Raw genomic sequence first — 57671 nt, forward strand, 5'->3', positions numbered from 1 at the left:
GTACTGACTCGCTGCTCAACACTGTCCTCAGTTGAACTTTGTGCACTTACAGGTGCAGTTTCAGTCATGCCATAACAGATGGTTATTTCAGACATATGCATGCGTTCAATCACACGCTGCATAATCTCCTGTGGACATGGACTGCCTGCCATAATGCCGGTACGCAAGCTGGACAGGTCAAACTCATCAAAACGTTCATGTTCCAATATGGCAATAAACATGGTCGGGACGCCATAAGCTGCCGTACATTTTTCTTGCTGGATGGCTTTTAAGGTTTCCAGCGGATTAAAGACTGCAGACGGATAAATCATGGCTGAACCGTGAGTAATACAAGCCAGATTCCCCATCACCATACCAAAGCAGTGGAATAGCGGCACTGAAATACAGACCCGGTCTTCCGGTGCAAGGTGAATTGCCTCACCCACAAAATAGCCATTATTCAGGATATTGTTATGGGTCAGCATGGTGCCTTTCGGATTACCAGTCGTGCCCGAGGTAAACTGGATATTAATGGTTTCATCGAACTGCAATTCACTGGAGATCTGTTGCAGTTGTTCCAGTTCTTGGGCACTCGGGGGAGGCAGTAAATCCTGAAAACGGTGAATCCCTGTATGCTGCTGGTCATCAATTTTGATTACATGCTTTAAATGCGGCAGGCGCTCTGCATTAAGCAACTTGTCTTCGGTCTCTTTTAACTCTGGTGCAATTTTGGTCAGAATTTCCTGGTAGTCCGTAGTTTTAAACTGTGAAGCAATGACCAAGCCCTTACAGGACACCTTATTCAGCACATATTCCAGTTCATTGCTTTTATAGGCCGGATTCAGGTTGACCAGAATAATGCCAGCCTTGAAAGCAGCAAACTGGGTAATGGTCCATTCCACACAGTTCGGCGACCAGATCGCCAGACGGTCACCTTTTTGCAGGCCCAGTTTCAGCAACTGACAGGCAAAAGCATTGACCTGTTCCTGTAGCTGCCGATAACTCAGGCGTACATTCTGGTGCAGACTTACCACTGCATCCCGATCCGCATACTGCTCGCAAGCCTGGTCAAATTTTTCACCAATTGTCATCCCCAATAAGGGCTGGCTGCTGGTTCCATAGGCATAGCTTAACCGTACTTGTGTCATTGAATCGATCTCCTTGATTCTTTGTAATTCTGATTTCAACTTTACTAATTGTTTTATGACCACGACGACCTTGTCTGTGTGCCTGTTTTTTTGTGTATTTATGCTACTGAACTTCCCTCCTGTCGACGTACTGCGTTTACACAAAAATCGGCAATCTGTTTGACAAAGTGATCCTTATACTTCTGATCAAACATCATATTGCGAGATGGATTTAAAGGCTCGATTACGACAAAGGTCATGGCACCTACCACGCCTAGCGCCGCCGTGTTCAAGTCTTCAAACTCAAATTTTCCGTTTACCTTTCCTTCGGCCAGAATCTCCTTAATACTCTGCTTGATCAACTGTTTACTACGAAAACGCTCATGCTCCATCTCCGGATCGACCGGTTCGAACATAAGTGAATACGCCAGTTGAGGGCTATTCATGGCGCGTTTCACAAAAGTTGTAACAGATTTTTGCAATTTCAGTTCTGGCGATAAATCTGATCGAACAATGTGGTTCAAAATTCCCACCTCATGCTGAATCGCTGCCGACAAAACCTCAATCAAAATCTGGCTTTTGCTATCAAAGTACCGATATACCAGCCCTGTAGAAACGCCTGCACGCTCTGCAATGGCCTGAATCGACGCCTCTTTAAAGCCCCCCTGAGCAATCAGTTCACGAGCAGACTGTAAAATCGACAAGCGATTTTGTTCCATTCGCTCCTGCATCAGTGATGATCTTTTATAACTCATAATATTATTCTCAACAAGATAAAATGAATTGTAAATCATTTTGTGAATATAGGTTCACTTTTTTGTTTTTTCGTTGTATGTTAAAAAGCAAGCACAACAAAAATGCTTTTTTGGACACAACAAATATAACCTCAGGATGGATGAAGAATGAATTTACAAAGCTTGGATTTCGGTTTAGATGAAACTCTGATAGCGCTTCGTGATTCAGTGGCTGCCTTTTGCGCCAAGGAAATTGCCCCTATTGCCCAACAGGTTGACCGCGATAACGAGTTCCCGGCTCAGCTCTGGAAAAAATTTGGTGATATGGGCCTGCTGGGTCTGACAGTTGGTGAAGAATATGGCGGCACCAATTTAGGTTATCTGGCACATATTATTGTCATGCAGGAAATTTCCCGGGCTTCAGCATCCATTGGTTTGTCCTATGGCGCACATTCTAACCTATGTGTGAACCAAATTAAGCGTAATGGTAATGAAGAACAAAAGCAGCGTTATCTGCCGAAACTGATTTCTGGCGAATATGTCGGTGCCTTGGCGATGTCTGAACCGAATGCCGGCTCGGATGTGGTCAGTATGAAACTCAAGGCCGAAGACAAAGGCGATCACTATCTGTTGAACGGTTCCAAAATGTGGATCACCAATGGCGGTGATGCTGATGTATTAGTGGTGTATGCCAAAACCGATTTACAGGCGGGCGCCAAAGGCATGACTGCTTTTCTGGTTGAAAAAAATATGCCAGGTTTCAGCCACGGCAGCCATTTGGACAAACTGGGTATGCGCGGTTCCAACACTTACCCGCTGTTCTTTGACAATGTCGAAGTCCCTAAAGAAAACGTCCTCGGTGGTGTCGGCAATGGCACCAAAGTGCTGATGAGTGGTCTGGACTATGAACGTGCGGTTCTCAGTGCAGGTCCGCTGGGCATTATGGATGCCTGCATGGATACCGTGATTCCATATATTCATGACCGTAAACAGTTTGGTCAGGCGCTGGGTGAATTCCAGTTGATGCAAGGCAAAATGGCTGATATGTACTCGACCTGGCTGGCATGTAAGGCACTGGTTTATGCCGTCGGCGCTGAATGTGACAAGGCCGAGCATAGTCGCAGCCTGCGTAAAGATGCTGCCAGCGCAATTTTATATGCGGCCGAAAAAGCCACATGGATGGCCGGTGAAACCATTCAGACTTTAGGTGGAAACGGTTATATCAACGAGTTTGCAGCAGGCCGTCTATGGCGCGATGCCAAACTGTATGAAATTGGTGCCGGCACTTCAGAAATCCGCCGCATGCTCATTGGCCGTGAGCTTTTTAACGAAACAGCCTAAACCTTAATACTGAGAATAAAACAAGGATGTTCGTCATGAATCAGTTACAGAGCAAAATCAATATTCGTAGTGAAGAGTTTAAAGCCAACCAGACTGCCATGCTGCAACTGGTGGATGACCTGAAGCAGAAAGTTGAAAAAATTGCCTTGGGTGGTGGAGAAACTGCCCGCCAGAAACACCTTGACCGTGGCAAACTGTTACCACGTGACCGGATTAACCAGCTGATTGACCCGGGTAGCGCTTTTCTGGAAATCGGTCAGCTGGCTGCCTATCAAGTCTATCAGGATGACGTGCCTGCGGCAGGTGTGGTCGCTGGTGTGGGTCAGGTCAATGGTGTGACCTGCATGATCGTGGCCAATGATGCTACGGTGAAAGGCGGTACTTATTATCCGCTGACAGTGAAAAAGCATTTACGCGCACAGGAAATTGCCGAACAGAACCATTTGCCATGTATTTATCTGGTCGATTCTGGTGGTGCGTACTTGCCTTTACAGGATGAAGTTTTTCCGGATCGTGATCACTTCGGCCGTATTTTCTACAATCAGGCGCGTATGTCCAGTCAGGGAATTGCCCAGATTGCAGTGGTGATGGGTAGCTGTACTGCCGGTGGTGCTTATGTGCCTGCCATGTCGGATGAAACCATTATTGTCCGTAATCAGGGCACCATTTTCCTGGGTGGCCCGCCACTGGTCAAAGCTGCAACCGGTGAAGTGGTGTCAAGTGAAGACCTCGGTGGCGGTGATGTACATACCCGTTTGTCTGGTGTTGCCGATCATCTGGCAGAAAGTGATGAGCATGCCCTTGCAATTGCCCGCAACATTGTGGCAAATCTGAACAAAAAGCCCAACAAGACCGCAGAGGAAATTGAAGCGCCGCGCTTTGACAGTTCAGAACTGTACGGCATTATCCCTTGTGATGCCCGCAAGCCTTTTGATGTGCGTGAAGTGATTGCACGTATTGTTGACGGCTCACGCTTTGACGAATTCAAGGCGCGTTTCGGCACGACTCTGGTGACCGGTTTTGCCAAGCTCTATGGGATACCAGTCGGGATTATTGCCAATAACGGCATTCTGTTTTCCGAGTCTGCGCAAAAAGGCGCACATTTTATTGAACTGTGTACCCAGCGCAATATTCCGCTGATTTTCATTCAGAACATTACCGGTTTTATGGTGGGTCGCCAGTATGAAAATGAAGGCATTGCCAAGAACGGTGCCAAACTGGTGATGGCGGTGGCCAATGCCAATGTGCCAAAACTGACCTTGGTGATTGGCGGTTCTTTTGGTGCCGGCAACTATGGCATGTGTGGCCGTGCTTATTCGCCGCGCTTTATGTGGACCTGGCCTAATTCTCGAATCTCGGTCATGGGCGGTGAGCAGGCTTCAAGTGTACTTTCGACCCTCAAACGTGATCAGATTGAGCAAAAAGGCGGCAGCTGGTCAGCTGAAGAAGAAGATCAGTTTAAACAGCCTATTCGTGATCAATACGAACGTCAGGGTCATCCTTATTATGCTTCAGCCCGTTTATGGGATGACGGTGTGATTGATCCGGCACAATCGCGTGAGGTGCTGGCCTTAAGTCTGGCTGCAGCGATGAATGCGCCAATCCAGCCAACCAAGTTCGGCGTGTTCCGTATGTAAGAGGTGACGACAATGGATTATCAGTTTTTACAGCTCGAACAGCAGAATCAGGTGGCAACGGTTTGGATCAACCGTGCTGAACTGCACAATGCCTTTAATACTCAGGTCATTGAAGAATTATATGCCTGCTTTCAGTCTTTAAATGCACGTGATGATGTGCGCGTGGTGATTCTGGCCGGACGAGGCAAAAGTTTCTCGGCTGGCGCTGATCTGAACTGGATGAAACAGGCCGGTCAGGCCTCACAAGCCGACAATGAAGCCGATGCCTTAAAACTGGCGAAAATGCTGCAAAGTCTGGCGACCTTAAAACAGCCGACCATTGCCCGGGTACATGGGATTGCCTTTGGTGGCGGTATGGGTCTAGCCTCGGCCTGTGATATTTGTGTGGCTAGCACCGATGCCAAATTTGCCACCTCAGAAGTACGTTTAGGTCTGGCCCCATCCACCATTAGTCCTTATGTCATTCGGGCGATTGGTGCCCGTCAGGCGTCACGCTATTTCCTGACTGCCGAGCGTATTTCAGCGGAACAGGCCAAAAATATTGGACTGGCACATGAAGTGACTACCCCAGAGCAGCTCGACAGCAAAATTGATGAAATTGCGGAAGCATTATTGCTCGGTGGGCCAGCAGCACAACATGCCTCTAAACAGCTGATCCAACTGGTTGACCAGCAAGTTTTGAGTGAAGATTTACTGCTGAAAACAGCACAGCATATTGCCCATGTTCGCCAAGGAGATGAGGCGAAAAATGGCCTGAATGCATTTTTGAACAAACAAAGCCCGGCCTGGATCAAGACCACGGCATAACAACAAGAAGGATCCTACAATGTTTGAAAAGATTTTAATTGCCAACCGTGGCGAAATTGCCTGCCGTATCATTCGTACAGCAAAAAAATTAGGGATTGCCACCGTTGCCGTCTACTCCGATGCCGATGCGCAGGCACAGCATGTGAAACTGGCAGATGAAGCGATCCATATTGGTGAATCACCGGCAGCACAAAGTTATTTGCAGATTGAGCGTATTATCGAGGCTGCAAAAACCACGGGTGCCCAAGCCATTCACCCGGGCTATGGTTTCCTGTCTGAAAATGACCAGTTTGCCCTGGCCTGTCAGGACAACAATATTGTTTTTATTGGTCCGCCAGTTGAGGCTATTTTGGCGATGGGCCTCAAAGCCACCTCTAAAGCATTGATGGAAAAAGCCGGTGTGCCTTTGACACCCGGTTATCATGGTACCAATCAAGATGCCGATTTTCTGAAGCAGCAGGCAGACAGTATTGGCTATCCGGTGCTGATTAAAGCCAGTGCCGGCGGTGGCGGTAAAGGCATGCGTCTGGTCGAGCGCAGTGAAGACTTTCTAAGTTCGCTGGCTTCCTGTAAAAGTGAAGCACGCTCCAGCTTTGGCAATGACGATGTGCTGATTGAGCGTTATGTGGTACAGCCACGTCATATTGAAGTGCAGGTATTTGGTGATACCCACGGCAATTATGTACATCTGTTTGAGCGTGATTGCTCGGTACAACGCCGTCACCAGAAAGTGCTGGAAGAAGCGCCTGCACCGAAAATGCCGGAAGATAAGCTTGAAGCGATGCGTCAAGCTGCCATTGACGCTGCGCGCGCAGTCAACTATGTTGGTGCCGGTACAGTCGAGTTTATTGTGGAGCAAGACGGTACAGCTTACTTCATGGAAATGAATACCCGTCTACAGGTCGAGCATCCGGTCACAGAAATGATTACTGGTCAGGATCTGGTGGAATGGCAATTACGTGTGGCTTTCGGTGAGACTTTACCAAAGCAGCAAGATGAATTGCAGATTCATGGTCATGCGCTTGAAGCGCGTGTCTATGCTGAAGAACCGGAAAAAGGCTTTATCCCGGCAATCGGCCAGATCAGCTATTTACATTATCCGGAGCAAAGTGACTGTGTACGTGTCGATAGCGGTATTGTCGAAGGCGATGAAATCAGCACTTATTATGATCCGATGATTGCCAAACTGATTGTCTGGGGCAAAAACCGTGAAGCAGCCCTAACCCAGATGCATCATGCACTGGGCCAATTCCATGTCGATGGTCTGGGTAACAATATCGCCTTTTTAGATCGTCTGGTGCTGTGCGACTCATTCAAAAATGCACATTTAGATACTGGTCTGATTCAGCGTGAAGAAGCATTCCTGCTTCCACCTTCTACAGAGATTGATGCCGAGCTTGTGATCAGTGCTGCACTGATTGAACTCCTGTCACGTCAGGCGCAAAATCCGCTTTCAAACAATCCGGTCTGGCAGCACAGCTCATTCTGGCGCCTCAATCAGCAAAATACTCATCGCATCAAATTACAATGCAATGATCAATTGTGCGAGGTTCGCTTTACTACCCAGGATGAAGGCTTTTTGGCCACTTATGCGGATCAATGTGTAGAGCTTAGAGGAAAACTGCTGGATAGGCATTTACTTCAGCTGAATCTTGGTGTGAGACAGCAAAAACTGGCTTTTAGCCGGACTGAACATGGCATTACCCTGTTCCAGAATTGGCAAAGTCATAAATTCAGTTATTTAAACCCTGATTTTAATGGTCAAGATGAGCAAGGCACCGAAAACAACCTGACTGCACCAATGCCGGGCGTCATTACCCAAGTTCTGGTTTCTGCCAATGATAAGGTAAAAAAAGACGATGTGCTGATGACGCTGGAAGCCATGAAAATCGAATATTCGATTCGTGCACCCCATGATGGCATTGTCGCAAGTTCATACTTCCAAAAAGGAGATCAGGTCAAGGCGGGTGATGAACTGGTGGAATTCCAGCCACTGGCGGAGGAAGTCGCATGACAGATTTTGTCAAGATTGTCGAAGTCGGGCCACGTGATGGCCTGCAAAATGAAAAAACGCCGCTCACATTAGATGACCGGAAAAACCTGATTCTGGACCTGATGAAAACCGGTTTACAGGCCATTGAAGTGGGTTCCTGTGTTTCAGCGAAATGGGTACCACAAATGGCAGACAGCGATGTGCTGTTTGCCAGCCTGCCTAAAGATCCGAATATTCAGTTCAGTCTGCTGACCCCAAACATGAAAGGTTTTGAATCTGCATTGGCTGTAGGTTGTAAAGAGGTTGCGGTATTTACCGCAGCTTCTGAAAGCTTTACCCGCAAGAACATCAACTGCTCGATTGATGAAAGCTTTGAAAAATTCAGCGACGTAATGAGTGCTGCCAAAGCCAATGATATTAAGGTACGTGGCTATGTGTCCTGCATGGTGGACTGCCCTTATGAAGGTGCGATTGATCCGAAGCAGGTGGTCAAAGTCACTCAGCGCTTACTCGATATGGGCTGCTATGAAGTGTCTTTGGGTGAAACCATTGGGACGGCCACGCCTGATCGGGTGAAAAAAGTCTGGGAGACTTGTCTGGCTGAACTTGATGCTAAAGTTTTGGCAGGACATTTTCATAATACTTATGGCATGGCGATTGCCAATATTTACCAGTCATTATTGCAAGGTATTCGGGTATTTGATTCCTCCATTGCTGGCCTCGGAGGATGTCCGTATGCCAAAGGGGCCTCAGGGAATGTCTCGACCGAAGACCTGTACTATCTGCTCTCCAAAATGGGCTTTGAAACCGGTATTCAGCTGGATGCCCTGATGCAGGCCAGCCGCAATATCAGTGCAGTCTTGCAGCGTAACAATCCCTCCAATTATGCCAATGCCTATTGGCAAACAACCTGTGCTTAAAGCAGCCTAATTTGGACCTAAAAAGTCCTCAAGGATATAAATCCGCAGATCTTCTCAAATGAGCTGCAAGAAAAAAATAAATCGAGGTAACAAATGGCAAATAAAGTATATGACAGTGCAGAAGCCGCTTTAGACGGCGTGGTTCAGGATGGACAGACCCTGGCCGTAGGTGGTTTTGGTTTGTGCGGTATTCCGGAAGCACTGATCGCAGCCTTAAAAGAAACTGGGGCAAAAAACCTGACCTGTATTTCCAATAATGCTGGCGTGGATGGCTTTGGTCTGGGACTTCTGCTGGAAACCAAACAGATTAAAAAAATGATCTCCTCTTATGTCGGTGAAAATAAGGAATTTGAACGTCAATACTTAAGCGGCGAACTGGAAGTGGAATTAACTCCGCAAGGCACCTTGGCCGAAAAATTACGCGCAGGTGGCGCAGGCATTCCGGCTTTTTATACCGCGACGGGTGTCGGCACAGTGATCGCTGAAGGTAAGGATGTCCGTGAGTTTCATGGCAAGTCGTATATTCTGGAAGAATCTCTAACTGCCGATGTTGCGCTCGTCAAAGCCTATAAAGCCGATAAAGCGGGTAATTTAATTTTCCGTAAAACCGCCCAGAACTTTAATCCGGTCTGTGCCATGGCTGGCAAAGTGACTATTGCTGAAGTGGAAGAAATTGTCGAAATTGGCGTACTGGATCCGGACGAAATTCATCTACCGGGAATTTATGTGAACCGGATAGTCCTGAACGCTCAACCGGAAAAACGTATTGAACAGATGACTTTAAAGGCGGAGGCTTGATCATGGCTTGGACACGTAATCAAATGGCGCAGCGCGCCGCTCAAGAGCTTGAAGATGGTTTCTATGTCAATCTCGGGATTGGCCTGCCCACGTTAGTTGCCAACTATATTCCGGAAAATATCAATGTCTGGCTGCAGTCGGAAAATGGCCTGCTGGGGATTGGTGAATTTCCAACGGCAGAGACTGTCGATGCCGACCTGATCAATGCCGGTAAACAAACCGTGACTGCACGTAAAGGGGCTTCATTTTTCTCCAGCGCTGACTCCTTTGCCATGATCCGTGGCGGTCATGTCAATATCGCCATTCTGGGAGCCATGGAAGTTTCAGCCCAAGGCGATCTAGCGAACTGGATGATTCCCGGTAAAAAAGTGAAAGGTATGGGTGGCGCCATGGATCTGGTCGCGGGTGTACAAAAAGTCGTGGTCCTGATGGAACACTGTGCCAAAGATGGCACACCAAAGATCGTCTCAGAATGCAGCCTGCCACTGACTGGCCAAGCAGTCGTCCACAGGATCATTACCGATCTGGGGGTACTGGATGTTACTCCTGATGGAATTCGTCTGGTTGAACTGGCACCGGAGGTAAGTTTTGAGGAAATCCAGCAAGTTACTGGCGTACCGCTACTGCGTAACGTTGCCTGATCTATCCAGCCCTTAAGAATACATTTTCTTAAGGGCTTTTTTTATATTCAACTGCTGCATTTCAAAATAATAATCGCAGAATAAATGGATTTTAATCATGTCGACACAACAAAATATCTTGCAGCGCTTCGCCTTGCGCGTCAGCGACTGGTCAGAAAAATGGTTTCCTGATTCTTATATTTTTGCCCTGCTTGGCGTGATCATTGTAGCGATTGCCGCAATCGGAATTGGTGCACCGGCACAGGATGTGGCGATTTCCTTTGGCGACGGCTTCTGGAGCCTGATTCCCTTTACCTTGCAAATGTGCATGCTGATCGTGGTCGGTTATGTAGTTTCAGTGTCCAAGCCGGTACAAATACTAATTCAGAAAATGGCACGCCTGCCGCATTCCGGACGTGGCGCGATTGTCTTGGTCGCCACCGTCAGCCTGCTCATCTCCCTGATTAACTGGGCCATGAGCACCGTACTGACTGCACTACTTGTCATTGCACTGGCACAGCGCAAAGAACTTAATATGGATTACCGCGCTGCAGCCGCAGCCGCGATTATCGGGATGGGAGCCACCTGGGCACTGGGCATCAGTTCCTCAGCAGCCCAGTTACAGGCCAATAAATCCAGTCTGCCTGAGCCAATTTATAACCTGACTGGGGTCATTCCGTTTACCGAGACTATTTTCTTGCCGCAATCCATGATCATGACGGCGGTACTGATTGTGGCTTCAATTGCGATTGCTTACTGGTCAGCACCTAAAGGGTCTGACATTAAAACTATAGAGCACTTCCCGATTCAGATTGAAGAAGAAAAACCGCAAGTATCTGCTGAAAAAAGACCGGGGGACTGGCTGGAAAATTCACCGATTTTGAGTATTCTGATTGTGATTCTGGGTGCAGTCTGGATGTTTAACGAATTTTCCAAAAGCAATCCGATTCTGGCCATTTCCAGCTTAAATACCTATAACTTTATTTTCCTGATTTTGGGCGTGGCCTTGCACGGTACGCCACGAAATTTTTTAAATGCAGTTTCCAAGGCTGTTCCGGCTATTTCAGGGGTACTGATCCAGTTTCCACTGTATGGCAGTATTGCCTTTATGATGACCAATGCGCTGAACCCGGCCGATCTGTCGCTGTCACATTATATTGCTGAATTTTTCGTTTCAATTGCCTCGCAGGAAACCTTTGCCATCGTGATGGGACTCTATTCAGCGATTCTGGGCTTCTTTATTCCATCTGGCGGCGGCAAATGGATTATTGAAGCACCATATGTGATGCAGGCCGCACATGACCTGAAAGTGCATCTGGGCTGGTCAGTACAGATTTATAATGCGGCAGAAGCCCTGCCCAATCTGATTAACCCTTTCTTTATGCTGCCGATGCTGGGCATCTTAAAGTTAAAAGCCAAAGACGTGATTGGATTTACGGTTACCCAGCTAATTTTCCACCTACCTTTGGTACTGTTCCTGCTCTGGTTCTTGGGCCGAACTTTAACTTATAGTCCGCCGGTATTTTCTTAATTCACACCTTGGATTCTCAGAACTGCAATAGAGATTCAAGTGTTGGAAGGAAGTAAGATGAGCGAACATTCTGCTTCCGACCAACCAAAGTCAAAATTGCATCATGACCTATACTCCTCTTGCTCAAGAAGAAAGACACCACATATATACCGTGTTAGGTGAAGGTTTTTTTAAACAGCATATCGCTCTTAAAGATTGCAACGATTGCTAGGGAAATTACAGGCAATCGAGCAAGAAATGATTGTTCTGCCAAGCAGGCCCATAAATTAGCGCAAAGATGTTATGTTTCAAATCCTAAAAAATCCATGCTGAAATGTGGGCATATATTATCTCTGGTCTTGAGCTTCGTCCAACAAGATGAAAATAAGGGTAAAGCCTGCATAACAGACGTATTGAAATTAAACAGCGAAGTCGCTTTGATGATCTAAAAATAGATACAGTGCTTGGTAAGGACCATCAACCATTATTGATCTCGAGTGTTGATCGCAAGACCGGTTATGTATGGCTAAAAATGTAGCTCACCTAAGACAGAGGACATCTGCCAGACCAGCATCAGTCTGCTTAAGCCAATCTTAATCAGGCAATAAATTAAAAAGACAGTGATTAAATACCTAGATAGATGAATATCTCTCAGAAATCACTCAAGGTTTGAATCATCACCCAAGAAAAAGACTCGGCTTTAAAAGTCCGAGTCAGGTAGTATGGCAACAACATAGGATGGCATTTCAAATGCAACTCTAAGGGCTAAAAAAGGACGAAAATTCGTCCTTTTTCGTTTAGGCCGCGCTCTTAATTGGCTGTCTTCTCAACCACGCCTTCAGCATCTACTCCACGTACAACTCCCGTTTCGGTATTCACAACCTCAAAAGCCACGCGACGGTTCTGAAATTGCCCGGCACGCGTTGCATTCGTTTCAACAGGTTGTGCCTGCCCCATCCCCATTGCGCGCAGTTGAGCAGGATCTACTCCCTTCTGAACCAGATAAGTCACAATCGCTTGAGCGCGTCGTAAAGAAAGCGTTTCATTTGCTGCGGTATTTCCTCCAGCATCGGTATGGCCCTTCACGATCAGCTGCACATGAGGCGCTCGTTGTAATAATGCAGCAGCTTGATCCAGCACCAGTTTATTGACCTCTGGAACTTCAGTCGATGCGGTATCAAAATTGATGATCTGTAAATTCAGTGCAGTCGCCACATCCAGTGCTTTAACATTATCGGTCTTGATACTGGCTAAGGCTTGTTCTGCTTCATTGTTAGCAGTATTAATCACATCGCTTCTATTGAGTGGCTGTTGGGTAACCACAGTGACATTTTTGGCCAAACTACGGATTTGTGCTGCCAGACGCTCGGCTTCTGCATTAGTTGCTGCACGAACCGAAACCTGCTTGCCAATCCAGTCGAGTGACACATTTGGCATTCCCTGGATTGTTCTCAACACAGTCGGAATGGTATCCTGATCAATAAATTCCGAATGATAGACGTCACTGCTAAGTGCACCACAGCCAATATTATAATTAAAGATCTGCTTGATCTCGTCTTGCAGAATTTGCATATATTGCGGATTGTTGAGTTGCAACTGACAGCTAACCAGCTCACCATTGCTGCCTGTACTCAGCTGTAATGCCGCAGGCTGGGCAACAGCAGTCTCACTGGCAGGAATCTGGCCATCCAGACCTACTTCAGGATCATCTTCACGCATGCAGCCGCGAAAGAAAAATAAAATAATAGCGGCAATAATCACGAAAATAATAAAAGGCCATAGCAAGGCGGCTTTTTTCTTTTCCTCTCGAACCTCTGCCACTTGTTCCGCTTCCAGTATAGGTGCCTGATTCAGGCTCTGTGTTGCTAGCGTAGAAACCCCTAAGGAAGCCAGAAATGGTTTGGCCCATGCCGGTAAAGCCCTTTCAATTGAATCTGCATACATTTCCAGTAAATAACTGACCGCTTCAGCTCTGGGTGCTCCGGCTTCAGTCTGTAAAAAGCTAATGGTCGGAACAATTGATTTATTCAAGGTTTTTTCTATTTCAGCTTGCGGAGCATCCACAGCCAGCTGGTCAAAAAACTGTTGTTTTAGGGCCGGGTTGGTATTGAATAATTCATCAACTTTTGGATTTAACTGCTGGCTTAAACTATCAATCCAGGCGGGGCGGGCCCGTAAAATACTTAAAAGTATCGGATAGAACTGAACCAATGCCTGATCTTTTGCATATAAATGTTCGATTTCACCCTGCAAAATAATCGCACTGACTTCACTTTTGAGCTTTTCAATGAGATCTATATTCATCCTGTCGATCCTTTTATATTTTTATGTCTTTTTTAATGTGTAATATTCTCAACCAGTGTATCCAGCGATCCCCTTATAAATGTAAATAATTGTATTAATATCATAAAGCTTCACGATTTATCGTGAGCTATTTTTATCAGTAATTTTTATCCAGTCATTTAAAAAGCCAGCCGAAGCTGACTTTTTAAATCTCCATCCAAGCTCTAACTCGGCAATATTTATACAGCAATAAAACTCTGCACCACTTTTCCTTTTACCTGTTGCTGGATCAGGGGCGTATTTTTACCTTGAGATACGATGGTGTCTTTGCTGAGCGTCCATTCATGTTCAGGATCTACCAGCACCCAGCCGGCTTCCTTTTTCCAGCGCTCAAGCATATGGGCAACTTTGGCGGGTGCAATAGTGACTTTTTCAACCCATTCTAGCGGTGTAAACAGGCCTTCATTCACCAATTGAATCCCAAACGGAATATAGGTATCAAAGGCAGTAAAACCTGGCTGTGTTTCTGCAAATGGCGCCATCTTTGCAGAGCTGCTCAGCGGTTCATGATGGGTACAAATCGCATCAATCACTCCTGATTTTACGCCCTGACGCAATAGTTCCTTATCCTGCTCAGAACGAAGCGGTGGACGCACATGAGCAATCGAGTTAAAGCCATCAATCAGCTGATCTGTCAGATGTAACTGATGCATCGCCACATCACAGGTCACCGGCAAGCCTTTTTCTTTGGCAGCACGAATCAATTCTACCGATGCACCGCAAGACAGTAAACCAAAGTGAGCATGTACCTTTGTAGCTTCAATCATCAGCAGATACTTGGCAATGGCGACTGTTTCTGCCAGCACCGGAATCATAGGCAAGCCCTGGCGTGAAGCAATAAAGCCTTCATGCACACAGCCATCTTTGGCAATTTGCGGCTCTTCTGCATAGAACACCACTGTCAGGTCTAAACCTGCGGCATATTCCAGAGTGCGCAGAACAACATCATCATTGGCAAAGGCTGCATTTGCATTGGAAACGGCTGTACAGCCACCCTTTTTCAAACCTGCCATATTGGCTGGCTGATTACCTTGCAGTCCTTGGGTTTGTGCCCCAATCACTTGCAGATAGATGCCGCCATCCAGCATGGCCTTTTCAACCAGACCATGAATCAGTGCGCCATTGTCTTGTACGATGGGTTTTGAATCTGGTGGGGTGAATACGTGTAAAATCCCGTTTGCACGAGCGGCCTTGCCTTCAGATTTCAGCGTTCCATGTTGCTGCTGGCCTGGCTCACGTAAACGTGCACACAAGTCCACCATGGTTGGCATCAGCCATTTGCCTTGTCCATTCAGGGTCTCTGAAACATTTTCGCTTGCTGCAATGCGCTTGCCATTTTGCAGATAGACGGTTTCTACGGTATCAGTGTTTTGAATCGGATCAAGAACACGGACATTTTCAATTTTTACTATAGTCATGACTTATTCCTTATACCGCAAGCGCTTCAATCAAACCCTGCTCCTGCAACTGGCCTTGCATCGCCAGCGCTAATACCGCCATACGCACGGCAATCCCGTTGGTGACCTGATTTAAAATCACGGATTGCGGACCGTCTGCAATACTGGAGTCAATTTCCACACCACGGTTCATCGGCCCTGGATGCATGACGATACAGTCCGGCTTGGCCAGGGCTAAACGCTCTTTGTTCAGACCGTACATTTTGTAGAATTCAGCCTGAGAAGACAGAGCCGGTGAATCAATCCGCTCATTCTGAATGCGCAAGGTAATAATCACGTCACAGTCTTTGATGCCGGCTTCCATCTTATTGAACAGGCAAACACCTTCACCATAATCTTCGAAACCATAAGGCAGCAAGGTATTCGGTGCAATTACGCGAATATCTTTACAACCCAGCGTTTGTAATGCAGCCACATCTGAACGGGCTACCCGTGAGTGTTTAATATCGCCAATAATCGCAATCGACATATCTTCAAATTTTTTGTTGGTCTCGCGGCGAATAGTCAGCATATCCAGCATGGCCTGCGTCGGATGGGCATGACGACCATCTCCGGCATTGATAATCGCGACATTTGGACACACATCTTTGGCAATAAAATGTGCTGCACCTGAAGAAGAATGACGCACCACGAAAATATCCGTTGCCATCGCTTCAAGGTTCCACAAAGTATCACGCAAGGTTTCACCCTTAGATGTACTGGAACGCGCAATGTCGATATTGAGCACGTTAGCCGACAGACGCTTGGCTGCCGCCTCAAAGGTCGTACGCGTACGCGTAGAATTCTCAAAGAAAAGGTTCATCACCGTCTTGCCTTCAAGCAAATTGTTGGTGATTAGCTGATTTTGGTCATTAAAAAAGGACAACGCAGTGTCCAATATTTTTGTAAGAGTTTCTTTGGAAAGACCTTCGATGGTCAGGAAATGTTTGAGATTTCCTGCTTTATTGAGTTGAATCTGGCTCGGTGTATGCAATGCCGCCAAGTGCATGAGAGATTCCTTATACGTTAAGTCAACGTATTATACAGAAACTGGCGAATCTTTATAGTTAGATGCCGGTTTAGTTGTACAAAAACCATCTTGATAATAAGAATAGAAATTGAAATTCCTCTATATTTTTTCAATAAGCTCATCTCAATCAGCTTTTTATATGAATGTCTTTGTATACAAAAAATAAATATTTTAGCCTCGGGCATCCGCCCTCATTTCTTTTCAGTACCATGCCCTCATATCATGAGAAAAAAGCTGAACACGAGAGATATTATCCTGATTTGATTTTTCAGTTTTCAGTTCTTCTGGGCCGATTGTTTCAATTGTTAACTCGATACTGGCGATCCATCCTGAATAGCTTGTAACCACTCAAGCAGATGCGGTCATTCCGGCTCTGCTGTCTATGCTGTGCAAGCCGATTAATCCTGTACCTAGCGGCGATTTCAGGCCAGCTCCATGATTCCCCTCACCCGACACCCATCTTAAACAGCTATAAACCAGAAATTGAAAAGATTTTATTTTTACATTATTCAAGTTATCTCTTCTCCTGATTGATTGAAACAAGCACAATAACAACTGCCCGCACCTGCTTTACTTGACCGCTTGATCAGGTTAAAGCAGGACAACATGTATAGCCATGCATCAGTTAAGCCGTGAAGAGCGGCTTTTTTCTAACAACAGTCACCCGGCTTTTTCAGAATTTAAAAAGCTTTAAGACAGAAAATACGTTAAACTTGCTAGAGTTTTTTATTGTTTATTTTGGTCTCTCTATTTTATGAATACCTCTTCACGTTTAAGCACCTATTGGGTTACCTGTGCCGATGGACTCGAAACCCTCTTAGAAGAAGAATTACAAGGCTTAGGTGTTCAGAATATTGAACGTTTTCCAGGACGTCTTACTTTTAAAGGCAATCTGGAAAATGCGTATCGTATTTGCATGTGGTCACGTCTGGCTTCACGTGTCCTGATGCCAATTCACACCCATGAAATTGAATTTTCACATGATGCTCGTGATGTTGCTGAAGAGCTGTATGAGGGCGCCATCAGTTTTGACTGGTCACTGATTTTTGCCCCACAAAGTACCTTTGCTATCCGTCTGCATGTAGAGCGTGACATCAAGGTCAATACCCAGTTCGCCACTTTGCGCGCCAAAGATGGTGTGGTTGATTCCTTTATGGAAGCGGTCGGCAAGCGCCCAAGTATTGATACCAAAGCCCCAGAAATCACCATGTATATTCTGGCGGGCAAAAAAGAACATACTTATTGCCTGGATCTGTCTGGCGACTCTTTACATAAACGCGGTTACCGCCGTTTCATGACGGATGCCCCGATCAAGGAAAACCTGGCGGCTGCGATTCTGCAAAAAGGCGGCTTAAAAGCGCTCAATCCAGACCTTATCGTCGATCCGATGTGTGGTTCAGGTACTTTTATTATTGAATCCTTGATGATCCTCACCGACCGTGCGCCTGGTCTGGTCCGCCGTTTCGGCTTCAATGGCTGGAGTGGTCATGACCATGAGCTGTGGATGGCCATTAAGGCCGAAGCTGCCGAGCGCCATCAAACTGCACTCGAAAATCCGCTACCAAAATTTTATGCCTTTGATGCAGACTGGGAAGCCATTAAAGCCACTCGCCAGAATATTATTGCTGCGGGCTTTGAAGGCTTACTGGATCGGATTCTCATTGAAGAGCGCACCCTGTCAGACTGGCCAGATTTCCAGGCAGAAGGCAAGAAAGTTTTCTTCGTAACCAACCCTCCTTATGGTGAGCGTCTGGGTGATAAGGCCTCGAACCGTGCCTTGTATCTGGGTTTATCCAACCTGTTACAGAAAAACTTCCCGAATCAGAAAGCCGCAGTCATTGCAGCACAAGTCGAACAGGCCGACGTACTGGCCTTTAATGAGCCGCAAATCCTGCGTTTGATGAATGGTAAATTACCCATTTATATCCGTTTCGGTACAGTCAAACCAGCCACAGTAGCGCGTCCATTTTTAGAAGGCTGGCAGCCACAACAGTTTGAGCCGATCGAAGGTGCTATGGAGTTTGCCAACCGTCTGACCAAAAACATGCAAACCCTGAAAAAATGGGCGGTTAAAGAAAATGTCCACTGTTTGCGCCTATACGATGCCGACCTGCCAGATTTTAATGTGGCGGTAGACCTGTATGGCGAGCGCTTTCACGTTCAGGAATATGCACCACCGAAAAAAATTGATCCTGAAAAAGCGAAAAAACGTTTCAATCTGGCTTTACAGGCGATTCGTGCTGTCACCGGTCTGAACCGTGATGCAATCTTTATCAAGACCCGTGCCCGTCAGGAAGGTAAAAACCAGTACACCAAGCAAAGTACGGCATCGAAACGCTTTATCGTACAGGAAGGTCAGGCCAAAATTCTGGTTAACCTGACGGATTATCTGGATACTGGCCTGTTCCTGGATCACCGCCAAATACGTTTACGTATTGCCAAAGAAGCCAAAGGCAAGCATTTCCTGAACCTGTACAGCTATACCTCTACGGCGAGCTTACATGCGGCTTTGGGCGGTGCAGCCAGTACCACCAGTGTGGATTTATCTAATACTTACCTGAACTGGTCAAAGGAAAATTTCGTACTGAATGGCCTCACCGTAGATCATGCTGACCAGCAGCATCAGTTCTTTGCTTCTGACTGTTTTGAATGGTTAAAAGAAGGTCATGAGCAATATGAACTGATCTTTATCGATCCGCCAACTTTCTCCAACTCAAAGAAATTCTACGGGACTTTCGATGTGCAGCGTGACCATACTTCATTGATCAAGCGTGCCATGAACCGTTTGACCACTGATGGAACCCTGTATTTCTCCAATAACTATCGCGGCTTTGAAATGGATGAGATGATTGAAGGTCTGTTTGATGTGGAAGAAATTACCCATGAAACTATTGGTCCTGATTTCAAGCGTAACCAGAAAATTCACCGTGCCTGGAAAATTACTCATCCACAAATGTAATTTCAGAGTGAATGAACTGTTTTTTGCATAAGAGGCATGCTGAAGTTAAAAACGACATTAGTGTGCCCGCCGGGGTATGAATGTTACGGTTTCACATCATGACAGGCATATTGTACTGATTGTTCTAAATCAGCTTCTTGCACTTCCTGCGGTATAATTTATCAAGCACTCGATATTTTCGTACAACATAAAAAACCCCAGCCTAGGCTGGGGTTTTTTATGTTAAGGGAAATGAACTTAGCTCAATTTCATTTTCTCAAAGATCAACTCATTGCCTTCAGCCCGAACGACAATGGTATCACCCGGGTTAAATTCCCCCGCAAGAATACTTTGTGCCAGACTATTTTCAATACGTTGCTGAATGGCACGTTTCAATGGACGCGCACCATACAATGGATCGAAGCCAGCCTCGATCAGCTGATCGAAAGCACTGTCATCGACCGACAAACGCATATCGCGTTCTGCCAGACGCTGACGCAAGCGGTTCAACTGGATATCGGCAATACCGCGAATCTGGTCTTTTTCCAGCGAGTGGAAGACCACCAACTCATCAATACGGTTGATAAATTCCGGACGGAAATGCTCCGATACTGCATTCATGACTACGTTACGAACTTCATCACGGGTTGCTCCTTCACCCAGCTCACGAACATCCTGTGAACCCAGGTTTGAAGTCATCACAATCACGGTATTTTTAAAATCTACTACACGGCCTTGAGAGTCAGTCAAACGGCCATCATCCAGTACCTGTAGCAGAATGTTAAATACATCCGGATGTGCTTTTTCGACCTCATCGAACAGCACCACGCTATATGGTTTACGGCGTACGGCTTCAGTCAATACTCCACCTTCTTCATAACCCACATAGCCCGGAGGCGCACCGACCAAACGGCTGACCGAGTGTTTTTCCATAAATTCGGACATATCAATCCGGATCATGGCATCGTCACTGTCAAACAGGAAGTTGGCCAGCGCTTTGGTCAGCTCAGTTTTACCGACACCCGTTGGTCCAAGGAACAGGAATGAACCACTCGGACGGTTCGGATCAGACAGACCAGCACGTGAACGGCGGACTGCATTAGACACAGCAATCACAGCTTCGTCCTGTCCGACCACACGGTTGTGCAGGAATTCTTCCATATGCAGCAACTTGTCGCGTTCACCTTGCAGCATTTTTGCCACCGGAATACCGGTCGCTGCACTGACCACTTCGGCAATTTCATTATCAGTCACTTTGTCACGCAGCAGTTTCGGTGCTTCACTCTCTTCAGCAGCTTCGATACGCTCCAGCTGTTTTTGCAACTCTGGAATAACACCATATTGATAACGTGCTGCTTCTGCCAGATCACCTTCACGCTGAGCCTTATCAAGGGCAATACGCGCCTGATCCAGTTTGACCTGAATGTCTTTATTTCCGGCCACCAGCGCCTTGTCTGCACGCCAGACCTCTTCAAGTTCGCTATATTCTTTCTCGACCGTTTCAATCTGTTGGGTCAGATGCTGGATCTCGGCTTTCGCGCCACTATCCTCATCTTTTTTCACAGCCTCAAGCTGCATTTTCAGCTGAATCAAACGGCGTTCAAGCTTATCCAGCGCTTCAGGTTTAGAGTCCAGCTCCATTTTAATCCGTGATGCCGCTTCATCAATCAGGTCAATGGCTTTATCCGGTAACTGACGATCCGTAATATAGCGATGTGACATTTTCGCTGCAGCAATAATCGCCGAGTCTAAAATCTGTACCCCGTGGTGTGTGGCATAACGGTCTTTCAGACCACGCAGAATTGCAATGGTATCTTCCACACTAGGTTCATCGACCAGCACTTTCTGGAAACGGCGCTCCAGGGCAGCGTCTTTCTCAATATACTGACGGTACTCATCCAGAGTGGTTGCCCCCACGCAGCGCAGCTCACCACGTGCCAGCGCAGGTTTCAGCATATTCCCCGCATCCATTGCACCATCACCCTTACCGGCACCTACCAGGGTGTGCAGCTCATCAATAAACAGGATGATTTCGCCTTCATGTTTGGCAAGATCTTTCAGAACCGCTTTTAGACGCTCCTCAAATTCACCTCGATATTTGGCACCTGCCAGCAAAGACCCCAAGTCTAAAGATAATACACGCTTACCTTTCAGACCCTCTGGAACTTCACCGTGAATAATACGCTGCGCCAGACCTTCAACAATCGCAGTCTTACCCACGCCCGGCTCACCGATCAGTACCGGGTTGTTTTTGGTACGGCGTGACAAGACCTGAATGGTACGACGAATTTCATCATCACGGCCAATGACAGGATCCAGCTTGCCTGCCAAAGCACGTTCAGTTAAATCAATCGTATATTTATTTAATGAGTCCCGTTGATCTTCATGATTATTGCTCATGACTTTTTCATCGCCTCGAATTTGATTAATAAGCTGCTGTAAAGTGTCTTTCTTCACCCCAGCACTGTTTAATAGAGTTTTGGTTGTACCTGTTTCTGCCAGTGCCAATAATACCCAGTCGGTTGAGAGAAACTCATCACCGGCTTTTTGGGCAAAACTGTCGGCCAGATGCAGCATTCTGGCTGCTTCCTGACTGATATTAATATCAGCAGAAGGGTTGCCAAGCTTGGCTGTATCATTCAAGGCTGTCTGTATTTTGCTTTTCAATTCAGGCAGGTTCGCCCCCGCCTGTTGTAGCAGACTGGCATTCGATGCTTCTTCCATCAAGGCGGCCAAGATATGAATCCCGTCAATAGAAGCATGATCTTTGCTCATTGCCAGAGACTGTGCATCGGAGAGGGTTTGCTGCAGGCGATTGGTAAATTTCTCAAAACGCATTCTTGTTATTCCTCACAACAATTTTTTCACTTGATTGGTATATGGGTGCTCAGCATAGAATTTCAAATATTTTTTCGTATATTTTTCAAAAACTTAAAATATTAAAGTGGATAGATCTTAGTATTAATATCGGTATAGCAACATTTGATTTCAAGAGTATGAATTAAAATAATTTCTATGCAATGGCAGTTAGAAGCAGATAAAAAATACCCTCATGATGAGGGTATTTAAAAATAGGAGTTTTAAGGTGCAGGGTTTGGCTGCTGACGATGAATGGCATCAATGCCTTGCAACACCTCTTCGGACAGTTCAATTTCAAAAGCCTGAATGTTTTCTTTTAGCTGATCCAGATTGGTCGCACCAATAATGGTACTGGTCACAAAGAACTGCTGCTTGATAAATGCAAGTGCCAGCTGAGTCAAAGTCAGGCCATGCTGTTCTGCCAGCTGCGCATATTGCTCGGTCGCCCACTCACTCTGTGGATTACTATAACGGCTAAAGCGTGAGAATAAAGTAACACGTGCATGAGCTGGACGTGCACCGTTACGGAATTTACCGGTCAAATAACCAAAAGCAAGCGGAGAATATGCCAATAAACCGACACCTTCGTATTTGGCAATTTCTGACATGCCAATTTCATAGGTACGGTTCAGCAGGTTATAAGGATTTTGTACGCTGACAAATTTACTTAAGCCGAGCTTTTCTGCCAGATGTAAAAATTTCATCGTTCCCCAAGGAGTTTCATTAGACAGGCCAATATAACGGATCCGGCCTTTTTGAATCTCTGCTTGCAAAGCGCTCAGGGTTTCTGCCAGCTCCGTGATTGCACGATCATCAACTGCTTCTGCATTGCCATAGCCGAGCTTGCCAAAGAAATTGGTTGGACGTTGCGGCCAGTGCAGCTGGTACAGGTCAATATAATTGGTTTGCAAACGAGCCAGTGACTGGTCAATAGCTGATGCAATTTCATCCGCCACAAAACGGGTTTTTCCATCACGAATATGGCTACCCCCTTGTGAAGGCCCAGCAATTTTCGAGGCTAAAAACAGTTTGTCGCGGCCACCACGTGAGGCAATCCAGTTGCCAATGATTTGCTCGGTTGCCCCTTGAGTTTCTGGCTTTGGTGGCACCGGGTACATTTCAGCGGTATCCCAGAAATACAATCCCTGATCCAGCGCATAGTCTAATTGTTGAAATGCCTCGTCCTGAGTATTTTGCTCACCAAAGGTCATAGTACCCAAACAGATTTCAGGCAATAAAATTCCAGTATCGGCCAAGGGTCTAAATTGCATAGTTGCATCCTAAGAATAAGTAAATGTTTATTAATATGAGTAAGGTCTAACCTATAGCAATTATAAGAAGGACTAAATCACCTTTTCCAAAAATTCTGTACTTAATTGTTATATTTTAAAGAAAAACAGCATTTAAAAGGAATAAAAAAAAGCAAATCCGGAGATTTGCTTTTTTGTCTTTGGAATTATTCGTCTTCAAGCTCGTCCGTGTCCACGATTTCCGGCTCTTCCAAAGAGGCATCAAAAATCAGAATGGCCTTACCATCAGTTTCAATCATGCCCTGCTCTTCCAGGTTTTTCAGGACACGACCGACCATTTCACGGGAGCAGCCGACAATACGGCCAATTTCCTGACGGGTAATACGGATCTGACGGCCATTCGGCAAAATCATTGCTTCAGGCTGTGATGACAGATCAATCAGACAGCGTGCAATACGGCCAGACACATCAATAAATGCCAGATCAGTCACTTTACGTGTGGTATTTTTCAGACGGCGTACCAGCTGGGCAAATACGGCATAACTCAGGTCTGGATATTGCTTGCTAATTTCGTGAAAGTTGTCATAGGTAATTTCAGCAATTTCACAGACATCACGAGTACACACTTCCGCGGTACGCTGTGGATTTGCTTCAAATAAACCCATTTCCCCAAAAAAATCACCCGCATTTAAATATGCAACGACAATTTCACGATCATCATCTTCTCGAAGAATGATAGATACAGACCCCTTCAGAATTAAATACAAAGATTTAGATTCTGATCCTGCATCCACGATCGTGGTACGTTTCGGATAACGATTAATATATGCACGTTTTAATAACGCCTTCACAGATTCCGGTAATTGCCCCGGAGAAAGTGCGTCTGTGCTTAATTGTGAAAAGTTTGAAGTCATGCTTACGGTTCCGAATATGGATAATTTATAGATCGCACAAGACCTAATGTGAACGTATCACACAGTGGGATGAAATTCCGTATCAACCCAATTTATGTTAGTGTACAGTTACTTTACAAATTTATAGCTTTTTTTAGGTAGTTGCAATGCAAACAAGTGTTCATTGGCTAGAGAATGTTGCTTTTGAGGCAAAAACCCAAAGTGGACATAGTATCATCATGGATGGCTCAGCAGAATACGGCGGTGAAAATCGTGGCCCGCGTCCAATGGAACTCATTTTAACCGGTTTAGGTGGATGTGCTTCTTTTGATATTGTGACGATTTTAAAGAAAGCACGTCAGGATATTAGCGATGTATGCTGCGAACTGAAAGCTGAACGTGCTGATACGATTCCTGCCGTATTTACCAAAATTCACTTACACTTTGTGGTTAGTGGCAAAGGAATTAAAGACAAGCAAGTGGCCAAAGCGGTAGAATTGTCTGCGGAAAAATATTGTTCTGCCAGCAAAATGCTGTCTGACGGTGGTGTCGAAATTACCCATGATTATGAAATCATTGAAGTAGAATAATCTTTTGATTTCACTAAAAAAGCAGTCTTTCAGGCTGCTTTTTTATGTTATCTGTGCGTCTGATACTGCCTGCCATTTTCAAAGATCAGGCGTTGTTCCGGCAATCTCAAAGCGCCCAGATGTTGACTGAACTCAGCCTGCTGCTGTCGGTCGTGATAACGCTTACCAACTGAGTAGTCAACACAGAATACATTACTGTGCTGCCCGAACCACATCACCGCATCAATATCTTTAAACAGGCCAGACTTTTCTTCAGCACTTTTAAAGTTACGCCAGTAATGCCCGATTACGACTGGTACTCTATTTGCATAGTTCTCCCACCACGCCAGACGGTCGATCATACGCCAGCGCCCGCCGGCATAAACCGGTTTCTGAGCAATTATTTCCGCACCTGAACTCAAGGTTCGGATCGGATTCTGCATCTGGTCGCGCCACTCTTTTTCTGCGAGAGATTTTAATAAAGGAATGCTTGCAGTGGGGTCCTTCAATTGCCCCTGATATTGCTGCTGTTCTGCCTGAATCTGTTCACTTATTCCCAGAGCCTGTAGCTCAAGCGCAGTTTGCTCCAGGAAATACTCATAAGCCTGACGCAGTGAGTAAAAAGAAGATGATCGCAACTGATCAACCGAGCGTTGATCCCAACAGGCATGTACCACTCTTAAATGCGGCGCGTCTAAAACCAGAGGCAGGCTGTTTAGAAAGTCCAGAATCCATTTTCGATGTACTTCGGATGCTGGAACTGAATTAAAAGCTTTAAAATCATCCTGATGTGCTGAGCCAAAGAACCAGCCATTCCCCTCTCTAAACGTATCAGTGAGTAGATTAATTTCATGGTTTCCCAAGACGCATTGTGCCCGACCCGCTTCTACCAAGCATTTAACCCGTTTGAGTACCGCCACGCTATCCGGACCACGGTCACATAAATCTCCGACAAAGATCAGCCTGCGCTGTTCTGCTTGATTCCCCTCCTCATCATAGCCCAACACGTGTAGCAAACGATCCAGTGCCTCAATCTCTCCATGAATATCCCCTATAATATCAACTGGGCCTGTGAAAGTTGGCTGTATAAATGCATGACTCATGACAATATCCTCAATGAAATGAGAGCAGGTAGGTTCAGTGTAATGCAGGTTTTTTAAATCAATATGGCCAAAGTAAAAATATTTTTAAAATCAATTTTTGGCAGATTTTTGCTGACAGCATGTTGTATTGAAAAAGAAAATTTCCAATTATTCCTTAACAGCTTGAATACTCATCTTATTAAAATTTAGAAATAAAAAACAAAAAAACCGGCGCCTAGGCACCGGTTCTTATCTCACTTGACTGACCCGAAGATCAGCACAGCTTGTACTTAAGCTTGTAGCGATCCAATGATCTGGTTCAATGTCTCACTTGGGCGCATCACGGCATTTACTTTCGCCGGATCTACTGCATAGTAACCACCGATGTCTGCAGGCTTACCTTGAACTTCGTTCAACTCAGCGACAATCTTCTCTTCATTTTCAGCTAAAGCTTGAGCAATCGGAGCAAATTTCGCTTTCAATTCTGTATCTTCATCTTGCCCAGCAAGTTCTTCAGACCAGAATTTAGCCAGGTAGAAGTGGCTGCCACGGTTATCCAGCTCGCCAGTACGACGTGATGGAGACTTGTCATTGTCCAGCAATTTACCAGTTGCAGCATCTAGCGTTTTTGCAAGCAGTTTCGCACGCGGGTTATTCTCTTTAATACCCATTTCTTCAAGAGAAACAGCCAGCGCCAAGAACTCGCCCAAAGAATCCCAACGTAAGTGGTTTTCTTCTACCAGTTGCTGTACGTGTTTAGGTGCAGAACCACCCGCACCTGTTTCGTACATGCCGCCACCTGCCATTAACGGCACGATAGACAACATTTTCGCTGAAGTACCCAACTCCATGATCGGGAACAAGTCAGTCAGGTAGTCACGCAGAATATTACCGGTTACAGAAATAGTGTCCAGACCGCGAGCAACACGTTCAAGTGTATAACGCATCGCACGAACCTGAGACATAATCTGGATGTCCAGGCCTTCAGTGTCGTGATCTTTCAGGTATTCCTGAACTTTCTTGATCAGTTCGTTTTCATGTGGGCGGTACGGGTCAAGCCAGAAGATTGCAGGCATGCCAGAGTTACGTGCACGCGTTACAGCCAGTTTTACCCAGTCACGGATCGGTGCGTCTTTCACCTGGCACATACGCCAGATATCACCTTCTTCCACGTTTTGAGACATCAACACTTCACCTGTTTCCAGGTCAGTGATGTTCGCAATACCCGCTTCAGGAATTTCGAAAGTCTTGTCGTGTGAACCGTATTCTTCGGCTTTTTGCGCCATCAGACCAACGTTAGGTACAGTACCCATCGTACGTGGATCGAAGTTACCATTCCACTTACAGAAGTTGATCATTTCCTGGTAAATACGCGCGAAAGTCGATTCCGGCATGACTGCTTTACAGTCATAAGGCTTGCCGTCAGCACCCCACATTTTACCGCCACCACGGATCATTGCAGGCATAGAAGCATCTACAATCACGTCGTTTGGTGAGTGGAAGTTGGTGATGCCTTTAGCAGAATCAACCATTGCCAGTGCTGGACGGTGTTCTTGGCAAGCGTGTAAATCTTCGATGATTTCTTCACGTAAAGATGTCGGTAGAGTTTCGATCTTCTCGTAAAGACCTGCCATACCGTTGTTTACGTTGATACCCAGCTCATCAAACAATTTACCGTGTTTTTCAAAAGCATCTTTGTAGTAAATTTTCACACAGTGACCGAATACGATCGGGTGTGAAACTTTCATCATGGTTGCTTTAACGTGTAAAGAGAACAAAATGCCAGCTTCTTTACAATCATCTAGTTCTTTTTCATAGAAGTCACAAAGCGCTTTTTTGCTCATGAACATGGAGTCGATGATTTCACCGTCTTGCAGCGCAACTTTTGGCTTCAGAACAATGGTTTCACCTGACTTGGTGATCAATTCCATTTTCACATTACGCGCACGGTCCAGAGTCATTGACTTTTCACCGTGGTAGAAATCACCTTCATCCATGTGAGAAACGTGAGTTTGTGACCACTGTTTCCATTCATTCATTGAATGCGGGTGTTTTTTCGCATAGTTTTTCACTGCAGCTGGTGCACGACGGTCAGAGTTACCTTCACGTAATACAGGGTTTACTGCAGAACCCAGACATTTACTATAACGCGCCTTGATTGCTTTTTCTTCTTCAGTCGCAGGATTTTCCGGATAGTCAGGAATTGCATAACCCTTAGATTGAAGCTCTTTAATACAAGACATCAACTGAGCCACAGAAGCACTGATGTTCGGAAGTTTGATAATATTCGTATCTGGATCTTGGGTAAGACGACCTAGCTCTGCAAGATTGTCTGCTACCTTTTGTTCTTCACTGAGGTAGTCTGAAAATTCAGCGAGCACGCGTGCAGCCACAGAGATGTCAGTTTTAACAACTTTAACACCAGCCGGCTTCGTAAAGGTCTCAATGATCGGCAGCAGCGAATAAGTCGCCAACAATGGCGCCTCGTCAGTCAGTGTGTAAATGATGGTTGACTTTCCACCAGCCATATATAGCCCCTTGCGTTAGATTGAGTTTTTAAGAACCGAGCTTTTGACCCAGTTCCTGCGAACCGATTTGCTTAAATAAACCCTGAGAGTATCGGGCCTGATTGCATTCCAGTCAACGAAATATCCTGTGATGATGACATTTCGAAACGAAATAGTACTTAACGACTCTTTTTTTCATTCCGTTTCTAGCTTTTTCCTCACGTAATCCCTTCTTTGCGCATATTTACGCTTTATTTATAGATATACATGGTTAAGTTTCCATGAAACTTACATAGGTTTAAAACTATTTTACTTGGCTGAATAGACATCTCAGTAGAGAAATGAATACCTTCACCATAAATAAACGAAATGATGCTTTAGCTCATGAAGCCAGCCTATAAGGATACAGATCTGATGGGATCACCTTATTTCTTTCATCATATTGAGATAAATGCTCGAACCGTACCATCAGATCAAAGATAGCGTTGCATGGTCTGGCTGCTCTTAACAGCAGTTGCAAAACTGAAGCCCTTACACTGACGTTAGAATCGGATTTTTTCCAAATCTGTACGACACAGCACAACCTGGTATAGTTCATATGCTTTTCGTACGAAATAGCAGCTTATCGTCCTATTGCGTAAACCAACAATAGAATAAGAGTTGGTGTTTCTTATCTTAGACATTTTAAGTCTAAAACAGGAAGCCTTCACCCCTGCTGCTCATCCTATTTTCTCATAATTTGACTTAAATAGCTAAAGCTAAAATGCTCAATAAAATCTTAAATTTATAGGAATATTTTAAGGTTGGAAATTTGGAATATTTACACTTTTTACTTATTGGTAAATTCACTCTATAAAAACCATATAGCAAACCTAAAATAAACCAAACAAAATCAATAATATATTTTTTTAATAAGTTTTATTGGTTGGTTAGAGAGTTAGTTTTTAGCTTTCTATAAAATGCGGGGGAAATAAACATGAATTTCAAAGCTGGACAAAAACTTCAATAGAAAAAATGATAATAATCACCAATACATATCATATTTAATGATGAAAATAATTTTATGTCTTTCAACTTAAAAGTTTTATCCTGAATAAAGGAGTCTTCATTTGAGAATCAACATGGGAGTTTGTCCACACTCGACAACTATTAATTTCCTCCAAAGATATCCCAAAACAAAAAACCCACCTGATAAGGTGGGTTTTAAGCAACTGATTACTCAGTAAATATGGTAGGCATATCCAGACTCGAACTGGAGACCTCTACGATGTCAACGTAGCGCTCTAACCAACTGAGCTATACGCCTATATGCCACGCATCTTATAAATTTTTTCTCACAAAGACAAGCATTTTTATTTAGCTCTTAAAACAGATGCACAAGTTTTAAGCAAATCCTTGAATCTGCTTAATTCTTGGGTGTCTAATTGCACACCTGAATAGGCCTGTTTCTCAAAAATTTGAATGGCATCAGAAAATAAGGCCGGATCCGTGCCATCTGCCTGTTTCGACAAGCGCAACATCCACTGGCGAAAGGTCTCAGCAGACTGCTGCTTTAAAGGCTGGCTTAAAGACTGGTTTAACTGCTGTATGCTGCGTTCTAAAGGGGATTGCGCCTGCCGAAGTTTCCAATAAATGCTGAGCGCATACAGTAAAGCAAGAATGACGATACCAGCAACCATAAGCATAATACTGGAATAAACCGAATTCAGACCGAGTTTAGACATCCAGCTTTGCTGAGATTCTGTATTATAACCCACCACCTTGCTTTGCCATTGATAACTCGCATAATCACTCCAGACCCGCATTGTGGTAAGCCAGAGATGATGCTGGGTAGGCCAGCCGGATGAATTGGCCCGAACTCGCTCATCCTCAGTCATCAGATTTTGCATTCCGTCATCAATGCGTTGTGGCGCGACCATTGCAGTGGGATCGAAACGCTGCCATGTGTCATCTATCCAGACTTCGGCCCAAGCATGTGCATCCAGTTGCCGTACCTCCCAGCTACGTCCATCAGGCGCAGCTTGCCCACCCTGATAACCTGTCACTACTCTGGCCGGAATTCCTGCGTAGCGCATCAGCATGACAAAACTGGAAGCATAGTGCTCGCAAAAACCTTGCCGGGATTTAAATAAAAACTCATCAATCCGGTTCTTTCCCATGACGCCGGGCTTGAGGGTATAGACAAAACCATTCTGCTGATACCAGTTCAGCACATTGTGTATATAACGGCGTGGCTCGGCACCACTTTGCTGATATAAGCGCTGAGCCAGTCGCTGGGCCTCAGGATCTAAACCGGACTGTATTTGGGTATTGATACGCTGCATATAGTGGGGCGCCAACGCCTGGCCTGCATTTGGCTGGTCTATCCACTGTAAATGAATCGGCTCCACCCTCTGGGTCAGGCGTCTTGGAACAATGCTCCAGTCCTGACGATTATAATAACGGCGTTCCAAGGGGATGGATTTTTCCAGCCCCATGATCCAGAACACTGAAGGATCAGCTGCCAGATACTGATAATCCCAGCGATGATTCATTGCAGCAAGGTTCCGCGACTGCTGGATTAAAGGCTGCTGATTCACAGGATGGCTGGTCCAGCGCTGGCCGTCATAATCATCCAGTACCAAGGCTCGCCAATATAATTCCGAACGCGGCGGTAACTTGCTCATGTCCCCGATAATCCGGAATGCCAACGCACTGGACTGAGACAATTCGGCAATATCACCGGGCGACATGCTGTCACTAATGCCGGTTATGCTTTTATTTTCAGGAATAGGAATATGCCAGAGAGGTGGCAAACGCGGAAAAAAAATAAAAAGCAGCAGAAAAAATGGAATGGCATAGACGATAAATTTACCGACATATTTGGCATCTTGCTGCAAAGCCTGGCGCTGGGAGCTTTGGTCTTGCTCAAACTCGCTGGTCTGGATTCGGTACAACCCGATTAGACAGCTGAGCAGACACAATAGAATGGCCAATGCCATCATAAACGACTGGCTAAATAAAAATGAACTGGCAGCCACAAATAGTGCAAAATTAAAAACAATAATCAGATCACGTCTGTTTCGGGTTTCCAGGGATTTGGCATACAAAAAAGTTGTCAGTACCGCTACGCCTGCCTCTACACCTAAAAAACTCTGATAATCCAGATAAATGCTGGCTAATGCCAAGACTGTCAGCGAGAAGGTCCATTTTTTAGAAAAGGCTCTCTGTCTTTTGAGTGAAATCCAGATACAGATCAAACTAATGGCAAAAATCAGACTCAATAAAACGGGTAAAAAGGCGATCTGGGCCAGCAGGATGAATCCCAAACTTAACACGACCGATACTCGTAGTTTTGTATTGATTTTCTCCATTGCCCGTACCCTTATGCCTGTGCCAAAAGCTGCTTAGCTTTGCGTAGTTGTTCCTCGCCAGCACCTTTGGGCAATACTTCCTGCGGTAAATGCAGCATATAAGCGCATTGCTGCTGCTCACACTGCTCAATCAGCCCCATGACAAATTCCAGCTTTTCCTCGTGCGACTGACTGGGCATATGCTCATAATGAATTTCAATACTGTGCTCATCCTGATACTGTTCAAAGACCTTGACGTATAAGCCCTGTCCACGCGCAAACTGCTTCCAGGAGACGGCTTGCAAAGAATCTCCAGACTGATAGTTACGCAGTTCGCGAAACTCATCCATATCTGGTTCAAAACGGTTTTGATAGGCACGATGTTCTGCACTGAAAGCTTTGGCCTGAGGCGCAACCCAGGCAAAATTCTGATGATATAAATAGGTCCAGGCCCGCACCAGCCCAAAAGGATAAACTGAATAAATCCGAATTGTAGGATAGTCAAATTTCCCACGTTTTTCGGCATAAAAAGGGAGAATCCAGTGCTGCCTGGACTCATCCAGATATACTTTATGTAGCTGCTCACCCGCCTGAATATACAGATAACGCGGTCGTGGCGGCTGTTGCTGAAAATAAAAATGCAGATTCATATCATGCCCTACCTGCCCCACTTCATCTGCAACCAGTTCAATCTGTAAGCCATGTAACTGTTTAAAAGTTAAATAAAAGCTGATACACAATATGGCGGTGATTAAAAAGCAGAATCCCAAAATCAGGTTATTGGCATAGTTCACACCAGCAGTAAAAGTAATCAGGATCAAAATCAGGTACAGATAGCCCTGCCGATAAATAAAGACCAGAATATCGCGCTGTGAAAACTGTTTTTGCTGTCTAAACTGAAAGCGTTTGGTGAGCCAGTTTCGCCAGGTTTTATCCAAAAGAAAACTCCTTTAGCTCACTGCAACCTGTTGCATTAGGTTTAAAGTTTCTGCTTCACTTAAACCCAGACGATGTGAGGCGACCGCCACAAATACCGCCTGTATATCATCAGGCGTGACAAAGGTCCGCTGCTGGATCAAGGCATGGGCCTGTGCTGCGCGCTTGAGCGCCAATAAGCCGCGGGTAGACAGTCCATGCTGTTTTTTGCGGGTTTCTTCTGCCAGATCCAGCATATACTCCTGTACCGCCTCACTGATAAAAACCTGCTGGGTCAGCTGTTGTAATGCCAATACTTCATATTCTGTAAAAACATGCGCCAGACTGGCAATGAGGGCAAAACGTGATTCCTGCTGTAGTAGCATTTTCTCTGCATGTCGGGATGGATAGCCCAAAGACAACCGCATTAAAAAGCGGTCTAATTGCGATTCAGGCAAAGCATAGGTGCCACTCTGGAAAAGTGGATTTTGGGTGGCAATTACCCAAAATGGTTTCGGCAAGGCATAACGTACAGCATCGACAGTGACATAGCCTTCCTCCATGGCTTCAAGCAAGGCACTTTGAGTTTTAGGACTGGAACGGTTAATTTCATCTGCCAGCAAAATCTGAGTAAAAATAGGCCCCTGCTTAAACTCAAACTGATGTTCTTTCTGATTAAACATGTTAATCCCAATCACATCACTGGCCAGCATGTCATTAGTAAACTGGATACGCTGAAATTGCAGCCCTGTCAGATGCGCCAGACTGCTTGCTAAAGTGGTTTTTCCCAGACCAGGCAAATCTTCAAATAGTACGTGCCCCCCTGCAATAAGGCAGCACAGCGCCAATCGGGTTTTTGCCTGTTTATCTAAAATAATGGCATTAATTTCTTCAAAAAATTGCTGGATTCTGGGTGCATAACTGACCACCTTCTGCTCAAGCGCATCATTAACGTGTGCAATATCTAATTTTTCTTTTTGTTTCATGCCCCAGATCACAATATTTTTCCTAATAAAACATGGCTTAAGAGTAACATACACTCTTTTTTAATATTCCCCCAAATGTCCGCTCTTCTTTCCAGATCACTAACCTGTCAGATAACAGGTTTTTAAACTCTCACGCCATAAATCCATAGACTTCTGTAAACCATTTTCTTCGATAAACCAATCAAAAAAAATTGTTTAAAATGCTCTATGTTTTACTGAAACACCATCTTTCCAAGGTTTACCCCAATAACCCGACAACAGAAAAACCTAAAGGCCTAAATGTCAAAATTAATGACTATTTTTTATCTTGTTCAAGCATTAAATCACCTGCATAAAAAAGCGCCCCGAAAGGCGCTTATTTTTCAACCGATTAACATGGACATTTTTTCATCTCTCCGCCAGCGGATGGATAGCGAGAATCCACACAATGACGGTAAAAGGTTTTAGGATCCATTGGCTCCAGATCAGAATGATGCTGCTGCATATGCGCCAGATAAGTCTGGTAATCTGGCACGCCCACCATCAGGCGGAAGCTCTGCTGCAAACGCTGCCACAAAGTTGCAATCCGTGACCAGTTTTTCGGGTTCAGAATTAACTCCTTCTGGGCCATCACTGTCATCTTGATGATTTTATACATCACTGTTTTACCCGCTTTGGCAAACTTCAGGTTCATCGGTCATACCCCTCTTAATGTGTTTTTACAGGCTGAATGTCTTCGGGATCGCGATAAACCGCTTCTGCTTCGTTGACAGTCGGTACAGGACTTGCAAGTGCACGACGGATAACCCCAATTGCGGCAAACAGCATGACAAAAGCCACAATCATGAAGAAGGCACACAGTACCGCATTGATCTGGTTGGACATTGCGACAGTCTGCATTTCAGCCATTGTTTTGGCAGGTGCCAGAATTTCGTTCTTGGCAATAGCAGTATTAAAGCGCTCTGCTTGCGCCAGAAAGCCGATTTTTGGATTGTCATGGAAAATCTTCTGCCAGCCCGCAGTCATCGAAGTAATAAATAGGAAAATGGTGGGAACAATAGTGACCCATACATATTTTTCTTTCTTCATTTTGAACAGGATGACAGTACCTAGAATGAGTGCCATTGCAGCCAGAATCTGGTTACCAATACCGAATAGCGGCCATAAGCTGTTAATTCCGCCCAATGGATCGACTACGCCCTGATAGACAAAGAAGCCCCAACCGGCAACAGCTACAGCTGTACCAAGCAGGTTACCAAAAAAATTATGCGATTTTTTTACCGCAGGAATCACAATTCCGACTGTATCTTGAACCATGAAACGGCAGGCACGCGTACCAGCATCGACGGCAGTCAGAATGAAAAGTGCTTCAAACAGGATGGCAAAGTGATACCAGAAGGCCATCATTTCACGGCTATTGAAAATTTCAGTAATGATATGCGCCATACCAATGGCAAAGGTTGGTGCACCCCCGGTACGCGACAGAATCGAGCTCTCACCGACTTCCTGAGCCAGTACAGTGAGGGCCTCAGGGGTAACAACGAAACCAAGATTACGCACCGCTTCTGCCGCACTTTCTGCCGTAGTACCCAGCAATGCCGCCGGCGAGTTAATGGCAAAATATACCCCCGGATCCAGCACTGCCGCACAGATCAATGCCATGATCGCCACAAAGGACTCCATTAACATACCGCCATAACCGATCATCCGGATATCGCGTTCATTGTTGACCAGTTTAGGCGTGGTTCCCGAAGAAACCAGGGCGTGGAAGCCGGAAATGGCACCACAGGCAATTGTAATGAACAGAAATGGGAAGATAGATCCCGCAAAGACCGGACCTGTTCCGTCAATAAACTGAGTTACGGCCGGTAATTTCATTTCTGGCATTGCAAAAATAATACCTACAGCCAGACCCGCAATCACTCCAATTTTCAAGAAAGTAGATAAATAATCACGTGGTGCAAGTAACAACCACACTGGCAATACCGAAGCGATAAAACCATAAATGATCAAAGCCCAGGTCAGTTCAGTCCCCGACAGCGTAAAGAAGGGTCCCCAATACGGATGCTGTGCGATGTTTTCACCATAAATGATGCCCAGCATCATCAATACGAAACCAATCATGGAAACTTCTGCAATTTTACCCGGACGGATAAAGCGCATATAAATCCCCATAAAAATCGCAATCGGAATGGTGGCGGCAATACTGAAGACCCCCCATGGACTGTTGGTCAGTGCTTTGACCACCACCAGTGCAAGTACCGCCAGAATAATAATCATCACGCCCAGCGCACCCAGCATGACCACAATCCCGGCAAAAGTACCGAGTTCCTGTTTCGCCATTTCACCCAGTGAGCGGCCATCTCGACGTGTAGAAATAAACAGGACTAGGAAATCCTGTACCGCACCGGCCAACACTACACCGACCAGCAGCCAGATAGTTCCCGGTAAATAGCCCATCTGTGCAGCAAGGATTGGACCGACCAATGGGCCAGCCCCGGCAATTGCTGCAAAATGGTGGCCAAACAGGACACTCTTATTGGTGGGCACATAGTCCAGACCATCGACCAAGCGATGCGCAGGTGTCAGACGGCGCTCGTTCAGTTCAAAAACCTTATTGGCAATAAATAAACTATAAAAACGGTAAGCGATGCTATACACACAAGCTGCGGCCAGAACCAGCCAGACTGCATTGACATGCTCACCACGACTCAGTGCTAGAACTCCAAAGGAGACTGCCCCGACGATGGCTACTAAAAGCCAGATGATTTTTGAAGTCAGCGTCGACTTCTGCTGTAAAGTTTCCATTTAATCCCTCATATTTGTGATGCATACAAATCAGCATAATTGTGTTATTCGAGGTACTGCTGTTTTTTCCTTTGCGACTTTAGGCAAATTTTTTCTAATTTCCTCTAAGACTTTGGCATAAAAAAAGGGATGATTTTCATCACCCCTTTGATAATAGTCTATTTTTAAACCATTATACACGCTCTAAATAGTCACCAGTACGGGTGTCTACACGAACGTTTTCTTCCTGCTGAACAAACAATGGAACACGTACCACAGCACCTGTTTCCAGTTTCGCAGGCTTACCACCACCGCCAGAGGTATCACCACGTACACCTGGATCAGTTTCAACAATTTTTAATACCACAAAGTTAGGAGGGCTGACAGTAAGCGGCACGCCATTCCATAACATAATGGTACATTTTTCATTTGAATCGTCTTTTAGCCACTTGGCAGCATCACCCATTGCTGTTTTATCAGCAGCGATCTGTTCAAATGATACTGGATCCATGAAGTTCCACATTTCACCGTCGTTGTACAAGTATTCCATTTCTACTTCTACGATATCCGCAGCTTCTAGTGAATCACCAGATTTAAATGTTTTTTCTAAAACTTTACCACTGCGAAGATTACGTAGTTTAACGCGGTTGAACGCCTGGCCCTTACCTGGTTTAACGTATTCGTTTTCCATGATTGCACATGGGTTACCATCAAGCATAACCTTAAGGCCAGACTTGAAATCGTTCGTAGAATAATAGGCCATGATTGGCTCACTCCAAACTTACTAACTTTAATCTATTGATGCTATGGGCTGTTGCAATGTCATTTAGCAAGTCTGACAAGAACATGGTTTGCCACATGCACATTCATTTAATGCTGCGTATTCTAAATGAGCAATACACTTTGCCGCAACGAAAAAATCTGATTTAACTGGCTGACTCTGCTTAACTTAACAGCAGCTATCACAAAGCTGTGTACTTGCTGAGGCTCACAAAGCAGAAAAGCACCGAGTTTCTCCTACCATAGCAAATTACAGGGATTTTTAAAAATTTTGCAGCCGGCTTTTATTCTCATTGATCGACAAACTGCTAAACTGCTGGCTTCATTTAATTTTCAGTTCTTTTAATCTTCCGGCATGACACAGTATTTATACCAAGAACATAATTGGCAGTCACAACTCAGTGACCTGATTACCGACCCGCATGAACTTCTCGAAATTTTAAAACTCTCCCCTGAGCAACTTTTATCCGGCGCTCTGCTGGCGTCCAAGCAGTTTAAATTGCGCGTACCTCGTGCTTTTGTAGAACGGATGCAGGTTGGAAATCCTCTAGACCCGCTGTTACTGCAAGTATTGCCTCATCATCTGGAACTGGAAGAGCATCCCGGCTTTGTAACAGATCCGCTGGGCGAAGAACAGGCGAATCAGCAGCCAGGCGTACTGCATAAATATAGCTCCCGATTCCTGCTGACCTTGACAGGCGCCTGTGCCGTACATTGCCGTTACTGTTTCCGCCGGCATTTTCCTTATCAGGAAAACCTGCCTAAACATGAAGATTGGATCAATATCAGGCAGTATCTGGAAAGCCAGCCAGAAATTAATGAAGTTATTTTGAGCGGTGGTGATCCCTTAACACTGTCAAACCGAAAATTAAAATTATGGATTGAGCGTCTGGAATCTGTACCACATCTCAAATTCTTAAGAATACATTCACGAGTTCCTATTGTGATCCCAAATCGGATCGATGAAGAGCTACTGACCATGTTGAAAAACAGTAGGCTACGAATTATTCTAGTGGTACACTCAAACCATGCATCGGAGTTGGATGATTCAACCTGTACGCAGTTAAATCAACTGGTTCAGCAACATATCACCGTACTCAATCAGGCCGTATTATTAAAAGGAGTCAATGATTCCGCCCAGGTTTTGATTGACTTAAGCTATCGCTTATTCGATGCCGGCGTAATGCCTTATTATTTACATGTACTTGATAAAGTAAAAGGTGCGCAGCATTTTGATTTATCACCTGAATGTATTCATGAAATTTACACTGAAGTTTTAGCGAGCCTACCGGGGTATTTGGTTCCTAAACTGGTGAGAGAAATAGCGGGTGAAAAAAATAAGACACCGCTTTTTGGGGATTCAACATTTTTGAGTTAAATAATAAAGATGAGTAAACTTACTTCAGATATCTTTCAGACACCGACTGAGCTTCAACTCGACGAGTTAAGCTTTTGTGCGACCAATGCCAAGGCTTTACAGGAGTGGGTTACCGGTATTTCAGTCTTGCAACTGGGTAATTCTTCTAAATCCCTGTTTAGCGCCTTACTCGAAATTTCAGAACTGAAGTGTGCTGAGACCTTACGCTTTGACCTGATTCAAATCCTTCATCCCACGCTTGAAAATGTGCTGGGCAGTCTGGAAAAGCATTTCATTAATCAGGGCCTGATTACGACTGACCGCAATGACCAGATCATTGAACTGGCGATGCTGTTACGTACTTACTTTACCAAAATCTATATTGATATTGTCAAACGCTGCAATTACCAGCTAAGTCATCAAAAATTTTCGCTCTTTTCTCTAGGCAAAAAGAAAAGTCTGCAAACCGCCCGGATTGTTTCCACCTATTATGCGCTACAGCAACTGAGCCTGCTGTTCTACCAGCAAAACATGCTGTATAGCGCACCCGGGCCGGGACAATGGCTGGCTGCCCATCAGTTGCTTGAAGGTGCCATGGCGCATAACTTCTACCAGGTCAATATCAACCAGATTCTGGGAACAGAACATGACATCCAGAATATTGCCCAAGCCTATGCACAGCTCATCTTGCTGGATATTTTTAATACCAACCAGATTCGTCCCGCAGAAATTCAGGGCTTATATTTATGCAGTGCGGACTGGGCGAAACGGGTTCAGATTCTGCCCAAAGAGACCACTCTGTCTCGTTATGTGGTAGATGCCAGCAAGGATCATCCACCTTTACTCAACGCTCATCAGGGCGAGCAGTTTAAGCCAAGTTTCTTTATTGCTACCCAGAGCCTGATGGAACATCTGGCCGGTACGCAAACCAAAAATGCCCAATACCTGTCACGCAATGAAAAACTCTTCCTGACCCCTGCCTTGCATTTTCATATTTATCATCTGCTTTCAAATAATGTGGAACGCCGTCATGAACGTTATGAATATTCGGCACAAATTAATATCTGCTTTGGCCTGACGGTTGCTCATTTTTATCTGTCCAAAGGTAAGAACTTTAATGAGACACTGGACTTAGAGGCCAATTACAACTTACAAAGCGAAAGCAGCTTTGTCAGCTCCCTGCAAAGCGCCATTCCAAATGGATTTAGCAGTATCAAGGCACTGGACCGGGAAACCAAACAGATTCATAGTGCCGAAGTGCTGGATATTAGTGTCAATGGTTACCGGATTAAATGGTCTGGCATAACACCGCCACTTCTAAAAACTGGTGAATTTATTCTGGTACAGGAAAAATCACAGAGTCAATGGCGCGGCGGTGTGATTCGCTGGATCAAGCAATCTACAGATAAAAGCCTAGAAATTGGTCTGGAAATGCTGACACAGGAGCTATATCCATGTGCCGTCTACACCCGTACCGAACTTCATAAAGCCAATTACCAGCCAGCTCTCTTGGTCCAGACCACGCAACTGGATCAGGTTTCGACCAGCCTCATTGTGCCGGGTTCACAGATGTTCCGGGAAAAACAAACCATTCATTTACGTCTTGGCCAGCAAGAGCTCAAGATTTATCTAACCAAGGCCCACCTGATTACCCAAAGTTTTATCCGCTTTGATTACGAATTATTAAATGATCAGGAACAAGAGCTTATTGAACGCTTTATTCATAAGCATACAAATGAAGCTAGAAATCACGATTTATGGGAAGCATTAAAGTGAGAAATCCATTATTGTCTAAAAAGTTGAAACGTACTGAAACACGTTTACTGATTATTGATGATAATCAAATTAGATATAACCAAATCCGTGACCTTCTGAGCAATAATCAATATCAGGTGGATGCCGTCCTGCTGGATGATCTGCAGTCTTTTGAAAAACAGCTGAATTTTAATTGGGATCTGATTATTTTCGGTCGTGCCTATGACCTGAAATATGAGCAGGCCCTGAGTCTGGTTCGTCTTTCTCACCAGCCTGAACTTCCCATTATTTTACTCAAGCCTGAAGATTATAAGGCTGAGCAATACGCACAATATGTCCATAAAGGTATTTATGACATTCTGAATCTAGATTATCCGGAACGCTTCTATATTGGTCTGGTGCGCGCGCTGTCTTTTAGCCGCGGTTTGCAAACCCAACAGCACTTGATGAACGAACTGGAAACCGCCCAGAATCAGGCCCAGTCTCTGGTTGAAGACAGTAACCGCGCCGTCGCAACCATTCAGGAAGGGATTCATATTCAGGCGAATGCTGACTATCTGAAGCTTTTTGGCTTGCACAGTGAAGATGATCTGATCGGGTTACCCCTGCTTGACCTCTTACAGCCAGAAGATTTAAACGAGTTCAAAACACGCTTTAAAAAGATTTCTCAAGGGCAGTTTGACCTAGGCCGTTTTGATATTGTATCTGTCAACCCCAAAATCTCCGCGGCGAATCCCTTAAAACTTGAATTTCTTGCTTCAACGACTGAAGAAGATGCCCTGCAAATCACCATTGATACACAAGCACAGTCACAATCAGGCACAGACAAAGCTCTAGGTAAACCCGGTGCTTTCCAGCTACTTAAACGGAAAATGAGCAAGCAGCCTGCGCCTTTTAATGCGCTGGTCACCTTCTCTCTGACCTCTTATGAGCCCACAGTGCTCTCCTCTGACTGGCACACTTTTAGTAGTTACTTCAACGAAATTAGAGCCTTCCTGAAAGAACAGACTCATGTTCCGCTCTTTAAACTGGAATATGATGTCTTTGTTGGCCTGTTTCAGGCGGACTCAAAGCAAATCCTGGAGTCCAAGCTGATTGGATTAAATGCCCTCAGCAAGCCTCAACTCATTACTGTTGGACAAAACTCGTTCCCGCTGAATTTTCGCATCGGCTATATCATGCTGGAAGATGGCCTGAATGACGAAAGCCACTACAATGATCTGGTGGCACAAGCTTTCTCGACTGCTTTACCTCAAGCAGAAGCAGCCCCTGAATTTATTCTAGATACTTCTGCGCCATCAACCCCTCAAGCGCTTCAAATGCCAGGCATAGACTTTAGTGTGGCGAAAGAAGTACCTCTTAATAGTCCAACAACGGCGGTCATCAGCCCGGCAGTTACTTCAGTGCTGGATGGAACGCCTTCTATATTAAAAGCCTTGCGTGTATGTCTGGATCGTGGCGAAATTCATTTAAAATATCAGCAACTGTATGATAAAGAAGATACTCGCCTCTATCGCTATGAAGTCACCAGCGGTTTTATCTTTGACAATAAATGGCAGGATATTTCATCAATCCTTGAGCTGCGTGAAGATGACGAGTTATCCATTAAACTAGATCGCTGGATTCTGGTTGAAGCCAGCAAACAGTTACATAACTTTATTACCCAATATCCGGATGCCAGCTTAATTGTTAACTTGAATCGGGCAGTATTATTTAAAGACCGTACCTTCCCGGAATTTATCTCCAAGCTGATTACGATTATCCGCAGTAAAAACCAGCATCCGCTTACCCTCCAATTCTCGGAAGAGGATGTTTTACTGAATCAGCAAGATGCCCAGAAGTATTTGCGTGTTCTGCATGAACATGGTGCACTGACTTCCCTGCGTGATTTTGGTCAGTCTATCTATAGTCCAAATCTACTGCAAGAACTGGAACTAGATGGCGTCAGCCTGCATTCCAGCTTAACCCAGATGCTGAATCATGATACTAAAATTGAAGAGTTACAAGAAAAAATTGCCAGCTATAATGAAATCAGACCGCTGAATATCCTGATTCGCGAATTGAATGATATGACTTTATTCGCCAATGCCTGGAACGTAGATGCCCGCTTTATTCAGGGGGATTATTTCCAGAAAAAACTGGACCACCTGATTGACGTACAAGACCATTAAGGTGTTGTACCAACCTGTGAAGCTGGAGAAATTTCCTGAATCACAGGCACAAAAAAACGGGCATATTGCCCGTTTTTTTATTTTGGGTATTAACGTTTGATAGAACGTGACATACCAGCAAAACGTTGTTTGAACTTGTCGATACGACCGCCAGTGTCAACGTTCTTTTGCTTACCAGTGTAGAATGGGTGGCAAGCTGAACATACGTCTAGATAAAGAGTTTCTTTACCAACAGCTGAACGAGTTTCGATTACGTTACCGCAAGAGCAAGTAGCAACTAGTTTTTCGTATTTTGGGTGAATATCGGCGCGCATCGTCGATTACTCCATAAAGATTAAAGAAGGTTTTGCTGTCATCGCAATTGATCACTCTCAAACCTGAGGAAAGCCGAAACCGAAATTCTGGCAGATCAACACCATAACAGACCATTCTTTTGGCCCACCGAGACAGATACCGTCAGAGCTAAGCACAACAAGTTGGACAATATTATACGGCAAACTGATTCAATAAGCGAATTATTCTTGAGCCGGTTCCTCGGGTTCTTTGGCCCAGAGATTAGCCACAACTCCGCAGACCATCAGCTGAATTTGATGGAAAATCATAATTGGTAATACGATCATACCCAATGGCTGTCCAATAAATAGAATCTGTGCCATCGGTACCCCACTGGCCAGAGTTTTTTTGGAACCACAGAAAAATGCCGTTTTCTGGTCGGCGCGGTTAAAGCCCATCCAGCGTGGAATATACAGCGATAACAGCATAACAATCGTCAACAAAACCGAACATGCCAAGAGCAATAACAACAAGGTACTGATGCTGACTTCGTTCCATAGTCCAGCAACCACTGCACTACTAAAAGCACCATATACGACCAGCAAAATTGAACCCTGGTCAAAAACCTTGACGAGCTTTGGCATTTTCATCATCTGAGGATAAACCCAGGGACGCAACACCTGCCCCAAGATAAAAGGAACCAATAGCAACAAGGTAATCTGAATAATGGAAGCAGTCGGATCAAAATCATGTTCAGATTGGCCCAAAATGAAAAATGCCACCAGTGCAGGAGTAATAAACATACCGATCAGATTGGAAAAGGAAGCACTACAGACGGCACCCGCCACATTACCATTGGCCACTGAAGTAAAAGCAATCGACGACTGGACTGTCGATGGCAAGAAACACATAAACAGAAAGCCCCAATATAATTCTTGTCCCAGCATTGGCTGTAAAATCGGCTTGGCCAATAATCCTAAAAGAGGAAACAAGGCAAAAGTCAAAGCAAAGACCAGAGTATGCAGCCTCCAGTGCATAATCCCCTCCACGACCGCTTCACGGGAAAGTTTAGCCCCATGCAGAAAAAACAGGATTGCAATTGCTGCTGTTGTGACCCAACCAAACACCTGGGCTGCCTGTCCGGAGACCGGCAGCAAGCTGGCCAGCAATACCATTACAAATAACAATATTGTAAAACGATCTAATGCTAAGAGCTTAAGCATCTGACTTACTTCCCTTTAAGTTTTATTCTTTGATAAAAAATGCCCAGATATCTAGCGAATTCTGGACATAGTTAGATCGTTTTGCAAGTCCAATAAAAGATGATTTTTCATCTTACTTGCAGTATGGATCAGTTATTGCGTGCATTACTATCCTGCTGGATAAGTTCGATCTTATAGCCGTCTGGATCTTCCACAAAGGCAATCACGGTTACACCGCCTTTCATTGGACCTGCTTCACGAACCACATTACCGCCACGTGCCTTGATTTCCTCACAGGCCTTATAGGCATCATCCACAGCAATGGCAATATGGCCATAAGCATTGCCCAGCTCATAACTTGCCGTGTCCCAGTTATGGGTCAATTCAAGTACGGTATGGTTTTCTTCATCGCCATAGCCCACAAAAGCCAAGGTAAAACGACCCTCTTCGTAATCACGCTTACGAAGCAAAGTCATACCAAGTACCTCAGTATAGAACTTCAAAGACTGTTCCAAGTTGCCTACACGTAACATGGTATGTAGCATGCGCATATTAATCCTCCTTATTTACAGAGTGTTGTTGGTGTTCACCGAGCAGTTTTGCGACCCAGACCACGAGAATCAGGATTGGAATACCCATCAAGGTAGTCATCAGGAAGAAATTCGGATAACCAATATTGGTGACTATAGTACCTGAATATCCTCCCAAAATCTTAGGAGTTAGGGTCATCAGGGAACTGAAAATGGCATATTGCACCGCAGTAAAGGACACACTGGTCAGGCTCGACAAGAAAGCAATAAAAGCCGCACCCGCCAATCCAGCAGCCAAATTATCCACGATTATGGCAAAATACAGCCAGGCAGAGCTGTAAGGCTTAATCACTTTCCCCTGTACCTCAACCATATCTGCATCACCCATCTTGAGCGGCTGAATCTCGACATCCAGAGCATTCGTCAAAGTTTGAGTCAAATCCACCATATAGCTGTGCTGCTGGGTCAAAACCACCTGATCTTGCTGCATCAGATTGACACTAATCTGCCTGGTCGCTGAAGCTACCAATTTTTCGGCTGGAATTGCAGCACTAAACGTACCTGCCTCATCCAGTTTGGCATCAAAATTCTGGCCATCTAGCGTCATTACAATTTTTTGCTGATCTTGCAGCGCTGCGCCCGTATATTGTCCACGTACTACAATGCTATTGTCCTGCTCATTGGCTGTAATAATATTATCAGTCGTAATAGGCAACAGCAGTAATTGTGCCTGCTGAGCTTGGCTTTTAAGATAAGGCATATGCAGTGTCACTGCGGGTATACCCTGATCTTGATACTGAGCCTTGACCATCACGATATCGCTCTGTTCAAGCGCTGCTTTGGGAACCGGAATATTCCAGTAACCGACTTCGTCGGTGTCAACCTGATAATAATGCGGTCCGACCTGCACTTCGACCTGAGCGAGTTTTTCTCCGGATTTAACCAGGCCTATAAAAATCAGATTCGTTGAACAGGCAAGAATAGCACCCACAAACATCAGCTTCATGATGTTCATCTTCTGGGCCAACAATCCGCCAAGAAAACCTCCGAGCAGGGAGAAAATCACCCCATATACCTTAACGGCTTCAGCAATCTGCTCCTTGCTAAAATTTAAATCCTGATAGAACACATTGGAAATTACCCCGGCAATAATATCGGAGACCCGATAAAAGCCAATCAGGAGCAACAGCACCAGCGCCAGTTTTAAGCCATAGCGCTCAAAGAAATCGGCCACCGGATTCACCCAGGTTTCATAAGCCATCTGCCTGTTCACAGCGCCCATTTTGACCAGCACGGCACCCACCCCAAATGCAACTGCAGCGGAGCCAATAAAACGTAAAGCTTCAAAACAGAACAAAGCCAAGCTATCCTGAATAGCCCAGCGCTCTATCATAATGGTGACCAGGTTTCCCGAATACACATAGCTTGAAACAAAGCTGATAACGGCAATAAAAAACACACCAACCAGACGAAAATAGTCGCTACGCTGATAGTCTTTATGAATACGCTCTACCTGTGGCTCACGAATCAATAGTGTGGTCAGAATACCCACCAGCATCACGGCTGCCATCGCCAGATAGGTCCACTTCCAGGCATCATAGATATAATTGCCTTTGGCTGTGCCCAGATAGGCAGCCAGAAACAAAGCCCCTGCTCCTGCCACAATCATCCCGATGCGATAACCGGCATTATAGGTCGAGGCCAGCACCGTTTGCATCTGAGCTTCAGCCAGTTCAATACGATAGGCATCAATGACAATATCCTGGGTTGCCGCTGAAAAGCCGAGCAATACTGCCCCTAGTGCCATTTGCTGTAAATGTGCCTGACCCAATGCCGGATCAGAAAATGCCATAATTGCAATTGCACAGACAATGAGAATCTGGGCAACCAGAAGCCAGGCCCGACGGCGACCCAAGGCTTTGGTTAGAAAGGGTAGCGGTAATTCATCAATCAGCGGTGCCCAGACAAACTTAAAAGAATATCCCAATGCAGCCCAGCTAAAAAAAGTCACGGCACTTTTGCTGATTCCGGCTTCACCAAGCCATAAAGACAAGCTGGAAAAAATGAGAAGAATCGGGACACCGGCTGAAAATCCCAAAAACAGCATGATCAAGGCACGTCGATCCAAAAATGCTGTAAATGCGGATTTCCAATCCGTCGTTTGTGTGGTCATTAGCTTGTTATTTTCCGTGAAAATCAATTGCTGCTATTCAATCCTGTAATACGCCATCTTTCAATAAGATTTATATAATTATCACATTCTGGATTTTTTTATTTTTGCCAAAAACGATGCCGCAGCTTGAAATTTCCAAGTAAATCTGTATACCTTAAACCCTATCAACGTAATATTTCGTTTTGGATTTTCAACAGTGACCCAGAGACTCGATCAAATTAATTCTTCTATTGCCACTAACACAACAACCGCCCAACTCTCTAAGCATTCTGAACTAGCAGTCTCAGTATTTGAAAAAAGCGAAATACACCCTACTCTTGCGCATACCCGCCTCAGCGCAGAACAACTCACCCACATCCCCCAGCTCGAAAAAATTCCGGCTTCTACAAAAAGAATCAAACCCTTAAATAATTTTTTGGGACAGGACCGTGCCCGTGCCTCGGTAGAAGCTGGTATTGCGCTTCCTTATTCAGGCTATAACATTTTTGCTGTCGGCACTGCAGGTCTGGGCAAACGTACCATGGTAAAGCGGCTGCTACAGCAACATGCAAAAACCATGGAGACACCAAATGACTGGGTCTATGTCAATAACTTCCAGAACCAACGCCAACCTATTGCCCTGCAACTTCCTGCCGGTCAGGGGCCAAAATTCCAGACAATTTTACATCAGAGCTGGCAGACTATTTTAAAGCAACTGGAACGTCGATTTACTGCGGAAAGCTATCACAACCGGATTGAAATGATTCGCCAGGAAACGGGAGACGAGCAGCAACAGGCGCTCATCGAACTGACCCGTGAAGGCGAAGATCTGGATTTAAAACTGATTACCCGCAACGATGAACATTGCTTCGTGCCTGTCTATCTGAAAGATGACAAGGTTCAGGAGATGTCACAGGATGACCTGAACGCCCTCAGCAACAAGGATCGCGCAGAAATTGCGGCCAATATGCGCTATATGGACAAGAAGCTGGAGCGTCTCGGCCTGCATCTGGGTGATCTGGAAGATGATGCACGTGATCGCGTGCAAGTGCTGAACCGTGATATTGCCAAACAGGTCGTTTTACCACGGGTTGAACATATCCTGTCCAAGTTCAAACATGTGGAAGGACTCGAACAGTATCTGAAACAATATGCCGAAGATATTATTAATAATGTTGAAATTGTACTGGAACAGGAAGAAGATGACTTCACACCTGCGCTTTTCAGTCGTGTACCCGCCCGCTATCAGGCCAATGTCATTGTTTCCCATAAACCCAATGCTGGCGCACCAGTGATTTTTGAAGACTTTCCAACCCATTACAACCTCTTGGGTCATGTAGAACAGCTGACCCAAAATGGCACGATTACCACAGATTTCACCTTAATCCGTCCCGGGTCACTCCATAAAGCCAACGGTGGCTTCCTGATGCTTGAAGCCGAGCAATTACTGGAACAGCCTTATGCCTGGCAGGGTCTTAAACGTGCACTTAAATCAGGTCATCTGAAGCTTTCTTCTCTGGAACACATGCTGACCCTAACCGGCAGCATTTCGATTGAGCCTGCTGCTATTCCTTTAAATATTAAAGTGGTACTGCTGGCTGAACCGGAAATTTACTATGAAATTCTGGAGCTTGAACCAGAGCTAGGCAGTATTTTTAAAATCCGTGCCGACTTTACCGATACCCTGCAGCGCAATGAAGAAAACGAACAGGCCTATATGCAGCTGATTGCCGATTATGTGCAGTCTGATAAATTATTGCCTTTTGACCGTTCCGCCCTTTCCGCCCTGCTCACTGACTCTAGCCGTCAGGCCGAAGACCAGAGTTCTTTATCCCTGCATGCCTTGACGTTGGGCGACCTGATTCGCGAGGCTCACCATCATGCCTTTCAGGCCGCTGACAAGATGGTCTCTGAAAAGCATATCAACATGGCTCTGGATCACCGCAAATATCGCTTAGGCTATTTACGTGAACTGTACTGGCAGGATCTGACTCGCGGTACTCAACTGATTGAAACCCGCGGTCACCGTCTCGGTCAGATCAATGCCCTATCAGTGATCCATTATGCAGATGTCGAATTTGGCCTTCCTTCGCGTCTGACCGCTTCGGTCTATCAAGGCGGTGGGGATATTCTGGATATTGAACGCAGTGTTGAACTGGGCGGCTCTTTACATGCCAAAGGCGTGTTATTGATGGCTTCATTTCTGAAAGCACATTTCGGCCGTGAACAAACCTTGCATTTTTCAGCTGCTCTGGCCTTTGAACAAAGCTATGGACAGGTCGATGGAGATAGTGCAACCGTTGCTGAACTCTCTGCCCTCATCTCTGCGATTAGTCAATTACCGATTGACCAGTCTTGGGCCATTACCGGCTCCATGAACCAGCTGGGCCAAGTGCAGCCGATTGGTGGAGTGAATGCCAAAATCGAAGGCTTTTTCGACGCCTGTAAACTGCAAGGTCTGACTGGCAAGCAAGGCGTGATTATTCCACGTCAAAACATGCAGCACCTGATGTTACGCAAAGATGTGATTACAGCGGTCGAACAAGGTCAGTTTCATATCCATGCCATTGATACCATTGATCAGGCGCTTGAGATTCTGATGGCACGTCCAGTCGGCAAAATGGATAAAAAAGGCCGTTATAGTAAAGACTCGATTTATGCAGCAGTCATGGAACAGCTAGATTATTGGCAAGCTATTGAAGATGGTGCCGAATTTGAGGAAGAGCCAAAGAAAAAGAAAAAAAAGAAGAAGAAAAAGAAAAAAGAAAAAGCCGCAGTAAAAGATATTCAGGCAAAGCAAGACGCTCTTGCAGAAGCGCTAGCGGCTGAATCACAAGATCTGGAAAATTCCGGGCACAAGGCAGAAGAATAATTCTGCCCCCTATTTTCCTTTTACCCACATAAAAAAGCGCTTCTAAAAAGAAGCGCTTTTTTACAGCTGTGAGTTTTATTAAATCAATTAAGCTTCAGGTGCTGGGCTGTACTGTTCAACTAAAGACTTCAATTCACCTTTCTGGAACATATCGAGCATGATGTCACTACCACCAATCAACTCGCCATTGATCCAAAGCTGTGGGAATGTCGGCCAGTTTGCGATTTGTGGCAAAGTTGCACGGATATCCGGGTTTTCAAGGATATTCACATAAGCAAATGGACGACCAATTTGACTGAGTGCTTCTACCGCACGCGCAGAGAAACCACACTGTGGAAATTGTGGTGTACCTTTCATATAAAGAAGTACTGCATGTTTAGCAATTTGGTCACGAATTAACGCTTCGGTATCGCGTACTTGTTCAGTCATTGATAAATCCTCAACTAATCTGTCTGGCATTATACCGAAATCCGAGAAAAACAGTATGGCTAATGCAATAAATCCATTTTTATTTACATTTACCCTTTAAATCTGCTCAGGTTTTTGCTTATATAAGTTTTTATTTCCACCTCCACTAAAGAGTCAGTCATGAACAATATTAGTCTCGCTCCGGTGCAAACTGATCAACCTTCTCATTTGATGCCAGTCTTTGGCCGTCAACCGATCAGCTTTATCCGAGGGCGAGGTGCATATCTGTATACCGAGGATGGTACGGAATATCTGGATGCCTTAACCGGTATTGCCGTATGTGGCTTGGGCCATGCACACCCGGTCATTGCTGAAGCGATTGCCGAACAGGCAGCCACCCTGATCCATACCAGCAACCTGTTTGAAGTACCTTGGCAGACTGCCGCAGCCCAAAAACTTGCCGAAGTAGCAGGCATGGAAGAGGTTTTCTTCTCTAACAGTGGTGCAGAGTCTAATGAGGGCGCCATCAAAATTGCGCGTAAATTCGGTCATATGCAAGGCATTGCCAGCCCTAAAATTATTGTAGCCGAGCACTCTTTCCATGGCCGTACCATGGCTACCCTGTCTGCAACAGGCAACAAAAAGGTTCAAGAAGGTTTTGGCCCTCTGGTTGAAGGTTTTATCCGTGTTCCTTTTGGCGATATTGAAGCCATTGAAGAAGCAGCGATCAACCATCCTGATATTGTCGCGATTCTGGTCGAGCCAATTCAAGGCGAAGGTGGAGTTAATACAGCTCCGCAGGGCTTTAGCTATCTGGAAGAAATCCGTCAGCTCTGTAACCAGCACCACTGGTTGATGATGCTCGATGAAGTTCAGACCGGAAATGGCCGTACAGGAAAATATTTTGCCTATCAGCATACCAATATTATTCCAGATGTACTGACCACAGCCAAAGGTCTGGGCAATGGCTTCCCGATCGGTGCTGTCATGACCCAAGGCCGTGGTGTAGGCGTTTTAACTGCGGGTAATCATGGCTCGACTTATAGTGGGACCGCCTTAGGCTCACGTGTGGTTTATACCATTATCGATATTATGCAAAAAGAAAATATCGTGGAAAATGCAGCGGAAAAAGGTGCTTATATTGTTGAACAGCTACGCACCCAACTTGCAGCCCATAACGTGACCGTACGCGGTTTTGGCCTTATGATTGGAATTGAATTACCGAAAGCGTGTGCCGAGCTGGTGGATATTGCACGTGATGAATACAAGATGATCATCAATGTAACCGCAGGAAATGTCGTGCGTCTGTTGCCTACCCTGAATATCACTCAAGAACAGGCAGACCAGCTGGTGGAGCGTCTGGTTAAAATGATTAAAGCTTATCTAGCTTAAGACAGATAAGTGTCTTGTCCTGAAATAGATTGACAGTATTCCACTTCAAACCGAGTTATGCAATTAGCTCGGTTTTAGTTTGCTCATACGTCTGATTCGGGGTGTTCATATTTAAACTTAAATGTGGTCTATAGCAATTATAAATCATGATAGATTCCGCAATTAAGTGATCTAACTCCTTCATGGTTTGACATCGTGTAGTTAAAAACTCCTGCTTTAATATTCCATTAATCCGCTCTGCTAATGCGTTCTGGTAACAGTCTCCTCCATCTGTCATAGAAGGACATACCCCATAATGGCGTAATGCCGATTGATATAGTTCAGAGCAATACTGAGAGCCTCTGTCTGAATGGTGAATCATCCTGGCTGCCCGATCTGTCACATGCTGCATCGCCATATGTAGTGCCTGCACAACATTCTCTGCACGCATATCATTCGATAACTTATAACCTTTAATCTGGCGGGTATAAGCATCTGTCACCAAGGATAAATAATGCACACCTTCAGCACTCTCAACATAGGTAATATCACTAACAAAGACTTCATTGGCTTGCACTGCTGAATAATCCTTTAATAAATTTGGATGCTTCTTCATCCAATGCTTGCTATCCGTAGTTTTTGTATAGCGACGCTTAGGGCGAATCAATAAGTTATTTTCTTTCAATATTTTAAATAACTGATCCCGTCCACACTTTAAACCACGTTGCAACAATTTGCCTTTAATAAGCCAATACAGCTTACGTGTTCCGATACTTGGCATGAGACAGCGATATTCCATAACCAACTCAAGTATTTGTTCAGTTGCTTGTGCAGTCATTTGAGCACGTTTTTCTGCTTGATAATAAGCTTGTCGAGTGATTCCTAACCACTGACAATAACGTGAAACGCTTAGTCTTCTTTGGCTTTGCCAATCTTTGAAACGTGCTCGGTATACTTTTTTCCAAGATCAGTCCCACACTCTTTATCAATGTGATAAATCACATCCTGTATAAATTCAGTTTTGAGCTTTTCTGCGGCTAACTGTTTTTCTAATTGGCGGATTCGTTGTTGGGGTGTCAATTGGCGTTTAGAAGAAGTCGGCATATTCGAAGTCCAGTCCTGTTGTCCGTGCTTGCGTAACCATACCAGCACAGTTGATCTTCCTTGAATACCATATTTTGCCTGAGCTTGCTTATAAGTAATTTGCCCTTTTTCTACTTCATGTACCACCATCATTTTAAAGGCAAAGCTATAGTCACGTTGTGTACGTTTAACTCGTTGTTCTCGTTTATGTTCCATAAAATAAGTCTCTTAAGGTGTAAACTTATTTCAGGACGGGACAAAGCTTTAAACCAAAAAAGCCGCTTTCTAGCGGCTTTTTTTATAGTCTGGATATTTATGAGGCCACTTGTAACACGCGTCCCCCAGCAATCTGGCTAAAATATTGTTTCAGTGTATCAATGCAACGAAGCGTTTTGGTCGGCTGTTGTTCTCGTTTCGGCATGACAGCATAAAGTGTCAGTGGTGGAAGCTTCCATTCAGGCAACACTTCAACCAGAGAACCATTCATTAAGTCTTTTTTTCCATCCAGATATAAAATCTTGGCAATGCCATTTCCCTGTAAACACATGGCTTTGGCAACCTGACCATTGTTGGTGCTAAATCGTGAATTTAGCTCAAACTCTACCTGTTCTGCGCTATGAATATGCTTAAAATAGAAGCGCTGATACTGCTTGAAATGAGTCAGTGGCAACATATCATGAGTTTTCAGATCTTCAGGACGTGAAATGACTGACTTTTGATTAATATAACTTGGTGCAGCAACCAGAATCTGTTCAATCTGGATCAATGGTACAACCTGCAGATTCGGGTCGTCCTGATTCTGGTCAAATTTCAGGGCAATATCGATACGCCCCTCCAACAAATCAACCTCATGACTGCTTGTATCCAGATGGACCCTCAGACCGCGATGAGCAGACATCCAGTGAGAAAGTGCAGGAATCACATGATTAGCGCATAATTCTGGCAAGGAGGCAATGCGAAGCTCACCTACCAGATCATCACGTAACTCATCTATGCGAACTTTGCCACGCTCTGCAGCCGATAGCATTTCTTGGCAACTGTGGAAAAATGCTTGCCCCACCTCAGTCAAACTTAATTTTCTTGTCGAACGATTTAAAAGTATAACTTCCATATCTTGTTCTAATGAGCGAATTTGTTGACTCACAGCACTGGTCGTGATCCCTAACTCACGAGCAGCCCCGCTAAACGAGTTCTTTTCCACAACGCAAGCAAAGACGCCCATTGCCCGAAGTTGATCTAACATAAATTTCCCTCTAAACTTATGAGATGCCTCATCTTTTGATAAAAGCAACTCATTGTATTATACGGTGAAATTTGCGCTTTGCATTATTTATTTAATTATTTGGTAAAACTGCTGTCGGATTAATCGGCTTACCATCTAAACGTACCTGGAACTCAAGCATGGTACGGTTGGTACCTGTTGATCCCATTTCTGCAATTTTCTGACCAGCTGTTACATTTTGACCACTTTTCACGTTTAATTTACTGTTATGTGCATAAGCGGTGATATAGCCATTAATATGCTTGATCAGTATCAGATTGCCATATTCTTTTAAGCCATCGGCTGCATAGACGACCTGACCATCAGCTGCTGCCATCACCGGATCACCCATTTGGCCACCATAACGGGTGCCTTTGATATTTGCATCCAGATCATAGGCCTGCAAAATTGGACCATTTGACGGTTTTACCCAACGCAATCCAGCCGCGGTAGATACCGGAGTTACCGGTGTAGGACTTATGCGTGGAGTGGTCTGTACAGTGGTGCTGACTGAAGGCGCCGGTGTCGGTGTAGGTACTGCAATAGTTTGACGCTGGATAGGTGCAGCTTGGGTAACAGGCTGAGCCGTTGTACGACGTGCGGCATTCTTTTTCAGGCGGATCGACTGTCCTACATAGATGCGGTATGGCGGAGCAATATCATTCATTTCTGCAATACTGATATAGTTCAGGCCATAACGTGTCGCAATACCGCTCAAGGTATCCCCAGAACGAACCGTATAAAAGTCAGGAGCTGTAGCATAGCGAGCCGGATTATTCACCTGAGGCTTGGTTGCACAACCTGTCATAATGATTGCGGATGCCGCTGCGATCGATAAAACCAGGGTTTTCATCAAGGTGGATGTTGAGGCTATCGCGAAGCTTTTCGTTGACACCAAGGACATTATCTTCCTCTCTAAACATTTATACGGTTGCAAAATTGCGTTAAGAGTAGCAAAGTTTTACTGCAATATACTTGCAATAGTTATTTTTTCACAAAGTTATAACACTTATAGAGGGTTTTCAGGCAGCTGGGCCTGTAAGTCGTGCAAGACTGCGTAGTTTGTGGCATCTATCTGGATAGGCGTGATACTAACGTAGCCGTTTGCGACTGCGAAAAAGTCAGATTCGATCTCGGTCAGGCCTTTTTTTGGCTCTGCAACTGCCTCACCTGCCAGCCCAATCCAGTAGACCTGACGCCCACGCGGATCCACATGACTGCTAATGGGCTTGGATTGTGAACGACGGCCCTGATAGGTCACCTTGGCACCTTTTAAAAGGGCTATATCCGGAATATTAATATTAAAGATATGTCGCTCCGGTAAGACGGGCAGACCCTGTGCAATAAAATCACGTACCCAGGTTGCCGCAACCCGGTAATCTTCAGAAGATTCATAGCCACGGACATTGGCACCACATAGCGAAACCGCCAGTGCAGGATGCTTGCTCAGTCGCCCTTCCAGGGCCGCCCCTACAGTACCTGAATAAAGCACATCATCTCCCAGATTTGCCCCGCTGTTAATGCCGCTGACGACCAGATCAAATTCAAGATCGAATAAACCGTTCATGGCCAGATAGACACAATCTGCAGGCGTACCGTTGACCGCCCAGACATCAGGAGAAATCTGGATCGGCCGGAGGGGACGGTCCAAGGTCAGCGCACTGGAATAGCCGCTACGTTCACTTTCAGGTGCCACCACCACCACACGCCCTAAAGCACTCAAAGCCCGTGCCAAAGCCTGAAGACCAGGGGCAAACACACCATCATCATTTGAAATCAATATATTCACAAAAAATCTCGTTATGCCAGAAAATGACTCGTTAGGACATTTCATTGTATTCGTTCAGGAATTATATATATTTGTGGCCTTACATCCACCTTTAATAAATCTGGTTCATCATGATGAAAAAAAAATCTTTATCAGGGGTAGCATTGTGCTTTAGCGCACTTTTTTCTCACTCAGTACTTGCAACGACTGATCTGACCACCGAAGAAAGCAATACAATCATTAAAGAAGATATTGCCGCAGCACAAGTCATGGCTGAGGTATGCCCTGCCATTATTGGTAAAAATGCAACATTTGACAGCGTAATTCAGCAATTGATCCAAACCTATCTTGGGGAATACTCGGTTAAAGGCATGACCTATTCAGCGCTTCAGGCCGATTCAGAATATAAATCTTTACTGAAAGAAGCACGTGACGGTGCAAAACAGTCTTCTCAGGAAGAACAACAAACAGTTTGTCAGGAAATTCTTGACCATCAAGGTTGAGCCCAGTTTTAGGATCCTAAATAAGACGGTGCTTACATCGTCTTATTTTTCTTACAGATATCTTCACAATTCTACAGCTTCACTACATTTTCATACTTTTCAATTCAAAAAATAGGTTTAAGCTAGGCAAATTATTGTTCTAAAGCTGATTTTTGAGTTTTCAATGAAAAAGACCTTATTTAAAACCTTCTCTTTGTGCGCCATTTCTGTGGCAACTTTTCTGGGCACTTCCGCAAATGCTGCTGATGAAAATATTGAAGTTACACCCGTTCAATCTGTGACTCCGCATGAACTTGCTGCGATTTATGTCTTATCTGAAATCTGTCCAGGCATGGTCAAGGACAAAGCCAAATTCAACCAGGGCTATAACAAGCTGGTGGCTGAATATTTACCAGGTCAGAAAAATCCGGTAGAGAGCTTAAATCAATTGAGCAAACAGGCAGATTTTCGCCATATTCTGGCCGAAGCCAAGACCGATGCCAAAAAGGCCGGTAAGAAAAAAAATCAAGTGATTTGTGATGAATTAACTGCCTACAGCAATTAAATCATTTTTCTTGCAGCTACTTACAATACTTTTAAAATAACCCCGGGTTTCCCATAGAAGTCAGCCTAGCTTTGTCCTAAAATGCTAGGCTCTTTTGTGCCTACATCAAGATATTGGAACCCACTAGAAATGACCCAAAAAACCGCTCTTGCTGCATTATTATTAATTCCTAGTTTCAGCTTTGCAGCAACTGTCTTATCTGCACCACCAGAATTGAATAATAAATCTTATGTGCTAATGGACTTCGAGACAGGGCAAATTCTCGCTGCAAAAAATGAAAATGAAAAACTTGCCCCGGCTTCAATGACCAAGATGATGACCAGTTATCTCATCGAACAGAAGTTATTAAGCGGTGAGCTGACTGAAAATGAACAGGTTCGTATGAACGAATCTGCCTGGTGCCGTGGGAGTAGCACCGAGTCATGTATGTATGTGCCCTTAAATGGTACCGCGACTACACTGGAAATGTTACGCGGGATTATTATCCAGTCCGGTAATGATGCTTCTAAGGCGATGGCTGAACATATTGCAGGGAACGAAGGTACCTTTGCACATATGATGAATCAGGAAGCGAAACGTATCGGCATGGTCAATACCAGCTTTGTGAACTCAACCGGTATGCCAGCAGAAGGTCATTATTCAACTGCAAAAGATATGGCGATTTTGGCACAGCACATTATTAAAGACAGCTCAAAATACTATCCAATTTATTCAGAAAAAGAATTTACCTTTAATGGCATCAAACAGGGTAACCGTAATGCCCTGCTCTATACAGATCCAAGTGTGGATGGCTTAAAAACCGGCCATACCGATGAAGCGGGTTTCTGTTTAACCACCTCTGCCAAACGCGGACCAACTCGCCTGATCTCGGTGATTTTTGGTGCGCCATCAATGCAAGAACGTGCCTCACAGACACGTGACTTGCTGGCTTGGGGTTATGCCAACTTTGAAACCAAAAATGTTCAACCCGCCAAGCAGGTGTTGGCTAAGGCCAAAGTCTGGTTTGCAAAGGAAGATGAAGTTCAGATCGGTCTTGCAGAAAACTTTAATGTGACTATGCCTAAAGGTCAGGCTAATGCCATTAAAACCCAGTTGGTCGTTCAGCCTAAACTGACCGCACCTTTACAGCCAGGTCAGGTCGTGGGGAAATATGTAGCGACTCTGGATGGTAAAGTCATTTCAGAAAAACCGCTAGTTGCTTTAAATGCGGTTGAAGAAGCAGGCTTCTTTGCACGTATGCTCGACCATATCAAACAGTTCTTCAGCAAC

At 45.0% G+C, this 57671-nt stretch carries 43 protein-coding genes and 1 tRNA gene (2 of these 44 running past the window's edge); 18 read left to right on the forward strand and 26 right to left on the reverse strand.

The window, feature by feature from the left end; genetic code table 11:
* Positions 1-1127, reverse strand: partial view of an AMP-binding protein gene (locus tag E5Y90_RS08250; protein ID WP_174659944.1) — the 5' portion only. Its footprint begins 562 nt before the window's first position; the window shows 1127 of its 1689 coding nt (coding positions 1-1127); it begins with the start codon at positions 1125-1127; its stop codon lies beyond the left edge, outside the window.
* Positions 1128-1225: 98 nt separating this feature from the next.
* Positions 1226-1861 carry a TetR/AcrR family transcriptional regulator gene (locus E5Y90_RS08255; RefSeq protein WP_151205239.1) on the reverse strand — a complete coding sequence of 212 codons (636 nt, stop codon included), beginning with the start codon at positions 1859-1861 and terminating at the stop codon, positions 1226-1228.
* 147 nt (positions 1862-2008) lie between these two features.
* Here E5Y90_RS08255 and E5Y90_RS08260 point away from each other — a divergent pair, with 147 nt between their 5' ends.
* From E5Y90_RS08260 to E5Y90_RS08295, 8 genes are all read left to right on the forward strand, one after another.
* Positions 2009-3181 carry an isovaleryl-CoA dehydrogenase gene (locus tag E5Y90_RS08260; RefSeq protein WP_151205240.1) on the forward strand — a complete coding sequence of 391 codons (1173 nt, stop codon included), beginning with the start codon at positions 2009-2011 and terminating at the stop codon, positions 3179-3181.
* A 35-nt stretch (positions 3182-3216) separates the two neighbouring features.
* Positions 3217-4818 carry a carboxyl transferase domain-containing protein gene (locus E5Y90_RS08265; protein WP_174659945.1) on the forward strand — a complete coding sequence of 534 codons (1602 nt, stop codon included), beginning with the start codon at positions 3217-3219 and terminating at the stop codon, positions 4816-4818.
* A gap of 12 nt (positions 4819-4830) precedes the next feature.
* A complete protein-coding gene (locus tag E5Y90_RS08270; RefSeq protein WP_174659946.1) occupies positions 4831-5625 on the forward strand; it encodes an enoyl-CoA hydratase/isomerase family protein in 795 nt (264 codons plus the stop codon).
* A gap of 19 nt (positions 5626-5644) precedes the next feature.
* Complete coding sequence (locus E5Y90_RS08275) at positions 5645-7639, forward strand: acetyl/propionyl/methylcrotonyl-CoA carboxylase subunit alpha (protein ID WP_174659947.1); 1995 nt, start codon at positions 5645-5647, stop codon at positions 7637-7639.
* Positions 7636-8538, forward strand: a complete 903-nt coding sequence (locus E5Y90_RS08280) for a hydroxymethylglutaryl-CoA lyase (protein ID WP_174659948.1) — start codon at positions 7636-7638, stop codon at positions 8536-8538. Before E5Y90_RS08275 ends, E5Y90_RS08280 begins: the two co-directional genes overlap by 4 nt.
* A gap of 93 nt (positions 8539-8631) precedes the next feature.
* The gene (locus E5Y90_RS08285; protein ID WP_151205245.1) at positions 8632-9336 is read left to right on the forward strand and encodes a CoA transferase subunit A; all 705 of its coding nucleotides are present in this window, start codon (positions 8632-8634) and stop codon (positions 9334-9336) included.
* Between the two features lie 2 nt (positions 9337-9338).
* Positions 9339-9977 carry a CoA transferase subunit B gene (locus E5Y90_RS08290; RefSeq protein WP_151206116.1) on the forward strand — a complete coding sequence of 213 codons (639 nt, stop codon included), beginning with the start codon at positions 9339-9341 and terminating at the stop codon, positions 9975-9977.
* Between the two features lie 97 nt (positions 9978-10074).
* Entirely contained in the window at positions 10075-11487 is a 1413-nt protein-coding gene (locus tag E5Y90_RS08295) for a short-chain fatty acid transporter (RefSeq protein WP_151206115.1), read from the forward strand.
* Positions 11488-12276: 789 nt separating this feature from the next.
* Here the strand turns inward: E5Y90_RS08295 and E5Y90_RS08300 are convergent.
* From E5Y90_RS08300 to E5Y90_RS08310, 3 genes are all read right to left on the reverse strand, one after another.
* The gene (locus E5Y90_RS08300) at positions 12277-13770 is read right to left on the reverse strand and encodes an OmpA family protein (protein WP_174659949.1); all 1494 of its coding nucleotides are present in this window, start codon (positions 13768-13770) and stop codon (positions 12277-12279) included.
* A 218-nt stretch (positions 13771-13988) separates the two neighbouring features.
* Positions 13989-15227 (reverse strand): dihydroorotase, encoded by a 1239-nt coding sequence (locus E5Y90_RS08305; RefSeq protein ID WP_174659950.1) that lies wholly within the window; start codon positions 15225-15227, stop codon positions 13989-13991.
* 10 nt (positions 15228-15237) lie between these two features.
* Positions 15238-16254, reverse strand: a complete 1017-nt coding sequence (locus tag E5Y90_RS08310) for an aspartate carbamoyltransferase catalytic subunit (RefSeq protein ID WP_151204460.1) — start codon at positions 16252-16254, stop codon at positions 15238-15240.
* A 775-nt stretch (positions 16255-17029) separates the two neighbouring features.
* On the opposite strand from E5Y90_RS08310, the gene rlmKL reads away from it, so the two are divergent.
* Positions 17030-19234, forward strand: a complete 2205-nt coding sequence (gene rlmKL / locus E5Y90_RS08315; protein WP_174659951.1) for a bifunctional 23S rRNA (guanine(2069)-N(7))-methyltransferase RlmK/23S rRNA (guanine(2445)-N(2))-methyltransferase RlmL — start codon at positions 17030-17032, stop codon at positions 19232-19234.
* Between the two features lie 237 nt (positions 19235-19471).
* Here rlmKL and clpB read toward each other — a convergent pair whose 3' ends face one another.
* From clpB to crp, 3 genes are all read right to left on the reverse strand, one after another.
* Positions 19472-22051: an ATP-dependent chaperone ClpB gene (clpB, locus tag E5Y90_RS08320; protein ID WP_174659952.1), complete on the reverse strand. Its 2580-nt coding sequence runs from the start codon at positions 22049-22051 to the stop codon at positions 19472-19474.
* 242 nt (positions 22052-22293) lie between these two features.
* A complete protein-coding gene (locus E5Y90_RS08325; RefSeq protein ID WP_174659953.1) occupies positions 22294-23343 on the reverse strand; it encodes an NADP(H)-dependent aldo-keto reductase in 1050 nt (349 codons plus the stop codon).
* 185 nt (positions 23344-23528) lie between these two features.
* The gene (crp, locus tag E5Y90_RS08330) at positions 23529-24236 is read right to left on the reverse strand and encodes a cAMP-activated global transcriptional regulator CRP (RefSeq protein ID WP_151204456.1); all 708 of its coding nucleotides are present in this window, start codon (positions 24234-24236) and stop codon (positions 23529-23531) included.
* 146 nt (positions 24237-24382) lie between these two features.
* Here crp and E5Y90_RS08335 point away from each other — a divergent pair, with 146 nt between their 5' ends.
* Positions 24383-24805, forward strand: a complete 423-nt coding sequence (locus E5Y90_RS08335) for an OsmC family protein (protein ID WP_151206108.1) — start codon at positions 24383-24385, stop codon at positions 24803-24805.
* A gap of 47 nt (positions 24806-24852) precedes the next feature.
* On the opposite strand, the gene E5Y90_RS08340 is transcribed toward E5Y90_RS08335, so the two are convergent.
* The 9 genes from E5Y90_RS08340 to efp form a co-directional block, all read right to left on the reverse strand.
* Positions 24853-25887, reverse strand: coding sequence for a metallophosphoesterase (locus E5Y90_RS08340; RefSeq protein ID WP_174659954.1), 1035 nt, complete (start codon positions 25885-25887; stop codon positions 24853-24855).
* Positions 25888-26156: 269 nt separating this feature from the next.
* Positions 26157-28394, reverse strand: a complete 2238-nt coding sequence (locus E5Y90_RS08345) for an NADP-dependent isocitrate dehydrogenase (protein WP_174659955.1) — start codon at positions 28392-28394, stop codon at positions 26157-26159.
* Between the two features lie 1208 nt (positions 28395-29602).
* A tRNA-Val gene (locus tag E5Y90_RS08350) sits at positions 29603-29679 on the reverse strand.
* A gap of 46 nt (positions 29680-29725) precedes the next feature.
* The gene (locus tag E5Y90_RS08355) at positions 29726-31726 is read right to left on the reverse strand and encodes a transglutaminaseTgpA domain-containing protein (protein WP_174659956.1); all 2001 of its coding nucleotides are present in this window, start codon (positions 31724-31726) and stop codon (positions 29726-29728) included.
* An 11-nt stretch (positions 31727-31737) separates the two neighbouring features.
* Complete coding sequence (locus E5Y90_RS08360) at positions 31738-32643, reverse strand: DUF58 domain-containing protein (protein WP_174659957.1); 906 nt, start codon at positions 32641-32643, stop codon at positions 31738-31740.
* Positions 32644-32655: 12 nt separating this feature from the next.
* A complete protein-coding gene (locus E5Y90_RS08365) occupies positions 32656-33618 on the reverse strand; it encodes an AAA family ATPase (RefSeq protein WP_373688390.1) in 963 nt (320 codons plus the stop codon).
* 358 nt (positions 33619-33976) lie between these two features.
* On the reverse strand, positions 33977-34279 hold the full coding sequence (locus E5Y90_RS08370; protein ID WP_174659959.1) for a YbdD/YjiX family protein: 303 nt from the start codon (positions 34277-34279) through the stop codon (positions 33977-33979).
* Between the two features lie 14 nt (positions 34280-34293).
* Positions 34294-36393: a carbon starvation CstA family protein gene (locus tag E5Y90_RS08375; protein WP_174659960.1), complete on the reverse strand. Its 2100-nt coding sequence runs from the start codon at positions 36391-36393 to the stop codon at positions 34294-34296.
* Positions 36394-36565: 172 nt separating this feature from the next.
* The gene (gene efp, locus E5Y90_RS08380; RefSeq protein ID WP_151204865.1) at positions 36566-37135 is read right to left on the reverse strand and encodes an elongation factor P; all 570 of its coding nucleotides are present in this window, start codon (positions 37133-37135) and stop codon (positions 36566-36568) included.
* Between the two features lie 372 nt (positions 37136-37507).
* Here efp and epmB point away from each other — a divergent pair, with 372 nt between their 5' ends.
* From epmB to E5Y90_RS08395, 3 genes are read left to right on the forward strand one after another with little or no spacing between them, the layout of a single operon-like run.
* Entirely contained in the window at positions 37508-38530 is a 1023-nt protein-coding gene (gene epmB / locus E5Y90_RS08385) for an EF-P beta-lysylation protein EpmB (protein WP_174659961.1), read from the forward strand.
* A gap of 9 nt (positions 38531-38539) precedes the next feature.
* Positions 38540-40285, forward strand: a complete 1746-nt coding sequence (locus tag E5Y90_RS08390) for a GTPase (RefSeq protein ID WP_174659962.1) — start codon at positions 38540-38542, stop codon at positions 40283-40285.
* On the forward strand, positions 40267-42435 hold the full coding sequence (locus E5Y90_RS08395) for an EAL domain-containing protein (RefSeq protein WP_174659963.1): 2169 nt from the start codon (positions 40267-40269) through the stop codon (positions 42433-42435). Before E5Y90_RS08390 ends, E5Y90_RS08395 begins: the two co-directional genes overlap by 19 nt.
* Positions 42436-42524: 89 nt before the next feature.
* On the opposite strand, the gene rpmE is transcribed toward E5Y90_RS08395, so the two are convergent.
* From rpmE to E5Y90_RS08415, 4 genes are all read right to left on the reverse strand, one after another.
* Positions 42525-42749, reverse strand: a complete 225-nt coding sequence (gene rpmE, locus E5Y90_RS08400; RefSeq protein ID WP_004971624.1) for a 50S ribosomal protein L31 — start codon at positions 42747-42749, stop codon at positions 42525-42527.
* A gap of 201 nt (positions 42750-42950) precedes the next feature.
* On the reverse strand, positions 42951-43931 hold the full coding sequence (locus E5Y90_RS08405; RefSeq protein WP_174659964.1) for a bile acid:sodium symporter family protein: 981 nt from the start codon (positions 43929-43931) through the stop codon (positions 42951-42953).
* Positions 43932-44059: 128 nt separating this feature from the next.
* Positions 44060-44461, reverse strand: a complete 402-nt coding sequence (gene gloA / locus E5Y90_RS08410) for a lactoylglutathione lyase (RefSeq protein WP_151204860.1) — start codon at positions 44459-44461, stop codon at positions 44060-44062.
* A gap of 1 nt (position 44462) precedes the next feature.
* Entirely contained in the window at positions 44463-46613 is a 2151-nt protein-coding gene (locus E5Y90_RS08415) for an AmpG family muropeptide MFS transporter (protein ID WP_174659965.1), read from the reverse strand.
* A 196-nt stretch (positions 46614-46809) separates the two neighbouring features.
* Between E5Y90_RS08415 and E5Y90_RS08420 the strand changes: the two genes are divergently transcribed.
* Positions 46810-49464, forward strand: a complete 2655-nt coding sequence (locus E5Y90_RS08420; RefSeq protein WP_151204858.1) for a Lon protease family protein — start codon at positions 46810-46812, stop codon at positions 49462-49464.
* 87 nt (positions 49465-49551) lie between these two features.
* Here E5Y90_RS08420 and grxD read toward each other — a convergent pair whose 3' ends face one another.
* Positions 49552-49893 (reverse strand): Grx4 family monothiol glutaredoxin, encoded by a 342-nt coding sequence (gene grxD, locus E5Y90_RS08425; protein WP_151204857.1) that lies wholly within the window; start codon positions 49891-49893, stop codon positions 49552-49554.
* 159 nt (positions 49894-50052) lie between these two features.
* Here grxD and E5Y90_RS08430 point away from each other — a divergent pair, with 159 nt between their 5' ends.
* The gene (locus E5Y90_RS08430) at positions 50053-51264 is read left to right on the forward strand and encodes an aspartate aminotransferase family protein (RefSeq protein WP_174659966.1); all 1212 of its coding nucleotides are present in this window, start codon (positions 50053-50055) and stop codon (positions 51262-51264) included.
* Between the two features lie 55 nt (positions 51265-51319).
* On the opposite strand, the gene E5Y90_RS08435 is transcribed toward E5Y90_RS08430, so the two are convergent.
* From E5Y90_RS08435 to surE, 4 genes are all read right to left on the reverse strand, one after another.
* A protein-coding gene (locus E5Y90_RS08435) for an IS3 family transposase (RefSeq protein ID WP_174659967.1) occupies positions 51320-52542 on the reverse strand; the annotation gives its coding sequence in 2 pieces (ribosomal slippage) (positions 51320-52206 and positions 52206-52542; 1224 coding nt in all).
* A gap of 97 nt (positions 52543-52639) precedes the next feature.
* Positions 52640-53569 (reverse strand): LysR family transcriptional regulator, encoded by a 930-nt coding sequence (locus E5Y90_RS08440; RefSeq protein ID WP_151204855.1) that lies wholly within the window; start codon positions 53567-53569, stop codon positions 52640-52642.
* Between the two features lie 91 nt (positions 53570-53660).
* Positions 53661-54491: a peptidoglycan DD-metalloendopeptidase family protein gene (locus E5Y90_RS08445; protein ID WP_174659968.1), complete on the reverse strand. Its 831-nt coding sequence runs from the start codon at positions 54489-54491 to the stop codon at positions 53661-53663.
* 105 nt (positions 54492-54596) lie between these two features.
* Positions 54597-55376: a 5'/3'-nucleotidase SurE gene (gene surE / locus E5Y90_RS08450; RefSeq protein ID WP_174659969.1), complete on the reverse strand. Its 780-nt coding sequence runs from the start codon at positions 55374-55376 to the stop codon at positions 54597-54599.
* A 110-nt stretch (positions 55377-55486) separates the two neighbouring features.
* On the opposite strand from surE, the gene E5Y90_RS08455 reads away from it, so the two are divergent.
* From E5Y90_RS08455 to dacC, 3 genes are all read left to right on the forward strand, one after another.
* Positions 55487-55858 carry an MCR_0457 family protein gene (locus E5Y90_RS08455; protein WP_174659970.1) on the forward strand — a complete coding sequence of 124 codons (372 nt, stop codon included), beginning with the start codon at positions 55487-55489 and terminating at the stop codon, positions 55856-55858.
* Positions 55859-56021: 163 nt separating this feature from the next.
* A complete protein-coding gene (locus E5Y90_RS08460) occupies positions 56022-56402 on the forward strand; it encodes an MCR_0457 family protein (RefSeq protein WP_174659971.1) in 381 nt (126 codons plus the stop codon).
* A 129-nt stretch (positions 56403-56531) separates the two neighbouring features.
* Positions 56532-57671: the 5' portion of a D-alanyl-D-alanine carboxypeptidase PBP5/6 gene (gene dacC / locus E5Y90_RS08465; protein ID WP_151203875.1), read on the forward strand. It continues 9 nt past the right edge of the window; 1140 of the gene's 1149 nt are visible here — the first part of the coding sequence; it begins with the start codon at positions 56532-56534; its stop codon lies off the right edge, out of view.

It is taken from the genome of Acinetobacter sp. 10FS3-1 (genome assembly GCF_013343215.1).
GTDB classification, from domain to species: Bacteria; Pseudomonadota; Gammaproteobacteria; order Pseudomonadales; family Moraxellaceae; genus Acinetobacter; species Acinetobacter lwoffii_C.

Excerpts from the sequence above, each read along its gene's own strand:
- E5Y90_RS08255 (WP_151205239.1), bottom strand. The coding sequence starts at position 1,861 with ATGAGTTATAAAAGATCATCACTGATGCAGGAGCGAATGGAACAAAAT.
- E5Y90_RS08260 (WP_151205240.1), top strand. The coding sequence starts at position 2,009 with ATGAATTTACAAAGCTTGGATTTCGGTTTAGATGAAACTCTGATAGCG.
- E5Y90_RS08265 (WP_174659945.1), top strand. The coding sequence starts at position 3,217 with ATGAATCAGTTACAGAGCAAAATCAATATTCGTAGTGAAGAGTTTAAA.
- E5Y90_RS08270 (WP_174659946.1), top strand. The coding sequence starts at position 4,831 with ATGGATTATCAGTTTTTACAGCTCGAACAGCAGAATCAGGTGGCAACG.
- E5Y90_RS08275 (WP_174659947.1), top strand. The coding sequence starts at position 5,645 with ATGTTTGAAAAGATTTTAATTGCCAACCGTGGCGAAATTGCCTGCCGT.
- E5Y90_RS08280 (WP_174659948.1), top strand. The coding sequence starts at position 7,636 with ATGACAGATTTTGTCAAGATTGTCGAAGTCGGGCCACGTGATGGCCTG.
- E5Y90_RS08285 (WP_151205245.1), top strand. The coding sequence starts at position 8,632 with ATGGCAAATAAAGTATATGACAGTGCAGAAGCCGCTTTAGACGGCGTG.
- E5Y90_RS08290 (WP_151206116.1), top strand. The coding sequence starts at position 9,339 with ATGGCTTGGACACGTAATCAAATGGCGCAGCGCGCCGCTCAAGAGCTT.
- E5Y90_RS08295 (WP_151206115.1), top strand. The coding sequence starts at position 10,075 with ATGTCGACACAACAAAATATCTTGCAGCGCTTCGCCTTGCGCGTCAGC.
- E5Y90_RS08300 (WP_174659949.1), bottom strand. The coding sequence starts at position 13,770 with ATGAATATAGATCTCATTGAAAAGCTCAAAAGTGAAGTCAGTGCGATT.
- E5Y90_RS08305 (WP_174659950.1), bottom strand. The coding sequence starts at position 15,227 with ATGACTATAGTAAAAATTGAAAATGTCCGTGTTCTTGATCCGATTCAA.
- E5Y90_RS08310 (WP_151204460.1), bottom strand. The coding sequence starts at position 16,254 with ATGCACTTGGCGGCATTGCATACACCGAGCCAGATTCAACTCAATAAA.
- rlmKL (WP_174659951.1), top strand. The coding sequence starts at position 17,030 with ATGAATACCTCTTCACGTTTAAGCACCTATTGGGTTACCTGTGCCGAT.
- clpB (WP_174659952.1), bottom strand. The coding sequence starts at position 22,051 with ATGCGTTTTGAGAAATTTACCAATCGCCTGCAGCAAACCCTCTCCGAT.
- E5Y90_RS08325 (WP_174659953.1), bottom strand. The coding sequence starts at position 23,343 with ATGCAATTTAGACCCTTGGCCGATACTGGAATTTTATTGCCTGAAATC.
- crp (WP_151204456.1), bottom strand. The coding sequence starts at position 24,236 with ATGACTTCAAACTTTTCACAATTAAGCACAGACGCACTTTCTCCGGGG.
- E5Y90_RS08335 (WP_151206108.1), top strand. The coding sequence starts at position 24,383 with ATGCAAACAAGTGTTCATTGGCTAGAGAATGTTGCTTTTGAGGCAAAA.
- E5Y90_RS08340 (WP_174659954.1), bottom strand. The coding sequence starts at position 25,887 with ATGAGTCATGCATTTATACAGCCAACTTTCACAGGCCCAGTTGATATT.
- E5Y90_RS08345 (WP_174659955.1), bottom strand. The coding sequence starts at position 28,394 with ATGGCTGGTGGAAAGTCAACCATCATTTACACACTGACTGACGAGGCG.
- E5Y90_RS08355 (WP_174659956.1), bottom strand. The coding sequence starts at position 31,726 with ATGGAGAAAATCAATACAAAACTACGAGTATCGGTCGTGTTAAGTTTG.
- E5Y90_RS08370 (WP_174659959.1), bottom strand. The coding sequence starts at position 34,279 with ATGAACCTGAAGTTTGCCAAAGCGGGTAAAACAGTGATGTATAAAATC.
- E5Y90_RS08375 (WP_174659960.1), bottom strand. The coding sequence starts at position 36,393 with ATGGAAACTTTACAGCAGAAGTCGACGCTGACTTCAAAAATCATCTGG.
- efp (WP_151204865.1), bottom strand. The coding sequence starts at position 37,135 with ATGGCCTATTATTCTACGAACGATTTCAAGTCTGGCCTTAAGGTTATG.
- epmB (WP_174659961.1), top strand. The coding sequence starts at position 37,508 with ATGACACAGTATTTATACCAAGAACATAATTGGCAGTCACAACTCAGT.
- E5Y90_RS08390 (WP_174659962.1), top strand. The coding sequence starts at position 38,540 with ATGAGTAAACTTACTTCAGATATCTTTCAGACACCGACTGAGCTTCAA.
- E5Y90_RS08395 (WP_174659963.1), top strand. The coding sequence starts at position 40,267 with ATGGGAAGCATTAAAGTGAGAAATCCATTATTGTCTAAAAAGTTGAAA.
- rpmE (WP_004971624.1), bottom strand. The coding sequence starts at position 42,749 with ATGCGCGCCGATATTCACCCAAAATACGAAAAACTAGTTGCTACTTGC.
- E5Y90_RS08405 (WP_174659964.1), bottom strand. The coding sequence starts at position 43,931 with ATGCTTAAGCTCTTAGCATTAGATCGTTTTACAATATTGTTATTTGTA.
- gloA (WP_151204860.1), bottom strand. The coding sequence starts at position 44,461 with ATGCGCATGCTACATACCATGTTACGTGTAGGCAACTTGGAACAGTCT.
- E5Y90_RS08415 (WP_174659965.1), bottom strand. The coding sequence starts at position 46,613 with ATGACCACACAAACGACGGATTGGAAATCCGCATTTACAGCATTTTTG.
- grxD (WP_151204857.1), bottom strand. The coding sequence starts at position 49,893 with ATGACTGAACAAGTACGCGATACCGAAGCGTTAATTCGTGACCAAATT.
- E5Y90_RS08430 (WP_174659966.1), top strand. The coding sequence starts at position 50,053 with ATGAACAATATTAGTCTCGCTCCGGTGCAAACTGATCAACCTTCTCAT.
- E5Y90_RS08440 (WP_151204855.1), bottom strand. The coding sequence starts at position 53,569 with ATGTTAGATCAACTTCGGGCAATGGGCGTCTTTGCTTGCGTTGTGGAA.
- E5Y90_RS08445 (WP_174659968.1), bottom strand. The coding sequence starts at position 54,491 with ATGTCCTTGGTGTCAACGAAAAGCTTCGCGATAGCCTCAACATCCACC.
- E5Y90_RS08455 (WP_174659970.1), top strand. The coding sequence starts at position 55,487 with ATGATGAAAAAAAAATCTTTATCAGGGGTAGCATTGTGCTTTAGCGCA.
- E5Y90_RS08460 (WP_174659971.1), top strand. The coding sequence starts at position 56,022 with ATGAAAAAGACCTTATTTAAAACCTTCTCTTTGTGCGCCATTTCTGTG.